We start from the raw sequence: 54,930 nt of genomic DNA on the forward strand, positions 1-54,930 counted from the left end.
GACGCATCGGGGCCGCACCCCGGCTCCGGCCGCGGGAGCCGCTTGCGGTCGAGCTTGCCGTTGGGCAGGCGGGGCAGCTCGGCGAGCCGCATCACCAGCTGCGGGACCATGTACTTCGGCAGCCGCTCCGCCAGGTAGGCGCGCGACGCCTCGTTCGTCGCCGCCGCGTCGCGGCCGACCACGTACCCGACGAGCAGGGGCTTGCCGTCTGCGTCGACGAGCGCCGCCGCTGCGCCGTCCACGCCCGGCATCGACTCCAGCGCCGACTCGATCTCCTCCAGCTCGACCCGGAAGCCGCGGAGCTTCACCTGCTGGTCGATCCGTCCCAGGAACTCGATCTCGCCCGCTTCGGTCCACCGGCATCGATCTCCGGTCCGGTACAGCCGTTCGCCCGCAGCCGGTCCGTTAGGCGCGCTGTCTTGCGGTGGGCTGGTCGGCCCGCTTGCCGGTCCGCGAGCATCCGCCGCGACGAACCGTTCCTTCGTGCGTGCCTCATCGTGGAGGTAGCCCCGCGCAAGCTGGTCTCCGCCAAGATGCAGCTCGCCCGCGACGCCCGCCGCTACCGGTTGCATGGCCTCGTCCAGGATGTACGCACGCGCACGTCCCACCGGCTTGCCGATCGTGATAGTCCGCACCCCTGCGGGCACCTCGGTGGCCGTGCAGTAGACCGTGTTCTCGGTCGGCCCGTACACGTTGAGCACGCGCGGCCGCTGCGGCAGGGCGTGCAGTTGCTCCACCAGCGGGCGTTTCAGCACGTCGCCCCCGAGTACGACGCAGCGCACGCCTTCCGGCAGCCCGCCGGCCGCCAGCAGCGCCTGCATCGACGACGGCACCATGATGGTGGTGCGTACGCGGTCCGCCGCCGGCAGTTCCGGCAGCGCCAATGCGTGCGCCGCCAGCACCACGGTGCCGCCGAGCGACAAGGTGCCGAGGATCTCCATCACCGAGGTGTCGAAGCAGATGGAGGCGGCGGCGAGCACGCCGGCGAGTTCCTCGTCGCCCAGCAGCTCGCGCATCGACCGGGTCATCGCGACGACGCTTCGATGCTCGACGGCCACGCCTTTCGGGCGTCCGGTCGAGCCGGACGTGTAGATGACATAGGCCAGGTCGCCCGCCGAAGGCCGGGCGGCCGCGTCCGGCAAGCGCTCTCCCACTGCGTCGAGCCGTACCAGCTCGGCCGCCCCGGCGCAGAGCTCGGCGGCCTTCGCGCCATCGACGACGACGGCCGCGGCCCGGGCGTGCTCCAGCATGTAGCGCACCCGTTCCCGCGGATACTCCGGATCCAGCGGCACGTACGCACACCCCGCGCGCAGGACGCCGAGCAGCGTCGCCGCCAGTTCCCACGAGCGCCCCAGGCAGACGCCGACCAGCGCCCCGGGCCGCACGCCCCGCGCGGCGAGTTCGCCCGCGATCGCGTTCGCCCGCGCGGTCAGGCGCGTGTAGTCGATCTGCGCAGGTCCATCGACGATGGCGGTGCGTTGCGGATACGCCTGCGCCCGTTGCTCGACGAGTTCCCAGATCGTGTCCGTGCGGTCGTACGCCTGCGCGCCGGGGTTCCCCTCGGCGGGCACCCGATGCGCCGCGTTCCGGCCACGCGGGGAGGTCTCGTCGGCGGGTGCGTCACGTTTCGCGTCCTCCGCCATCCCATGTGTTCCAGGCCCCTGCATCGAACCACTCCTTGCGGAAAAACTCGGCCTGCAGTCTATGGGCCTGCGCCGCCCAAAGGGCATGGGGTGTGGAGCGGAATGTGACGGGGTCGGCAAGACCCGCTCTCAGGCCCGCCCATCGGTCGTGCCGCCATCGGCGAACACCGCCCGTTGCGCGGCGAACGCGCGCCGGTAGGCGGGCCGCGCTTCGCCGCGGGCGACGTAGGCGACCAGGTTGGGGAAGCCTTCCAGCACGCCGATGCCTTCGATGCGGCGGAGCACCATCACCATCATCAGGTCGCCGGCACTGAACGCACCGTCGAGCCAGTCGGCCTCGCCGAGGCGCGCGGACAGCTGAGCCAGCCGCGCGCGGATCCGCGCCTCGAGCAGGGGCAGCCGCTGCGCGTGCCAGGGCTGGTCGCCCTCCACGTACGGCGCCTGCTCGCGCTCGACGATCGGCGGTTCCACCGTGTTGAGCGCAGCGAACAGCCAGCCGATCGCGCGCGCGCGGGCGCTGGCATCCTCCGGCAGCAGGCCCTCATGGCGCTCGGCGAGGTGCAGCACGATCGCACCGGACTCGAACAGGGCGAGGTCCCCGGCTTCGTAGGTGGGGATCTGCCCGAAAGGGTGCCGCGCCAGATGCGCGGGCCGCTTCAGCCCGTCGAACGACACCGGACGCACGTCGTAGGGCTGGCCGACTTCCTCGAGCGCCCAGCGCACGCGCATGTCGCGCGCCAGGCCTCGGCCGCCGTCGGGCGAGCGTTCGAACACGGTGATGGTGGGAGTCATGGGTGCTCCTTCGGGGTGGAGGACGCGGCAGCGCGGCGCATCAGCCGCTGGATGTCTGCTGGAACAGCCGCACCGGAGGCTGCGAGATGCGGGCGATTTGCCATCCCGACGGATGGCGGGGCAGCGATTCGACGCGCGCCGCATGGCTGCCGGGAGGGAAACGGGTCGGCCAGCCGGTTCGCCCGATCCGGGGCCGGCTTCACGACCATCCATATGGATGGTGCTAGGATGGCCATAGACATCCAGGCTCCTTCCCATGCCCGAATTGCGCCCGCGTCCCGTCGCCGACAGCGAGAAGATCACCATCAACCTCGGGGTCGTCGACCTGGGCCAGATCGACCTGCTGGTGCAGGAAGGCTTCTATTCCAACCGCACCGACCTCATCCGCACCGCCATCCGCAACCAGCTGGCGTCGCATGGCGACGTCCTGCGGCACACGGTCGCGCGCCGCACCCTGGTGGTCGGGCTGCAGGATTACGGCCGCGCCGAACTCGAGGCCGCGCGCGACGTGGGTGAGCGTCTCCGGATCCAGGCGCTGGGCCTGGTGCGCATCGCCGACGACGTCACTCCGGAGCTTGCCCTGGAGGCGATCGAGTCGATCGCGGTGCTCGGCGTGCTCCAGGCAAGCCCCAAGGTCAAGGCCGCGCTGGCCGGCCGCCTCCTCTGATCACAGGTCCCCCATGAAACCCAGCGATCACACCATGCGCCAGGCGATGCGCCTGATGCGGACCGGCGACCTGCAGGCCGCGACGCGCACCCTCCAGCACGCCCTCGCCGGCAGCATCGACGCGCCGGCGGCGCCCGCTTCGCACGCCGGGCGCGGCGAGGCGCACGCCGGTGCCCCGGCCATCGACGGCGAGTTCCGCGTGATCGACGGCGGCAGGGCACCGCGCGCCGGCGCGGTTCCCGCATGGCCCGGGCACCGCGCCGCGGGCGGCGACGGCGGCCTGCCGCGGCATCGCTTCTCCTGCGATGCGGGCCAGCTGGAATACGGGCTGCACGTGCCCGCCGGGCTCGACGCTGCCGGCGCCCCCCTGCTGTTGATGCTGCATGGCTGCACGCAGACGCCCGAGGACTTCGCCCGCGGCACGCGCATGAACCAGCTGGCGGACGCGCACGGTTACGTCGTCGCCTGGCCCGCGCAGTCGGCCGAGCGCAATCCGAACCGGTGCTGGAACTGGTTCCGCGGCAGCGACCAGCAACGCGGCCGGGGCGAGCCGGCGATGCTGGCCGCGCTGACCCGCCACCTGGTCGCCGCCCACCGGCTCGACGCCGGACGCGTCTACGTCGCCGGCCTGTCCGCGGGCGGCGCCATGGCCGCGGTGCTCGCCAGCACCCATCCGGATGTCTACGCCGCCATCGGTGTGCACTCCGGCCTGCCGATCGGGCTGGCCAGCGACGTCCCCTCGGCGTTCGCGGCCATGCGCAAGGGCGGTGCACAGCGCCGGCCCCGGGCCGGGGCCGGCGCGGAGCCCGTGCCGGCGATCGTCTTCCACGGCGACAGCGATACCACCGTGCACCCGGGCAATGGACAGGGCGTGGTCGAACAGAGCCTCGGCGATGCCAGCGCGGTGCGCGACTCGGCCAGCACAGTCGAACGCCACGTCGAGCCGGGCGGGCGCAGCGCTACCCGCACCGTGCACCGCGCCGGCGACGGCCGAATCGCAGCCGAACACTGGGTGGTCCACGGCTCGGGGCACGCCTGGTCCGGCGGCGACGCTGCGGGCAGCTACACCGATCCGTGCGGGCCCGATGCCTCCGCGCAGATGCTGCGATTCTTCGCCGGTTGCAGCCGGAGGCGGGAGGCCGAGTAGCGCTCCCGCCGTGGCCCCGGCCGGCTAACCGCCGCGGTCCGGGCAGTCGCCGGGGTCACCCCCGCCGCGCCGCCTCGATCGCGGCGATGTCGATCTTGCGCATCTCCAGCATCGCGTCGAACGCGCGCTTGGCCGCCGCGCGGTCGGGGTCGGCGATGGCCTCGGTCAGCGCGCGCGGGGTGATCTGCCAGGAGATGCCCCACTTGTCCTTGCACCAGCCGCAGGCGCTCTCCTCGCCGCCGTTGCCGACGATCGCGTTCCACAGCCGGTCGGTCTCGGCCTGGTCGTCGGTGGCCACCTGGAAGGAGAACGCCTCGCTGTGCTTGAAGAGGGGACCGCCGTTGAGACCGATGCACGGGGTGCCCAGCACGGTGAACTCGACCGTCAGCAGGTCGCCCTGCTTGCCCGACGGGAAGTCGCCCGGGGCGTGATGGAGGGCCGTGACCGCGCTGTCCGGGAAGGTCTCGGCGTAGAACTTCGCGGCGTCCAGCGCGGTGCCGTCGAACCAGAGGCAGATGGTGTTCTTGCTGGTCATCTCGGTGTCTCCAGAAGTCGCTTGGGGTGTTCGCTGTGCGACGAACGGGGCCGGCGCGATTCGACACGCGCACCGCGCAAAGGAAGAGGAGCGATTGCGGCGGTTCAATCGGCTCCGTGCGGTTCCCGGGTCGCCTCGCGCACCACCGCGACGAACGCCTTCAGCGGCGCCGGCACGTGGCGGTAGCTGGCGTAGTAGAGGCACAGACCCGGGATCGCGGGGGTCCAGTCTTCCAGCAGCAGCCGCAGCGCGCCCGAGTCCAGGGCCTGCCGGGCGAACGGCTCCGGGACGTAGGCGACGCCGAGGCCCGCGGACGCCGCCTCCACCATCAGCCCGCTGTCGTCCAGGCACAGGGCGCCCGGCACGTCGAGCGCGATCTCGCGGTTGCCCTTTTCGAGCTCCCAGCGATAGCGCTTGCCGCTGGGGAGACGCTGGCGGATGCAGCGATGCGACATCAGCTCGGCCGGCGTGGACGGCGCGCCGGCGACCGCGAGATACCCCGGCGACGCCACCGCGACGAAACGCGTGTCGCCGCCGAAATGCACCGCCACCATGTCCTTCGGCACCGCTTCGGCCAGGCGCACGCCGGCGTCGAAACCCTCGGCGACGATGTCCACCAGCCGCCCGTCGGTCACCAGGTCCACGGCGACGCGCGGGTGGCGCTGCAGGAATACGGGGATCGCGTGCATCAGCAACCAGCGCGCGCCGCCCTGGTTGGCGTTGATGCGCAGCGTGCCGACCAGTTCGTCTTCGCCGTGGCTGACGGTATCCAGCAGATCGTCCAGCTCCTGCAGCAGCGGGGCCAGGCGCTGCAACAGCTGCTCGCCGGCCTCGGTCGGGGCCACGCTGCGGGTGGTCCGGTGCAGCAGGCGCACGCCGAGGCGGCGTTCGAGGGCCTTCACTGCATGGCTGAGCGACGAGCGCGACACCCCGAGCGCGTCGGCCGCCCGTTGGAAGCCGCGGTGCCGCGCTACGTGGGCGAACGCGCCGAGTTCGGAGAGGCTGGCATCGGTCATTGGTGAGTTTTTCTCACGAGCTTGTTTATATTGGTGCGTCTTATCATACGCATGGCGCGCGCCTACCGTGGATTCGAACCCACAGGAGACACCCCAATGAAGACCTGGTTGATTACCGGCGCGTCCTCCGGCCTCGGGCTGGTCATGACCGAGAAACTGCTGCAGCGGGGCGATCGGGTGGTCGCCTGCGGTCGGCGCGCGGCGCCATTCGAATCGCTGGCGGCGACGCCAGGCGACAGGCTGCGCTGCGCGATCTTCGACATGACCGACACCGCGGCGCTGCGGCGCGAAGTGGATGCGGCCTTCGAGGCCTTCGGCCGCATCGATACGGTGGTCAGCAACGCAGGCTACGGCCTGTTCGGTGCCGCCGAGGAGGTGGCCGACGCGCAGATCGAGCGCCAGATCGCCACCAACCTGGTCGCGTCGATCCAGTTGGTGCGGGCGGCGTTGCCGCATCTGCGGGCGCAGGGTGGCGGCAGGCTCCTGCAGGTGTCGTCGGAGGGCGGCCAGGTGGCCTATCCCGCCTTCAGCCTCTACCACGCGACCAAGTGGGGAATCGAGGGCTTCCTCGAGGCGGTGGCGCTGGAGGTCGCGCCGTTCGCGATCGACGTGGTGATCGCCGAGCCGGGGCCGACCGCGACCGGGTTCGCCGAAGGGCTGGATCGCGCCGCCCCGCTCGAGGTCTACGACCAGACGCCGGCGGGCGAGGTGCGCCGCGCGCTGGCGAGCGGCGGGTTCGAGGTCAGGGGCGATCCCGAGCGTACCGTCGACGCGATGATCCAGGTGGCGGACGCGCCGCACCCGCGGCGTCGGATCGCACTGGGCAGTACCGCGTTCGAGAACATCCATCGTGCGCTGAGCGCGCGGCTGGACGAGCTGACGGAGCAGAAGGCGCTGACGCTTTCGGCGGACCGGGGTTGACCTGGCGCCGCCCGGGCCGACATGGGATGGCCGGCCATCGGGTAGAGTCGGACTGGCCGGGCGGGGCGATCCGCCCGGCGTCCCTGTGGCGAGCCGGGCGACTGCCGGCCTGGCCCATCGTTGCTCATCGAGCGGACCGGGCCGGCGTGTACAGACCGGCCACCGCGACGACAAGAGGAGGCGTCGCATGCGTTCCAGACCCTTCGGCCGTACCGGCCGAGACGTCGGCGAGATCGGATTCGGGGCCTGGGCCATCGGCGCGGCCTGGGGCAGGGTGGACGACGGCGAATCCGTCGCCGCGCTGCACGCGGCGCTCGATGCCGGACTCGACTTCATCGACACCGCCGACGTCTACGGCGACGGGCACTCCGAGCGCCTGATCGCGCGGGTGCTGAAGGAACGCGGCGGCGAGCGCCCTTTCGTCGCCACCAAGGCGGGCCGGCGCCTGCCGGTGCAGACGGTCGAGGGCTACAGCGCGAACAACCTGGAAGCCTGGATCGAGCGCAGCCTGCGCAACCTCGGCACCGACCGCCTCGATCTGGTGCAGCTGCACTGCCCGCCGACCGAGGCCTACTACCACCCGGAGGTGTTCGAGCGGATGGAGCGCCTGACCGGGCAGGGCAAGCTGCGCCACTACGGCGTGAGCGTGGAGCGCGTGGAAGAGGCGCTGAAGGCGATCGAGTACCCGGGCGTGGCCAGCGTGCAGATCGTCTACAACCTGTTCCGCCAGCGCCCCGCGGAGCTGTTCTTCCGCCAGGCCGAGCGCCGCGGCGTGGCGGTGATCGTCCGCGTGCCGCTGGCCAGCGGCCTGCTCACCGGCAAGTTCGGGCCCGACACCCGCTTCGAGGCCGACGACCACCGCCGGTTCAACCGCCACGGCGAAGCCTTCGACGTCGGCGAGACCTTCGCGGGCGTGCCGTACGAAACCGGCCTGGCGGCGGTGGAAAAGCTGCGCCCGCTGGTGCCCGAAGGCGCGACCATGGCGCAGCTGGCGCTGCGCTGGATCCTGATGGACGAGGCGGTGAGCGTGGTGATTCCGGGGGCGCGCACCCCGGCGCAGGCGCTGGGCAACCTCGCCGCGGCGGACCTGCCGGCGCTGCCGGCGGCGACGCTGGAGGCGATCGCGCGGATCTACGAACAGGACATCCGGCCCCACGTCCACCAGCGCTGGTGAGGGTGGTTGTCGCCGGGTTTCGGCCTTCGCCGAGCCAGCGGCGCCCGAGGCGCCTAGCAGAGAGCACGATCCAGATGCGATCCGAATCCGACCAGTGGAAGCATGGCATGGAAGACCCGATGCGGAAGTCCCCGCTGTGAACCCGCCGGGCCTGCGAAGCGAGTGCGAGGCTCGGCGCGGCGCCGGGTGGCTGGCCTGGCTGCTGTGCTGCGTTTGCATGCTTCCGATGGCGCAGCCGACGCTGGCGGCGGCACCGCCGCGCGTTGCATGGGAAGTGCCGGCCGACGCCGGTCCGGATCGGGTCGACGCCGCGCTGGCGCGCATCTCGCGGGAGATACTCGACGAGGACGGTCCGGGCGCCGAGGAGCTCACCGCCGCCCAACGCAGCCAGCTTGAGATCGTGGCTGGACGCCACCTCGAAGCGCTGGAGACCATCGGTGCGCTCGTCGTCTCGTCCATGGCCGACGGCGAAGCGGACAGGGCGCAGCGCTGGGTCCCCTATCTGCTGCTGGCCGAGGCGCGGGCCACCCCGGGCCGGGACTTCGAGCTGGCTTACGCGGACGCCTTCCGCGCCAGGTTCGCCGGGCTGAACGATGTCGCCGCGCTGCAGACCCATTATTGGCTCGTGGCCGATGTGGAGGAGGCCTCCGACCAGCTGCGGGAAGCCGTGGCCGGTCACGGGGGGGAGGAAGCGATTTCGCGGGGCGCGGCGCTGGAACTGGTCCGGCAGGCCGCCTTCGTGCAGGCCTACAGGGCGGCCGGAGCGCTGGCCCCGGCGCTGGTGCGCGAAGACGAGGAGCGGCGCTTCCTGATCGACGACGAGACGATGATCCCAGGGGGAGAGGACGGAGTCGTCCTGTCGGCGCACGTGGTCCGCAGCCGCGCCGTCGAGGCGCCGGTGCCGGCCGCGATGCTGTTCACCATCTACGCCGATCCCGAGCGCAACCGCGCCCAGGCGATGCACGCGGCGGCGCGGGGGTACGCCGGGGTCGTCGTGGACGCGCGCGGCAAGCGCCTGGGGACCGGCGACATCGCTCCCTACGAGCATGAAGGCGAGGACGCGCACGCGGCGATCGACTGGATCAGCCGGCAGCCCTGGTGCGATGGCCGCGTTGCGATGTACGGCGGCAGCTACTCCGGATTCGCCGCCTGGGCGGCGGCCGGGCGCCGTCCCCGGGCGCTGAAGGCCATCGCCCCGTACGTGGCGTCGATCCCGGGCCTGGGCCTGCCGATGGAGAACAACGTCTTTCTCAGCGCCAACTACGCCTGGCCGTTCTACGTCGCCACCAACCGGCTGCTCGATCGCGATACCTACGGCCAGCGCGGGCGCTGGGCGGAGCTTGCGGAACGCTGGTACGCATCGGGACGTCCCTACCGCGAGATCGACCGGATCGATGGCACGCCCAATCCGTGGCTGCAGCGCTGGCTGTCGCACCCGGCCTACGACGCATACTGGAAGGCGATGGTGCCCGACGGCGAGGAGTTCGCGAGGATCTCCATTCCAGTGCTCTCGATCACCGGCTATTTCGACGACGCGCAGGTCTCCGCGCTGCACTACTTCAAGGAGCACTACCGGCACCTGCCGGGAGCCGATCACGCGCTGCTGATCGGGCCGTACGACCATTTCGGAACGCAGGGTCCGATCAAGCCCATGCGGCTGCGCGGATACGCGCTCGATCCCTCCGCGCAGTTCGATACCCTGGCGATCACGTTCCAGTGGTTCGACCACGTGCTGCGCGGTGCCGAACGGCCGCCGCTGCTCGCCGGCCGGGTCAACTACCAGCTGATGGGCGCCGACCGGTGGGGTCACGCGGCTTCGCTCGACGAGGCCGCCGGCGGCTACGCCACGCTGTACCTGTCCGGCGAAGGCGAAGGGGAGCGGCACCGGTTGAGCAGGCACCGGCCCCGGCCCGGCCACCTGACCCAGGTGGTGGACCTTGCCGACCGTAACAGCAGCCGGCACGGTTACTATCCCAGCCCCATCGTCCGCGACACGCTGGGCATCGAGACCGGCCTGGCCTTCGCCAGCGAAGTGTTCGAACAGTCGATCGACGTGGTCGGAACGCTGTCGGGCGAATTGAAAGTCCGCACCAACAAGCGCGATTTCGATTTCACCGTGGTGCTGTACGAACTGATGGAGGATGGCCGCGCCATGCAGCTGTCCTACTACCTGGGGCGCGCCAGCCATGCGCACGACATGAGCACGCGCCGGCTGCTCGAGCCGGGCGACTGGACGGTCCTGCCGTTCGAACGCTCGCGCATGACCGGCCGGCGGATGGCCCCCGGGAGCCGGCTGCTCGTGGTCGTGGACGTGGTCAAGGACGCCATGCACCAGGTCAACCACGGCACCGGCGGCGACGTCAGCGACGAATCCATTGCCGACGCCGCCGAGCCGCTGCGCGTCGACTGGCATTCCGACAGCGTGATCCGCATCCCGATGCGGCCGAACGCCAGGTAGCCGCGAGGAAGCGCGGTCGTCCATCCGTTCGGCCGTTGGGGTGGCGGCTGCATCGTCCGCTTCGCCGCAGCGTTCGACATCGCCGGCCGTCGAGGAAGACCGTGGCGCCCACGGCGGAGAATCGACCGCCCGGCTTTGCTACTGCTGGCTGCGGCGATAGTAGCGCCGGGCCTTGTCGCGGCTGCCGCAATCGGCCATGTCGCACCAGCGCCGCCGGCCGTTGCGGGTCTGGTCTTCGAACAGCCAGCCGCAGGCGGGGCAGAAGCGCAGGCGCTGGTGCTCGCCGGCGGTGACCAGGTCGGCGGCATCCAGAACGACCGGTGCGAGGCTGTCGGCGACGTTTGCGGGTTTCTTCCAGCGCCAGGCAAGTGTGGCGGGGTCGATGACGCGCCGCACGGCCGCCGCGGCCACCCGATCGTTCAGGCGTTCGACCGCGCTGCGCGGCGGCGCCTCGCCATGGGCCAAGGGGCGCAATACCGAGGTCGCGACTTCGCGAATCTCCAGCGCCAGGGGCAGCTCGTTGTGCCTCGCCGGTGGTGCGGGCAGGCCCACGGCCCCGAGCCAGCGTTGCAGGTTGGCGATCGAATCGAGCCAGTCGTGGGGGTGCCCGGTCGCGGGCCAGCTCACGGTATTGATCAAGTCGAGGGCCGGGCGGCCGCCCACCAGCTTGTAACTGCCGCGGTAGCCGCCGGGATCCAGGTCGAGAGGGCGCATGGACGAATATTACCAGCAAAAATCAATTGACAGGTAAAGATCTCGGGAGCACGATCTTTACCATCATGATCGATTTAAACGGTAAAGAGACGGTGGCTGCCGCCAGGCTTGCGGAGCGGGTGCCGGCGCAGGCGTATTTCGTCGGCAGCGCGATCTTTCACTATCTCGGCCCGTCCTTCGCGGTGCTGCTGTTCACGCGCATCCCGGTGGCCGGCGTGGCCTGGTTGCGCATCGTCTCTGCGGCGGTGGTGTTCGCGCTGTGGCGCCAGCCCTGGCGTTCGTTCGTCTCGGCGAACCGCGACACCCAGCGCGCGGTGGTGGCGCTGGGCGTGGTGCTGGCGCTGATGAACTACAGCTTCTACGTCGCGATCGACCGGCTTCCCCTTGGCACGGTTGCGGCGATCGAGTTCCTCGGGCCGATCGTGCTGGCGCTGGTGGGTTGCCGATCGGGACGCAACATCGCCGCGTTGCTCGTCGCGGTGGCGGGCGTCTGGCTGCTGGTCGACGTGAGATTCGCGGGCGATCCGCGGGCGTTCGCCTGGGCCTTCTTCAATGCCGCCCTGTTCCTGCTGTACATCGTGCTGGCGCATCGGGTCGCGCGTGCGGATCCGGGTACCAGTCCGATCGACCGCCTCGGCGCCGCCCTGCTGGTCGCCGGCATCGTCATCACGCCGCTCGGATTCATGGCGGCGACGCCGGCACTGGGAGACCCGGCCGCGCTGGCGGCGGGCATCGGCGTCGGGATCAGTTCATCGGTCATCCCCTACGTCTTCGATCAACTCGCCATGGTCCGCCTGCCCCGCGCGACCTATGCCCTGTTCGTCGCGCTCCTTCCCGCCACCGCGGTGGTGGTCGGGGTCGTCGTGCTGCGCCAGATCCCGGCGCCGGTCGAGGCGTCCGGCGTCGCTCTGGTCGTGTTCGGCATCGTGCTCCACCGCCAGCCGCGCTCTTGCGGTCGCGGCTGACGACCAGACGTTCTTTGACCAGGAGAATCATCATGCAACACGTGAATCTGGGACGCACCGGCCTCAAGGTCTCGCGTCTGTGCCTGGGCGTCATGAGCTACGGCTCGCCCGAATCGAAGGACTGGGTCCTCACCGAGGAACAGGGCCGGCCGTTCATCCGCCGGGCGCTCGAACTCGGCATCAACTACTTCGACACCGCCGACATGTACTCGCGCGGCGTCAGCGAGGAGATCCTGGGGCGTGCCTTGCGAGACTTCGCACGTCGCGAAGACGTGGTCGTCGCCACCAAGGTCTACTTCCCGATGAGCGACGACCCGAACGATCGCGGGCTGTCGCGCAAGCATGTCCTGCATGCGGTCGACGCGTCGCTGCGCCGGCTCGATACCGACTACATCGACCTGTACCAGTTGCACCGCTGGGACTACGAGACGCCAATCGAGGAGACCCTCGAGGCCCTGAACGACGTGGTGCGCGCGGGCAAGGTCCGCTACGTCGGCGCGTCCAGCATGTACGCCTGGCAGTTCATGAAGGCGCTCGCGTTGTCGGAACGCAACGGCTGGGCGCGCTTCGTCGCCATGCAGAACCATTACAACCTGGTGTATCGCGAGGAAGAGCGCGAGATGCTCCCGCTGTGCCGCTCGGAGGGGATCGCGGTGGTGCCGTGGAGTCCGTTGGCCCGCGGCTTCCTGGCCGGAGGCCGCAGGCCGGGCGGCGGCGACACCGCCCGGGCGCGTACCGACGCGCTCGCACACGGCATGTACTATGCCGCCGGTGATTTCGAGGTGGCCGAACGGGTGGCTGCCGTCGCCGCAGCCCGGGGTGTGTCGCCGGCGCAGGTGGCGCTCGCCTGGCTGCTGCATCAGCCGGGTGTGACAGCACCGATCATCGGCGCGACCAGGCTGTCCCACCTGGAGCAGGCGGCCGCTGCCGTCTCCCTGGTGCTTGGGGAGGAAGAACGTGCGGCGCTCGAGGCGCCCTATCGACCGCATCGGGTCCTGGGCCACGAGTAGAGCAGGCGCGGGGCCGGGCTGCCGCACCGACGCGAGGCAGCGTGCCCTGGCAGGATTGCCGGAAGGGCGGGCGGGCCAGGGTGGAGGAGAGCGAGGCCGCCCCGCCGCTGGCGGGCCTAGGCGCGGAATTCGCCGGAGATGGAGAGCCTGGGCGAGCGGAAGCCCATCGCGATCCATGCGCCCAGCAGCTTGACGAAGAACCGGCCGGACTGGCGTCGCATGTTGGGGACGTCGTCGGGGAGCACCGACGGATCGGAGAGGTCGCCCGTCATCGTCCGCAGTTCCAGCCTGGGCAGGCGTTCCGGTGCCCACAGGCCGCCGTAGAGGCTGAGCCAATGCCCGTTCTGGAACTCTAGGAAGACGGGGGTGTTGCAGCAACTGGCGATCACGCGGCGGGTCTTCGCATCCGCGGACAGCCGGAAGGACGTGAGCAGTTCCCAGCCGCCGAGGAACTCGACCCGGTCCTTGCGGTAGAGCACGAAGCGCGTGCCGCCATTGGGTTCCTGCAGGCGGGGCCCGTCGGGGATCGCCTGGAGCCGGATCGCCGCAATGCGGCAGCTGGCGCAGTGGCACTCCGCGGAGGTGATGGGGTCGCCCATCGCTGCGAGGCGAACCTCCCCGCAGGCGCAGCTGAGCTCAATCTTCTGGGACATTCGAGGCTCCTGGGCCGGCTGGATCGAGTGGATACACGCGCACGCGCCCGCAGGCGCCCGCATCCGGTACGACGATCCTCGGCGCCCCGCTTCGACATCGGAAGACGGGCATGGGTGCGCCCCTCGCGCCGATGCCCGCGGTCCGGCCCCCGGCGCCCATGGCAGGCGCGCCTGCGCCGGCCGCGATCCGGTATCGTGTCCGGCCCCGGACCGAGCGCACCGGGCGATCGGTCTGGGTCTGCGAGGAGCACGGATTTGGCGAGGGAGTCCGGGGTTGGAACGTGCGGGCGTTGGCGCCGCGCCGGCGGTCTGATGCTCGCATGCCTGGCGATCTCGCTTGCCGGACCCGTGTTCGGCCAGGCGCGCCCCGTCACCGTGTACCGCGGTACGGTCGGCGGTGCGCCGGTGGAACTGCTGCTGATCCACGACTGGCAGCTGGACGGGATGGGCGGCTATCTGTTCACGGAGGTGCGGCGCATGCCGCTGCCGCTGGAGAAGACGCCCTATGCCGAAGGCGGAAGCCTGCTGATCAACGTGCTGGGCGATCCGCGGTTGCCCACGGCCGCGCTCGCGCTGCGCCCGTTCGCGCCCGGCGCCAAGAGCCTGCGTGGGCGCGCGATCGACCTGCGCAGCCGCGCACGGCAGGACGTCCTGCTGGAACGGGTGGCCCGGTTCTCCAGCGACCCGGCCGACGCCTATGCCGGCGAGCTGCTGCAGGGGCAGGCCGACGCGCGCTTCCACTTCCGGGTCCACGCACGCAAGGCGCGCGGCGAGCACGTCGGCCGGATCGATGCCATCACCGTCTTCGATCGCGCCAGCGGCGAGCCGGTGCAGGTGCTGGATGGGCTGGACCTGTTCTTTTCCGGCACCGACAGCCTGGTGCTGGAAGACTACGACGACGACGGCGTGCTCGATTTTTCGGTCATGCCGATGCGGCCCGACGATCCTTCGCGCGCCGCCGAGCACCGGCACTACTACCTCTACCGGCAGGACGCCGGCGGCTACGGCCGCGCACCGGAACTGGAGGCGCTGGCGGCGCAGGGCGCGCTGCGGTTCGGTTCCGGCGGCCAGGTCAGCCTGCGGCCGCAGGACGGCATCGACCATCGCGCCGGTACGATCCAGTGGCGGCACTACCGTTTCGTCGCGCCCGCCCGGCTCGAACTGCAGGGCCAGAGCGAGGAGCGCTTCTGATGAGGGCTTCCGGGTGGGCCGCGTGGATCGCCGGTCTCGCGCTGATGTGCGCCGCGCTGCCGGCGCCGGCCGCGCACGCGGTCTACGCCGGCCGCATCGGCGGCAGCGACATCACCTTCGTGATCGAGAGCCGCAACGCGGTGCAGCGGGCGGTCTATTTCTATGACCGCTATCGGACGCCGATCCGGCTGAAGCCGGCATTCCTGCACCAGAGCCGGGACTTCGGCATCGACGAGCTGGATGCGGCCGGGATGCCGGTCGCGCGGCTGCGCTTCGATGTCGCGAGCTTCCACCGTTCGGCGCCGCGGCTCACCGGAACCTGGACCGATTACCGCAGCGGCAGATCGCTGCCGCTGGTGCTCGAACTGGTGGCCTACCTCGACTCCGATGGCGCCTGGCCGGCCGGGCGCCATCCGCTGCTGCAGGCGGCGTCGACCGAACGGTTCTATTTCCGGGTGCCGATGGCCCGGGACCACGCGGCCGTGGAGGCCATCGAAGTCGTGGACAAGGCCACCGGCCGGGCGCGGCAGACCCTGGCGCTGCCGCAGCCGGGCTGCAATCGCGGCATGGAGACGGTGCAGGTGGTGCTGGAGCGCGGCCTCACCCAGCTGCGGATGGAGCAGACGGCGCACTGCCCCGGCGCGCTGTTCGAGTGGGACCCCGCGGCCGAGCGCTTCGAGGACCGGCTGCGCTAGCGCATCGATCGGCGCGGCCATCCGGGCCGGGAAGACCGGTGAAGTCGGCGGATCCTCGCCGAAGGGAGCCGTGACTCCTGGCAGTGTCCCGCGATCCGGCCGGACGGCATATTGAAGCCCGTCGACGCACCGGACTGGAGGCCGCGCATGACCGCGCACGCCGGGAACGATCGTCATCCGCGCCTGAGGCGTTTCATCGAACGCGCTGGCCATCCGCTGTTCCTGCTCGGAGCGCTGGCGCTGTGGTGGTCGCTGGGGCGCAGCGAAGCGGCCGCGCTGGTGGCGGCCGCCATCACCCTGCTGTCGATGGAGTGGCTGGAGCGCGCCATTCCCGCCAAGCCGGGGTGGCGGCTGCCGGCGCGCGCGCGCTTCGCCCTGGCGGGGTGGTACGTGGCGATCCTGCTGGTCGCCGGGCTGGTGCTGGCGAGCTACGAGGCGCTGGTGACCCCGGCGCTGGTGGGTGTTCGCGAGCGGCTGGGCCTGGGCGTGTGGCCGGCCCACTGGCCGGTGCTGCCGCAACTGCTGGGGCTGTATTTCGCGGCGGACCTGATCTACTACTGGATCCATCGCGCGATCCACCGTTTCGGCTGGCTCTGGCGCCTGAGCGGGCACGGCGTGCACCACGCGTTCCACAATCTGCATGCGTTGAACGTCAGCGCGACCCATCCGCTGGAGACGCTGTTCCTGACGCTGCCGATGGTGCTGCTGGCGGGCCTGTTCGGCGCTCCGCCCGAAGCGGTGTCCGGCGCGCTGGTGCTGCTGGTGGTCAACGGCACCCTGGCCCACGCCAATCTGAGCATGGAGACGCCGGTGCTCGGCTGGTTCTTCACCTCCAGCAACCAACACCGCCGCCATCACTCGCAGGTGTTCGAGGACAGCAATTCCAACTACGCCTGCAACGCGATCCTATGGGACCGGCTTTTCGGCACCTACCGCGACGGTGACGTGGCGCAGACCGGCATCGGCCCGCGCCAGCCGACGGTCTGGGAGATGCTGAAGATGCCGTGGCGGGAGCCGGCCGATGCGGAGACCGCGGTGTCGCGGGGGCGGTCGCGGCCATCGATCACCCGAGCGGCCGAATGACCCTGGTCGGCGGTGCCGCAGCGCCTTCGCGCCGGCGCTGGCTCGTGGCGGTGCTGCTGGGAAGCCTGCTCTGGGCCGTGGCGATCGGTGTCTCGTTCGTGCTCCCGCAGGTGCTCCTGGGGCTGCGCCCGGGCGGTGGCGCCTACTACGCGGTCGTCGCGCTGCTGCAGCTGTCGCTGGCGGCGGCCGCGATTCAGCTGGCGCGCCGCGCCGGCACCCTGGGCTGGAGCGAACTTGGCATCACCCGCGCGGCATGGCGGGCCGACGCCCTGATCGGGCTCGCGGTCGCCGCGGGCTTCGCGCTGCTGCAGTTCGGGCTGATCATTCCACTCACCGGTGGCGCGGAGCGCAGCGACGTCGCGACGAATCTGGCGCAGTTGCGCAGCGGACCGCATGCGGCTGCCGGGATGTTCGCGCTGGGCGTTCTGGGCGCGCTCGCGGAGGAACTGCTGTTCCGGGGGCTGTTGCTGCACGGCATCGCCGCAGCGCTGGGCGGGGCGCGCGCCGCCCGTGCCACGGCGGTATGCATCGTGGTGGTGCTGTTCGGCGCGGTGCACGGTTATCAGGGATGGGCAGGCATGGTGGACACCGCGCTGTACGGCGGGCTGACGCTGTCGTTGCTCTGTCTCTGGCGCGGCGGGCGCATCGCCGCGGCGGTGGCCGCACATGCAGGGTGGAACGCCATCGCGGTGGGCTGCCTGCTGCTGCTCTAGCGACGGCGAAGTCGTGGGGTCGGCGGGTGGCAGGGTCTTCACGGCGCCGCGAGCCCCGGGGCCGGGTGTTTCCGCGTGTCGATCGTGGCAGCCTTCGGCGAAGCGAACCAGCGGGCCGGCCTCGAGGCCTGGCCCGCTGCACGTCGTTGGCTTTGCCCTTACGGAAGCTCGCAGGCCTCCTCCCTGCAGTTCTCGTACATGGCGAGGCACTGCTCGTAGGAGAAGACGCCGTTGTTGATACAGCGGTACAACTGCACTTCGCAGAGGTCGCAGGGTGTCATCGGCTGGGACATCGAGACGCTGGATGCAAACAACACGGACAAGAACACGGTCGTACGCAGTAGCTTCCTGGTCACTGGTATTCCCCTCTTGTTGACGTTGGCCCGGCTGGGCCCTTTAACGGTACGCCAGCCAGCCGGCAGAAAACGGGGCCAGGCTCACGTATCTGCGGAAGCAGCAATCAGCAGTGCGCGAGAAATTCCTCGACCACGCAACTAAATCCGCTCTAAAACGGTCATGAAGTGCGGGCAGGGCGCGTCGTGGGGAACGTCCACCTCGTAGGTCAGTGCCGGCAGGGTCGCCGGATCGACCGGTCGCCCGGCCAGGACGCTCCTGTCCGGCAGAGTGGGGCCGGAGGTGATGCCGTGGTCGAGGAAGACGTCCGCGTCGAGTCGATAGCGCCGGCTCATCCGGCCAGCATAACCGGCGAACGGCGGGTTGCGACGGAAGTGTCTCGCCTTCGGGGCGCGCGATCACCGCCTCAGTCGGCACACGCCGTGACCGGCGTCATCGTCATGGCGCCGTCGAAGCCGGGCGTGACGCGCATTTCCATCCGGGTCCTGGTGCAGGGCTCGCCGTCCTTGCCGGTGGGCGGCTTGCGTGCGGCCCGGCGCTGTTCGGCCGTCATGCACGCCTGCTCGTGGATCCATTGCTCCGCCGCCGCCACGCCGTCGAGGCGCACCCGGCGCCGGTAGCGCGACTGGTAGCGGCGCTGGTCCTCCGCAGACAGTGCCGCGAACGTGCATGCCTGCGTGCCCGCGCCGCCGTTGCCATGGGCGAGCGGGCTGGCGGCGGCCGCGGCGACGGCGATCAACAGCGTGGCGATTGGAAGGTGCATGGCTGGGCTCCGGGCGGAAAAGGGCGGCGCTCGTAGAGACCGTGGAACGGTACCGCTGCGTCGTTAAGACGGTGTCGGCGCCTCCGCCAAGCCGCTGGCTCGGCCCGGGGCCGCGGCGCGCCGCCGGCGCCACCACAGCCACACCCCGGTGACGCAGAGCAGTGCGGTCGCCAGCCCGGCGATGAACACGACGATCCGCCCCGCCAGTCCGAACCCCTTGCCCGAATGCAGCGCGTACTGCCACACGAAGAACAGGTCGCCGCCGCTGCTGCCGCGATCGTGGCGCTGGCCCAGCACGCGCCCGTCGTCCATCGCCAGGTAGGTCCACAGCCGCCCCTGGTCGTCGACGTCGCGCGCGTCGAACGTGCGCACCGCGTAGGCGCCCACGTGCGGCAGGATCCGCAGGCTGTCCACGCGCGCTCCGGGCATGCGTTCCCGGGCCAGGGCAATGGCGCGGTCGGCGTCGATCGCGCGCGTGGCGCCGGCGACCTCGGGCAGCGAGTGGTCCAGGCGCTCCGAGACCGGCGAGAGCAGGCGTACCGCGTCGCGGCTGGCCTCGGGCCAGGCAAGGGTGACGCCGGTGAGCGACAGCGCGAAGGTGGGCAGCAGCAGCCACATGCCCGGAGCGCGATGCCGGTCCAGGCGCCGCCGGCCGCTGCGCGGCCGGCCGGCCAACCGGAACGCGTCCCGCCACGCGCCCAGGCGCGGTACCGATAGCAGAGCCGCGGCGACATGGTCGAGCAGCCATAGCAGGGAGACCAGCCCGAACAGCCAGGTCGCCACCGGCCCGAGCATCAGGTCGACGTGCAGGCCGTAGAGCACGTCCATCAGGTGGCGGCGGTCCAGGGCCGGACGGCCCTGTTCGCGCCAGCCCAGCACGCGGCCGTCGGCCGGATCGGCGAACAGCTGGATACTGCGGAGATGGCCGCCAGCATCCTGGCGTCCCAGCATCCACAGGGTCTGCCCGGGCGCGTTGGGCAGGTCGATCATCCAGGGCTGGAAGCCGGGCAGGACCCGTTGCGCCTGCCCGATCGCGCGTTCCACGGGGATGGCCGCGCCGGGCGTGGACTGGCCGGTGGTGCGCAGATCGGGATTGAGCCAGGTATCGAGCTCGTCGTAGAACGTGATGGCGCTGCCGGTCAGCGCCAGCAGCAACAGCCACAGCGACGCGCCCAGCCCGAACCAGCGATGCCAGATCAGCAACCCGTGGCGCCAGCGCGTGCGCGGGCGGCGTGGTGGCGGCGCTGGCGTGGTGGCGCTCAGAATCGCAGCGACGCGCCGAGGCGGAGGTTGCGGCCCGGCTCCCTCAGGCCGACGACGTTGCCGTAGTCGGGGATGGCGGTGTAGTCGCCTACGCTGGCATGCGCGCGGTAGCTGCGGTCGAACAGGTTGTACACGCCGGCGAACAGTTCGAGACGGTCGGAGCGCAGCGGCCGCCAGTGCCCGAACAGGTCCACCACGGTGTAGCCCGGCTTGTCGATGAAGCGGGTTTCCGGCACGTAGCCGAGTTCGACATCGCGGAACAGCACCTCGATGGCCTCCAGATCCTCGACGCGGCTCACGCCCAGCTGCAGACCGAAGTGCTCGAGCGGGTCCCAGCCGAGGGTGAGCTGCCAGCTGTCGCCCATGGAGTTGCCCAGCGCGATGTGCTCGTAGCCTTCGATGCGGCGGTCGTTCAAGCGGGAGTCGTAGCGGTTGTAGTAGGCATCCGCCGAGAACGCCCCGCGCGCGTAGCCTGCGCGCAGCTCCACGCCCGAAGAGCGGAAGGTGCCCACGTTCTCGTAGTAAACCGCGCCCTGCGGCGGCGGGCCGGCGTAGAGCTGGTCGAGGATCACCTCGTCGATGGTCATCCGGTAGTAGACCGCCGAGGCGCTCAGGCCGTCGCGCGCGTACGCCAGGCCGATCTCGGCGTTGTCCACCCTTTCCGGCTCCAGGCCGGGGGCCAGCGTCTGCCGGCCGGGGCGCTGTTCGAGGGTGAACGCGTCGCCGATCTCCTTGCCCCGGAACGCCTCCGCATAGCCGGCGTTGAGGGTCAGGCCGGGCGCCAGCCGATAGCTGCCGCCGGCGTTGAGGCTGATGCCGTCGCTATCGGTGGCGCCGCCGTAGGTGGTCAGGTCGAGGTCGTAGTGGTCGTAGCGCGCGCCGAAGCTCAGCAGCAGCGGGTCGGCGACCTGCCACTGATCCTGGATGTAGAGGCCGTGCAGCTTGCCCCGCTCCTCGAACCGGCCGACGGCAGGATCCCAGGCCCACGGCTGCCAGGTGGCCGGATCGCCCAGGTATTCGCTGGACACCGCGTCGTCGCGGTGTTCGACCCCCGCGGTGATGGCATGGCCGGCGCCGGTCCAGTGGCCGCGCAGGTCGATACCGAAGGTCTCGATGTCGGCGCCGTAGCGGCCCCAGCGATCGAAACGATCCTGGACGAAGGAAGAGGTGGTCCGGTAGCCGGTCGCTTCGAACGCAAGCGAATCGCCGGCGCGGTACCCGTAGTTGAGCACCGCGGTGCGCCGCTCGCCCTCCACCGGGAACAGCGGCTCGCCTTCGAGCACCGGCCAGTTCGGGCGGGCGCCGAACGCGCCTTCCTCGCGCCGGGCCTCGTAGCTGGCGGTGATGCGGTGGCCGCCGCCGAGCTCGCCGCCGATCTTCAGGAAGCCCAGCCGCTGGTCGGCGCCGGTGCCGCGCAAGGTGGTACCGGCACCGTCCTGGTAGTCGTCGCGGTCCACCTTGACGAAGGAGCCGAGGATGCCGATGTCGCCGCCGAGCCGGCCGAACGCGGTGGTGCTGATCTTGTGCCCGTCGTTGCCGAACCAGCCGGCCTTCAGCAGGCCGCCGGCAGCGCGGCCGGGCTGCAGCAGGTCGACCGCATCGCGGGTATGGAAGCGAATGGAGCCGCCGATCGCGCCGAAGCCCGAGGTGGCCTCGCCCGGACCCGCCTGCACTTCCACGGTCTCGAGCAGCTCGGGTTCGATCGCGACCCGCCCGATATGGTGGAACAGGGTGCCACGCTGGGGCGCGCCGTCCACGGTGACGTTGAGCAGGGAATCCTCGAGACCGCGCACGTAGATCTTCTGCGCCAGACCGACGCCGCCGCCGACGGTCACCGAGGGGATGGCGCGGAACAGATCCGCGAGGTCGTTGGCCTGGGTGCGCTCGATGCGACGCCGGTCGAGCACTTCATCGGTCATCGCCCCGACCACGACGACCCGGTCGAGCTCGACCGGGGAGGGGGCATCGGTCGCGTCGTCCTGGGCCAGCGCCAAGGACGGGACGGCCAGCAGGACGGCGGCGGCGATGCGGGAGAAGGAAGGAGGCGCGGCCGCCTCGCGGCGCGAGCTGATAGGTACGTTCAATGTCCAGGCCCCGGGTGCGAGGGGGCGGATTCTGGATGGGAATGAGAATGATTGTCAAAATTCCGACCAGAGCGCGCAGCGCCGTGTCGCGTTCTCTCCTGCCGACATAATTCTGCGGCGGCCTATCCGCGGGGATCGCCGGTCGGTCGCGGGATCACGGCGACGACCCGGCCGCTTGCGGGCGCGCGAGGCGCGCGCGCGCTTCCGCCAGGGGCCCCTGGCGCGTCGCGTTGCCGGCCACCTCGAGCAGCGCCCCGTAGTACCGGCGCGCGGCCGCCCCGTTGCCGGCCGCGTCCGCAGTGCGGGCCGCGCCGAGCAGGCTGTTGAAGCGGTTCGGATACAGCGAAAGCGCCTGTTCGTAGGCGGCGAACGCCTCGGCCGGCGCGCGCTGCAGGTGCAGCAGGTCGCCGAGCAACTCGTAGGCGGGCAGGGTGGGCCCAGGGGTCACCGGGGGTTTGGGGATCCCGGCTTCGAGCGCGGCCGCTTCGCCCAGCCGCGCGCGCGCCGTGGCGGTGTCGTCCGCCGCCTGCGCGGTCCAGCCATCCAGCGCCAGGGTCAATACCCGCACATGGTCGGCGAACAGGGTCTCGCCGCGCTCGCGCGTGACCGCTTCGAGCCTGGCCAGATGGGTGCCCTGCAGGCGCGCCTCGGCAAGGTCGCCCCGACGCGCGGCGCCCAGCCCGCGGGCGAAGCGCGCGATCGCCTCGGGCCAGGTGTTGCGATCCCAGTCCAGCGACGGTGGCCGACGCGGCTCCAGCGCGGCGGCGGCGGACCAGTCGCCCCGCTCCAGTGCCAGCCGCGAGGGGATCGACGCCAGGTGGAACGCGGTCTTCGCGCTGGGCTCGAGATTGGGGATGGCCTGCAACCTGGCCATCTCGCCGGCGGCGCTGGCGTCGTCGCCCTGCTGCAGGTGAGCGTAGACGAGGTATTCGATGGCATGTGCGAACTCGTCCCAGACGTACTGGCCGCGCTCGCCCGCCGGATGCTCCAGGGCGGCCTCGGCCGCGCGCCGGTTGCCGTCGATCACCCGGTCCCAATCGCCGAGCCGGGTGTAGATGTGGGTGGGCATGTGCAGCGCATGCGGATTGCGCGGTGCGGCGGCATCGTAGCGGCGGGTCACGGCGAGGGATTCCGCCGCGCGCCCCGGCACGTCGTTGGCATGGACCAGGTAGTGCATCGCGCCGGGATGATCCGGGTGCGCCTGGTGCACCCGGAGCAGGATCGCGGCGGCGTGGTCGGCCCGCTGCCGCGCCTCGCCCCCGGTCGGCGGGGCCCCGGCCAAATGCGCCAGCGCATGAAACGTGGCGATCTCGGCGTCGTCCGGGAATGCGGCGTACAGGTCCGCTTGCGCGGACTCCCAGCGGCGTATGCGCGCCCAGTAGTCGCGACCCTCCGGCTCCCGGAAGAACGCGGCGGCCGCGGCGATGAAGCCACGCTGCCTGGTGTCCTCGGGCGCGAGTGCGAGCGCGCGCTCGGCCTCGCGCCAGCCCTCCTGCAGCGCCGTCGGGTCGGGGCGGGTCGGCCAGAGCGGAGTGAACAGCGTCATCGCGGTGCCCCAGTGCGCCATCGCGCAGCCCGGGTCGGCCGAAGCCGCCTCGCGAAACGCCGCCCGTGCCTGCGGGTAGGTCATGTGATGCAGCAGCGCCAGGCCCCGATCGAACGCCGCCTGCGCGCCGGCATTGCAGGCGATCGGGAAGTCCACCGCACCCAGCGGCTGACCGCCATGGTGTTGTGGATTGGCGGCCAGCGCGGGGAGGGCGCACGCGCCCCAGCACAGCAGCGACGAAGCGATCATGGCGCCCATCGCGGCGCCGCGGCGGGGAGGGCGGAGCATGGGCGGGACGGGCATCGTGAACTCCGGTCGGCGTAGTGAAACGCGGCCCGCCCTGTCGCCGCCGGCGAACGGGTGGCGGGATGGCGGACGCTCGACGTGGGAACGCAGGTGGCGTCCGCCGCAGGACAGCCGGGAGCGCCGGGGCCGGATCTTGCCCAAGGCCGCGGGCCGGACGAGCCGTTCCTGGCGATCGCCGCGGCGGCGTTGTTGGACCCCGGCCGGGTTGCTACGCTTGCGCGGGCATTCGATCGGCGGCCAGGACATGGACAGGCGCAACTTCATCGCGAGCGCGGCGCTGGCCGCCCTGTCGCTGCCGCTGGCCGGCGGACGCCGGGCGCTGGCCGCCACGGGCGAGCGGCTGCTGCCGGTTCCCTTGAATCCCGGCGATACCGTGGCGCTGGTCAGCCCGTCCTCGGCGGTCGACGACAGCTTCGACCTGCAGATCGTGCGGGAAGTGATGGAAGCGCTCGGGCTGGAGGTCAGGGCCGGGGCCCACTACGCAGCGCGTCGCGGTCATCTGGCGGGCGACGATGCCGGACGTGCGGCCGACCTCAACGCGGCGTTCGCCGATGCAGCGGTGAAGGCGGTGATCTGCGTGCGGGGCGGCGCCGGCGCCGCGCGCCTGCTGCCGCTGCTCGACTACGCCGCGATCCGCGCCAATCCCAAGGTGCTGCTCGGTTATTCCGACGTCACCGCGCTGCATAGCGCGATCCACGCACGGACCGGCCTGGTCACCTTCCACGGGCCCAACGGTTCGGGCAGCTGGAACCGCTTCAATGCGGACCAGTTCCGGCGGGTGTTCTTCGAGCGCGAGCTGATGGAGTACCGCAACGTCGCCGATGCCGGAGACGAGCTGGTGCAGCGCCGCAACCGCACCGTCACCATCACCGGCGGCAAGGCCCGCGGCGCACTGCTCGGCGGCAACCTGGCGGTACTGACGGCGCTGGCCGGCTCGCCCTACCTGCCGGAGTTCGAGGGCGGGATCCTGTTTCTCGAGGATGTGTCGGAAGCGCCGTATCGGGTCGACCGCATGCTCACGACCTTGAAGCTGGCGGGCGTGCTGGACCGGATCGCAGGCTTCGTCTTCGGCGAGTGCACCGACTGCGACCCGGGCGAGGGTTACGGCTCGCTGACCCTGGAACAGATCCTCGACGACCACGTCCGGCCGCTGGGCATCCCGGCCTACCGCGGTGCGATGATCGGCCACATCCGCCAGCAGTTCATCGTGCCGGTGGGCGGCAGGGTGGAACTGGATGCCGACGCGGGCACGTTGCGCCTGCTGGAGCCGGTGTTCCAGGCCTGAGCCTGGGGGAGGGAGCAGGTCGGGGCAGCCCGCCCGGGCCGCGCCGCGGCGGTGCCAGGGGTCCCCCGAAGGACCGGCCGGCCCCGGCCGATGCGGACACTCCTATGCTAATGTCCGCGCGGGGGTTGGCCCAGGGGGAGCTCATGTCGAATCTGCTGGATCTGATGAAGAAGCTCGGCAGCGATGCCGCGCTGGCTGCGGAATACGAGAAGGACCCGGAGGCGGTGATGCGAGGAGCCGGGCTGTCCGACGAGGAGCGCACCGCGATGCTGGGCAAGGACTACGCGGCGATCAAGCGCCTCACCGGCCTGACCGATGGCAAGTTCGCCACCAACCACGTGATCCGGGCCTACGACCAATAGCCTGCCCCGCCGACGCCGGGCGCCGACCATGGTCAGGTGGATGCCCATCGCACTGCTGTTGCTGGCATTCGCCCCCGCGCCGGCTTCGGCCTCGGCGGCGCTGGAAGCGGAGGTGCGCGAGCTGGAGCGGCTGTCGGTCACCGCGCCCTGGCGGGAGTCGGGCGCGAAGATCGAGGCGCTGGCCTCGCGGCTGGATGCGCTGACGCCGGACCAGCGCCACCGCGTCGAGTTCGTCCGCCTGCGCAATCTCGCCCTGGCCGGCGACCAGCCGGCTGCGCTCGCGGGCCTGACCGGCCTGCTGCAGCAGGATCTGAGCGCCTCCCTGCGGCTGCGTGTCCACGCCACGGCCATCAACATCGCCGCCAATGTCGAGGACTGGTCGCTCGCGTTCGCGCTGCTCGGCGAGGGCCTGTCGTCCCTCGGCCAGGACCCCGGCGAGTCGGCCCGGCTGCTGGGCGTGGCCAGCTACCTGCATACGCTGGTCGGCGAGACCGGCAAGGCGCGCGAACTGGCGCTGCAGGCGCTCGGCCTGGTGGAATCGGGCAGCGATCCGCGGGCGCTCTGCCTGGCCCTGGGCGACGTGGCATTGGCCGAGGATCACGCCCGCAACTACCGCGAGGCGGAGACCTGGCGCCATCGCCAGATCGAAGCGTGCACGCGCGCCGGCGACCCGGTCTTCGTCGCCAACGGCAAGTACGGCGTCGGCAAGATGCTCGCCGGCCAGGGGCGCCATGCCGAAGCGCTCGAGTGGGGCCGCCAGGCGCTGGCGGAATTCGAGGCGGTCGGCTTCGAGGCGGGCGCCTGGAGTGCGCGGCTGGTGGTGGCCGAAAGCCTGATCGAGTCCAACCGTGGACTGGAAGAGGCGCGGGCGCTGCTGATCGACACGTTGCGTTACTACCGCGAGCAGGAATCTGACCTGGCCATCGCCGAGACCAGGGGCCTGCTCGCCAGGCTGGCCGAACGCAGCGGCGACCTCGCCGCGGCGCTGGCCCACTTCAAGGAGGCCATGTCGGCCGCGGAGGCCGCCGAGCGCGACGCCCGCGAGCGCCGCCTGGCCTACCTGCAGGTCGAGTTCGACACCCGCTTGAAGGAACAGCAGATCGCCCTGCTCCAGGCCGAGCAGGAACTGGCCGCGCTGCAGGTCACCGCGACCAAGCGCCGGCAGCTGCTGCTGTGGATGGGCATGCTCGGGCTGCTGGTCACCGCCATCCTGCTGGCGGTGCTGCTGCGCCGCTCGTTCCGCGAGCGCCGCCGCTACCGCTGGCAGTCCGAGCGCGACAGCCTGACCCGCCTGTACAACTACCAGCAGGTGCGCAAGCTCGGCCAGGCGATGTTCGCGCGCGCCCGCGAGACCGGCCGGCCGTTCACCGCGATCGTCGCCGACATCGACCTGTTCAAGCAGGTCAACGACCGCCACGGCCACGCCGCCGGCGACGAGGCGCTGCGTTCGCTCGGCGCCTGGATCGGCGAAGCCGTCGACGGGCGCGGCATCGCCGGGCGCAGCGGCGGCGACGAGTTCACGATCCTGCTCGAGACCGACGCGGCCGGCGCCGAGGCGCTGCTGCAGCGGCTGCGCGCCCGGATCGGCCCGATCACCGTGTTCGGGCGGACCTTCGGCTTCAGCATCAGCTCCGGGGTATGCCAGGCCGATGGCCAGGCCGCCGACCTGGAGCAGCTGATCCACGAGGCCGACCAGGCCCTTTACCGCGCCAAGCACGGAGGCCGCGACCGCGTGGTCTGCGCGAACGGCGAGGCCCAGGAGGCCCACGGCGCGCCGGCGGCGGCCTCGGCATCGGCCGGGGGGCTGGTGGTGGTCGGCAGCGGCATCCAGTTCGGCCGCCACGTCAGCGAGCGCGCCCTGTCGGAGATCCGCGAGGCCGAGGTGGTGTTCTGCCTGGCCGATCCGTTTGCGCTGGGGATGATCGCCGGTCTGCGCCCGGATACGGTCAACCTCGGTCTGCACTACGCCGAGGGCAAGGACCGGCGCCAGACCTACCGCGAGATCGATGCGGCGATCATGGCCCAGGTGCGCGCCGGCAAGCGGGTGTGCGCGGTGTTCTACGGCCACCCGGGGGTGTTCGCCGACGTGCCGCACCGGGTGGTGCGCAAGGCGCGGGAAGCGGGCATCCCGGCGCGCATGGAACCGGGGATTTCCGCCGAGGCCTGCCTGTACGCGGACCTCGGCATCGACCCCGGAGCGCACGGCGTGCAGTCGCTGGAGGCGACCCAGTTCCTGGTCGAGGAGCGCCGTCCGGAGACCGCGGGCCTGCTGTTGCTTTGGCAGGTCGCCCTGGCCGGCGACCTGTCCTGCACCAGGTTCCATGCCGAGCGCGAAGGACTGCAGGCGCTGGTCGACAGGCTGCTGCGCTGGTACCCGCCGGACCACGAGGTGATCCTCTACGAGGCGGCGAGGCTGCCGATCGAAACCCCGCGCGCCGAGCGGCTGCCGCTGCGCGACCTGCCGGACGCGCACTACGAGGAATACACCACGCTCGTGATTCCACCGCTCGCCCGCGGGCCCCAGGGCGCGTCCACGCCCGTCGATCCGGCCCCCATACCGAAGCCATAGCGAAACTCCAGGATTCCTCCATCCAGCTTGCGCCGGCATCCGGTTCTTCTTGCCGAATGCGAGTCAACATCTCTTCAGGCGCCCCGCTCGAGTCGCGGATCGGCTTCTCCCGCGCGGTCCGGATCGGCAACCTGCTGGCCGTCGCCGGGACCGCGCCGGTCTCCCCGGATGGATCGGTGGCGGCGCCGGGCGATGTCCGCGGGCAGACCAGGCGATGCCTGCAGATCATCGCCGCCGCCCTGGCCGCCGCGGGGCTGGAGATGAGCGGCGTCATCCGGATCCGCATCCTGCTCACCGACATCGATACCTGGCGCGAAGCGGCCAAGGCGTACCGGGAGTTCTTCCCGCCCGGCAACAGGCCGGCGTGCACGTTCGTCGAGGTCCGCCGATTCATCGACCGGCGCTGGCTGGTGGAAGTGGAGGCGGATGGCGTGTTCGCCGACGATCCGGCGCCCTCCGGGCCGGAGCCCGGGGAGCGTCACCCGGTCCGGCGCACCGAGCGCGCGGAGGCCGCCTGAGGAGCGCCCGACCGCCGGGCGGGTAGAGGGGCGGCTCGTGCGCCGGCGGCCCCGGTGCTAGAGTTGATAGCGCTAACATGGCTCGCCGATCCGGCGCGCCCTGCGTTCCCCCGGGAGGAAGCATGCCCAACCCGCGCCTCGACCGCCTGGCGTTCCCGCCTGGCAGTTTCCGTTCCTGCCCGGTGGCGCTGCTGTGCATCGTGGCCGCGTTGCTCGCCGCGCCGGTCGCGGCGCAGCCGTCCGGCGGACCCTACGGCCCGGTCCCGCAGACCTACGAGGTGCCCGCGCAGGGCACGGTCTACTATGTGGCGCCGGATGGCGACGCGGACGCGGCCGGCACCGCGCTGGCCCGGCCGACCACCATCGAATCGGCGATCGCGCGGGTGGTCACCGGCGACGCCATCGTGATGCGCGGCGGTCTCTACCGCGCCGGCGGCCTGCAGCTCAACCAGGGCATCACGATCCAGCCGTACCGCGACGAACAGCCGGTGCTGAAGGGCACCCGGGTGGCTCGGGAATGGGAGGCGCTGCGCGACGGCGTCTGGCGGACGAAGTGGGAGACGCTGTTCCCGGCCCGGCCGTTGGGCTGGTGGCGGCGCGAGCGCGAGGGCATGCGCACGCCGCTGCACCGCTTCAACAACGACATGGTGTTCGTCGACGGCGAGCCGCTGCAGTCGGCGGGTTGGGAAGGCGAGCTGGACGAGACCTCGTACTACATCGACTACGACGGCGGCTACGTCTACCTCGGCGTGGATCCGGAGGCCCGGCTGGTGGAGATCACCGCCCACGATGTCGCCCTGCACCGGCCGTCGCGGCCGGTCCACGGCAGGGACTCGGACGGGAAGGGGCCGACGATCCGCGGGATCACCTTCACCCAGTACGCCTTCCGCGCGATCGACATCGAGGGCGAGAAGCCCTCGACCGGGCCCAACCAGGAGCCGACCGACGACCCGGTCGGGGTGTCCGACCCGGCCGACCACGGCAAGGCCGTCACGGGCACGACCCTGGAGCACGTCACCATCAGCCACACCTCGCGCGTGGCCGGCTACTTCCGCGGCGACGGGCTGACGATCCGCAATTCGCTGGTCAGCGACACCGGCACCGAGGGTATCTACGTGATCGGCTCCTCCGACGTGCTGCTGGAGCGCAACATCATCCGCCGCAACAACGTCGAGCGGCTGACCGGGTACTTCCCGGCGGCGGTGAAGATCTTCAACCAGTCCTATCGGGTCGCGGTGCGCGACAACCTGGTGATCGAGCATCCGGACTCCAATGGAGTCTGGTACGACGTCGGCAACGTCGACGGGGTGTTCGCGAACAACCATGTCGAGGGCACCCTGATCGGCTTCTTCTTCGAGATCTCCAAGGGGGTGGTGGCGGCCGGCAACGTGTTCGTCGACAACGAGCAGGGAATCCGCGTGCTCAACAGTGCCGATGCCCGCGTCTACCACAACACCTTCCTCGATTCGCCGGTGATGTTCGACCGCAACGAGCGCAGCGCGAAGGACGACCACTTCGGCTGGCATCCGCAGACCGGCCCGGACGTCGACGAGCGCGAGGGGCACGTGTTCGAGGGAAACCTGCTGGTGGCCAGCCGCGGTTTCGACGCGCCACTGCTGCACTTCGACCAGCCGGCGGCGCTGTGCGGCACGCTGCCCCGGCCGATGGCGGCCCGCGTGGACGGCAATGCCTACGTGCGCGCCACGGCCGCCGATGCGCCGCTGGTCACCTGGAGCCCGGTGCGCGGACGCGACTGCCTTGCCGAATTCGCATCGCTGGAGGATTTCCGCGGGGCGACCGGTGCCGAGACGCGGGGCCGGGCCTGGATACCGTACGAGGGCGCGGTGTTCCGCAGCGTCGAGCTGCGCCGCTTCGAGTTGGCGCGGCCGCTGCCGGGAATGCGGGCGGTACCGGTGGCAGAGGAGGCGGGGAGGGTACTCGGCTGGTCCGCCACGAGCGCCCTGCCGGGCGCCGTGCAGGCAGGCTCGGGTTCACCCCTTCCTTGAGCCCATTCGGTCGGTGCGCGACCCGGCGCAGCCGGTTGCGCGCTAGGGGCTGAACGCTGTCTGGATCGAGCCCGACGACCGCCGCTTGGCCAGGTACATGGCGGCGTCGGCCTGGGCGATGAGGGCCGCATCGTCCTGGCCGTCGTCCGGATAGATGCTGATGCCGATGCTCCCCTTCAGGCTGATCAGCCGATCGCCCAGCCGGGTAGGCGCGTCGAGCGCGGCGATCACCTTTCTGGCCACCACCAGGGCGCCCGACGGACCCGAGACTTCGTCGAGCAGGATCAGGAACTCGTCGCCGCCGTACCGGCTGACGGTATCGGCCTCGCGAACCGCGGACACCAGGCACCGCGCCGCGAACCGGAGCGCCTCGTCGCCGCTTGCGTGGCCCAGGGTGTCGTTGATCCGCTTGAAGTCGTCGATGTCCACGAACAGCAACGCCAGGCGCGTGCCGTGGCGCTTGGCGTTGGCGATGGCGTGGCTCAGCCGGTCGAGCAGCAGCGCACGATTGGGCAGGCCGGTCAGCTCGTCGCGCTCGGCCGATCGCGCCACTTCCTCGAGCCGGGACGCGGTGGTTTCCGCCTGCAGCTGGGCGCGAAGCGTCGACGCCACCATCTGCTCGATGGTCTCGAGCAGCAGGCCGCGGTCCACCCGCCGTTCCTCGGCGCCGGCCAGGCGCTGCAGGCGCCCCAGTTCCGCGCGCGCCAGCTCGATCCGCTGCTGGAGGCCGGCCAGTTCTTCGCGGGCACGGCGCACGGAGGCGTCGTCGCTGCTGGCGAACGAATTCACGGGCGTGGGCTCAATGTTTCGGCGCCGGGGAAAGCGGGCGCGTCGGTGCTCCGCCGCGGCCTGCCGCCGAGCAGGCCTTCCAGCTCGGTGAGCCTGTCGCCGATGCGCAGGCCGCCCTCGTCGATGCTGTATTCGCGCAGTTCGTTCGAATGGTCGCTGGCCCGCACCTTGACCACGGCCATCATGCGCAGCAAGCGGCTGTCGACTTCCATGTAGCGCTGCACGATGATCGCGTCGGTCATGAAGGCTGTGCCGTAGGGGCTGAAGCGCAGATCGGTGTAGCGGTCCTCGAGCTCGGAGGTCATCAGCACGGTGACGCCCACACCGGCCAGGGCGGCCACCATGCGTGCCAGGTTCTCGCGGAAGTCGGCGCGGAAGGTGGGGGCCAGTGCCAGTTCGAACCCCGACAGCGAATCGACGACGACGCGCTTGGCATCCAGGCGGCGGATCTCCGCCAGCAGCAGGCCGACGACCTCGTCGATGGAGAGATCGGGCGCTCGGCTGTCCACCACGCCGATTCGGCCGCTGGCGACCAGCTCGGCCAGTACCGGGTTGCGCGATCGGTGCGGATGCTGTTCGAACGCCGCGATCACGCCGGTTTCTCCGCAGCGCGCGCCCTCGGCCAGGAACGCGGCCGCCAGGATGCTCTTGCCGGAACCGGAAGGCCCCGCGACCAGCAACGAGTAGCCGCGCGGCAGGCCGCCCCCGAGCATCTCGTCCAGGCGCGGCACGCCCATCAGGGCGCGTGGAGCGTTCTGGCCGGCGGGCGGCGCGTCGGCGCCGAGCTGGACGCGGGCGGGTGGGAACACCGTGATCCCGGTTTCCCCGATCCGGAACGTGTGCAGCCCCGGCAGCGGCGGGCGGCCGCGCATCTTCGCGACCTCCAGCTTGCGGACCATGGAGTTGCGCTGGACGCTCTGCTGCAGGCAGAGCATCCCGTCGGCCACGGTGAAGACCGGGTTGGCTTCGATCTCGTTGGAGTACTCGCCGATCAGGAACGTGGTCGCCTGCCAGCTGGTCATCAGCATGCCGAGCTGCTGGATGAACTGCTGCAGGCGGTTGTCCGGCCGCCCCTGGATCGACCCGGCCTGGGCGATGGAGCGGAACGAATCGACGAACAGGAGCGCCGGATCGTGCTGTTCGACCTCCGCCACGATGCGCCGCAGAACCTGGTCGAGGTCGGATTTGCGCACCTCGTCCGAGAGGTTGACGAAGTGGATGGAGCGGCCGATCGCCGCCTCGTCGAAGAACGCAAACTGCTGCTGGTAACGCAGCATCTTCAGCGGCGGCTCGCCCAGCACCGTCAGGTACAGCGCCGGGCGCTCGGGCGTGGCCAGGGCGAACATGATCTGGTGCGCCAGCGTGGTCTTGCCGCTGCCCGGGGCGCCCGCGATCAGGTTGAACGAGAACTCCGGGAATCCGCCCCCCAGCACTTCGTCCAGTCCGGGGACCCCGGTGCGCAAGCATTTGATGATCGATTCGGTTTTCATGATGGGCCGTCCGGAGCGGGCGAGCCGCTCGAATGATTTGCCCGCACGGATCCCAGCAGCCGGTCGGTGAGCGAAAGCCCGACCAGGGTGACGAGCAGGTCGTGGATCGTCTGCAGCAGGGCGGTGGCGCTGGCCATGGCGTCGCCTCGGTCGTGCTGGGCGATCAGGGCTCGGAGCGCGTCGAAATCGGGGGTGGCTGGCGCGTCTTGCAGGGCTTGGTCCGGCGTGGATGCCAGCATGGGCCTGAGCGAGGCGCTCAGGTACAGGCCGCGCCGGTAGATCAAGGCGAAGCCTCGCGAGCCCAGGACCGGGGCGAGGGCGGCCTGGACTTCGGCCACGATGGAGACGAGTTCCTCCGCGATCCTGGACGGATCCCCGCTATCGCCGACCCTCGCGCGCAAGGCCGCTGCCAACCATGGATTCGGCTCTTCCACCTGAGGGGTACCAGCCATGCCCTTGTTGGCGTATTCGACGCAAGGGTAGACCTCGTCTACAAGACGGAGTGTGAAGTCGTCGCGCCCGGCCGGGCCGGGCGTTCGCCTGCAGCGCCGCTAGCGCGGGATGGCGAGGCGCAGGTCGCTCTCGCGCATCATCAGTTCGGCGTAGATGAGCCGGGTCCGGTCCGGCGACAGGTCCAGGCCCCAACCCTCGAAGCCCGGCGACAGCGCGCCGATTTCGGTGACGGACGAGGTCGCCGGATCGAACCGCGCCAGCGCGGGGGCGCCATCCGCCGGACGGCGGACGAAGTAGATGCCGTCGCCGGCCGCGACCCAGTTCGCGCCGTCGCGGGGATCGAGCCCGGCGATCAGCCGTTCCCCCGGGCGGGGCGACGCGCCTACGCTCCAGTCTTCCCGCGGCCTTCGCCATAACCCGGGGGCATCGGGCCGGGTGAAGAGCAGCAGGCTGCCGTCGGCGGATTCGCGCGGGTTGACCGCGGCGTGGCGGGTCACCGCCAACGCTGCGCCGCCGGCTGCCGGCTGTGCGTGGATGCGCCACTCGCCGCTACGGTTGGATTCGAAGTAGATCCACGCCCCGTCGTGCGACCACGATGGATTGCGGTTGTCTCCGGGACCGCCGACGATCCGCCGCGGCGGCCCGCCTTCGGCGGAGACGGTGAAGATCCCCGTTGAGCCTTCCGGGCTGCCGTCGAATGCGATCAACCGGCCATCGGGCGACCAGGCCGGGTTGTCGACGAAGGCGCCGCCGAAGTCGGCGACCTGCACTGCGCCGCGGCCGTCGCGGTCGCTCACCCAGATCCCGTAGGGGCCGCCCCGGTTGGAGACGAAGGCGAGCCGTTCGCCGTCGGGCGACCATGCCGGATTGGAATCCCAGCGGGTCGACCCGAGCGGTTCGCCGGCATCGGTCTCGGCGCCGCTGGCGAGGTCGAACTGACGCAGCTGCGAGCGGTGCATCCATTGCTCGAAGGCGATGGCCTCGATGCCCGGTGCCGTGGCCGGCTGCTGCACGTTCTCGCTGCCGAGGGGGAGCGCGCGCAGCTCGCCGCCGTCGGGGTTCGCGGACCAGAGCCCGTAGGTCCCGGAACGGGTCGAGGTGAACAGCAGCCGGCTGCCGTCGGACGACCAGGCCAGGCCGTTGATCTTGCGGTTGTCGAAGGTCAAACGGGTCGGTTCGCCGCCGGCAAGGGGCACCCGGTAGAGATCCTTGGTGACCTCGTCGACGGCGCGCACGAACACGATCGAGCGGCCGTCGGGCGCGAAACGCGGGTCGGTGTCTCCCAGCGAGCCGGGAGCGGGCTGCGAGACGACCCGGCGCGCTCCGGTGGCGGGCGTTACGAGCACGATCCGGTACGGCGCGGTAGGGCTTTCCCGGCCGGCATAGGCGATCCGGCTGCCGTCCGGCGACAGGCTCATGCCGCGGATCCCGGTGAGCGATTCATCGGCGAACACGCGGGTCGACCCGCCGCCCAGCGCCGAGACGCGCATGATGTCCGTGCCGGAGGCGCCGACGCGCGCGAACAGCAGCGTGCGCCCGTCCGGGGTCCAGAGCGGATGGCGTTCGTCGCCCGCACTCGCGGTGAGGTTGAGCGAGTCCTCGCTGCCGATGGTTTTCACGTACAGGTCGAAGCCGCCCTCGCCGCCGTCGCGGATGAAGGCGACCCGGCTGCCGTCCGGCGACAGCGCCGGTTCGAGTTCGCGGCCAACGTGGCTGGTCAGCGGACGGACCTCGTAGCCGGCGGCCGCCGCCGGAGCGGCGGGCACCGGCTGTGGGCCGGGCCGCAGGGCGACGGCGCCGCCGAGCGCGATGGCGCCGCCGACCAGCGCATACACCGCGGCCCTGCGCCATTGCTTCGGCCTCGCCGCGGAAGACGGCGGCGAGGCGATCGGCTCCGCATCCGGCGCATGTGGGTCCGCCATGGCGGCTTCGGGCCCGGCCGCGGCGACCGCGGCGGCCACCCGCGCCGGCGCGATCGGCGCGACCAGGCGATATCCGGTCTTGCGGATGGTCTCGATGTAGCGCGGCGCCTTCGGGTCGTCGTCGAGGATCCGGCGCAGCTCCGAGATCGCGCGGTTGAGCAGGTAGTCGTCGCCGACGGAGCCGGCCCACACCGTCTCCAGGAACGTCTCCCGCGGGATCACCGTGCCGGGCCGCTCCGCCATCAGCGCCAGCACCTGCATCACCTTCGGCTCGACCTGGGCCACCCGCCCGTGGATCGAAATGCGGTTGAGCGAGGGCTGGACCAGCGCCTCGCCCGCGGTGAAGTGCGGCTGGCTCCCGCGCGCCGCCTGGTGCCCGGGCGCCGCGTCGATCCTGCCGATTGCCGTCTGCTCGTTCACCGCTCCCTTCGCCCGGCCCGGGCCCTCCGGCGACGCCCGCCGGCGTCTGCAGCGAATCTATAGCAAAACCCCATCGTTCCTCCATTCCGCCCGGCCGCCGCCGGGCGTCTCCTCGACGGCGTAAGCAGCCAGGAGGATGTGCCGATGATCGCTTTCCGCTCCCGAGTCGCCGCCGGTGCCGCAGCGGTGCTGGCCGTGCTGGCCGCCTGTGCGCCCGCCGCCGCCCAGAGCGACGGCGCCGCGCTGTACCAGCGCAACTGCGCGTCCTGCCACGGCGCCCACCGGCAGGGCACCGGGCTGGGCCCGGCGCTTGCGCAGCGGACCTACCGCTACGGCGGCACCCGCGAGGATCTGGCCCGGATCATCGCCAACGGCATGGTCTCGCGCGGCATGCCGGCGTTCGGCGACACGCTGTCGGCCGGAGAGATCGCCGCGATCGCGGCGTTCCTGCCCGCACGCCAGGGCGAGCCGCAGCCGGACCCGGAGGAGCTGCAGGCGGCCGCGAATGCCGCGCCGCGCGAGTTCGACGCGGTTCCGGGCGTGGTGGACACGCTCGACTACGCGGTCCGCGCCGAGGTCTTCGCCGACGGCCTGGAAACGGTCTGGGCGCTGGCCTTCCTCGACGCGGACACGGCGCTGGTCAGCGAGCGGCCGGGGCGGCTCAGGGTGATCCGCAACGGCGTGCTGGACCCGCGGCCGGTGCGTGGCACCCCGCAGGTGCACGTCAGCGCCCACCCGTGGAACCAGGGCGGCCTGCTGGATATCGCGCTCGACCCCGACCACCGCGAGAACGGCTGGATCTATCTCTCCTACAGCCACCGGCTGGAAGCGGCCGGCGCCGAAGGCGAGGTTCCCGCCATGACCCGCGTGGTCCGCGGCCGCATCCGCGATCACGCCTGGGTCGACCAGCAGGTGGTGTTCGAAGCCGAGCCCGCCGCCTACGAGGGCAAGTTCTGGCACTACGGCGGGCGGATGGCGTTCGACCGCGAGGGCCGGCTGTACTTCTCCATCGGCGACCGCGGCGTGCAGGAGCTGGCACGGGAACCGGGGCGGCCCACCGGCAAGATCCACCGGCTGATGCCGGATGGCTCGGTTCCGCCGGCCAACCCGTTGCGCGGCCGTGAGGGTGCGCTCGCCTCGATCTACAGCCTCGGCCACCGCAATCCGCAGGGGATGGCGCGCGAGCCGGCGACCGGTCGCATCTGGGCGACCGAGCACGGCCCGCGCGGCGGCGACGAGCTGAACATCATCGAGGCCGGCGCCGACTATGGATGGCCGGTCGTCACCCACGGCATCAACTACGACGGCACGCCGATCACCCCGGAGACGCGCGCTGCCGGCGTGGCCCAGCCGGTCTACTACTGGCGGCCCTCGATCGGCGTTTCCGGCCTGAGCTTCTATGACGGCAGCCAGTTCCCGCTGTGGCGGGGCAAGCTTCTCGTCACCGGCCTGGCGCCGCGCGAGCTGCGCCTGCTCACGCTCGATGGCGGCCGCGTCCAGCACGAGGAAGTCGTGTTCCGGGCCGAGGGCCGCCCCTACGAGCCGGTGGTCGGGCCCGACGGTGCCGTCTACCTGGTCACCGACGATCCCGGCCGGATCGTACGGCTGACGGCGCAGCGCGAGCGCCGCCTGTAGCGGACGCCGGCTCGGTCGCTCGCTGCCGGGCGCGCCGGTGCGAGAAGGCCGCGCGGTACGCGCCCGGGGCGATGCCGAGCTTGTCGGCGAAGTGTTGCCGCAGCGAATCGGCGCTGCCCAGCCCGCACGCCTCGGCGATCCGGTCCATCGGCAACGCGGTGGTTTCCAGCAGCTCGCGGGCGCGCCCGAGCCGTTGCGCCAGCAGCCACTGCAGCGGGCTGCTGCCGGTTTCGGCGCGAAAGCGCCGGGTCAGGGTGCGCTCGCCCAGGTGCGCGCGCCGGGCGAGCTCGGCCAGCGAGATCCGCCGGTCGAGGTGCCTGGCCGCCCACTCCCGCAGCGGCGCCAGCGATTCCCCGCGCTGCCGGTCCGGCGGCGGCGGGACGAACTGCGCCTGCCCGCCCGCGCGCAGCGGCGCCACGACCGCCAGCCGGGCGACCTCGTTGGCCACGGCGGCGCCGTAGTCGCGCATCACCAGGTGCAGGCATAGGTCGATGCCCGCGGCGACGCCCGCCGAGGTGACGATGTCGCCGTCTTCGACGAACAGCACGTCCGGGCGCAGCGCCACGGCCGGGAACCGGTCGCGGAACTCCTCCGAGCGCAGCCAGTAGGTGGTGGCGCCGCGCCCGTCCAGCAGGCCGGCCTGGGCCAGCGCGAACGCGCCGGTGCACAGCGACACCACCCGCGTGGACGTCCGCTGCGCGCGCTGCAGCGCCCTGGCGACCGCGGGATCGATGGTCGCCCGCGAACCGGATCCCACCACGATCACCGTGTGTGCGCGCCGCAGGACGCCGAGCCCCCGGCGTACCGCCAGCGCCAGTCCCTGCAGGGCATCGCTGCTGGCGATGCGTCCCGGGCGCGGGGTGCACAGCTCGACCTGGTAGCCGGGGAGGCCACCGATGCGCGCATTGCCGAGCACCAGGCCCGGGATCGCGAGGTCGAACGCGGTGACCGGCGGCAGTGCCAGGACGGCGACACGGTGCATGTCTGGAATATCCCGATCATTGTCGTTCCGGCCACTAGTCTAGCGGCGCTGCGAATCGGAAAGTAGCGGTTCGCCGGGCGCGATCGCCGATCGCGGCCGCGCGACGACGAATCCGGCGACGCGCTACGCGCCGGCTCCCACCCGCCATCCGACGAGGTCGAAGACGCATGCAGAATCCAGGGAACCCACAGCCGGCCGCCGGCGTGGAGGCGGTACGGGTCGACGAGGTGGTGCCGGTCGCGATCGGGCCGGGCTGCCTGCGCCGCGACCTGCCATCGCGCGAGGGCGTGCGCATCTGGGTGGTGGACATGGCGCCTGGCAGCATGTGGCCGCACGTCGACCAGCACGATGCCCAGGGCGAGGACGTGTACGTGGCGAGCGGCACGCTGATCGACGGAGAACGCGCGTACGAGGCCGGCAGCTATCTCAGCTTCGGCCCCCACAGCCGGCACCAGCCGCGCACCGAGACCGGCGTGCGCCTGTTCGGCTTCAACCTGCTTGGGAGGGCGGCGCCATGACCGGTGGATCCGGAGGGTCGCGCAGGGCCGGCGCCGGCATCGACCGTCGGACCTTTCTGCTGGGTGGCGTGGCGGCCGCGGTCTCGCTCGGCTTCGGGGTGCGCGCGGCGCGCGCCACCGGTGGCGGCGCGCTGCGGGTGCAGCGGCTCGCCTGGGCGGGGGTACGGCTGCAGCTGCCGGGTGCCACCCTGTTCGTCGATCCGCTGATCGATTCCGGGGTCTGGGAGTCGGCGCTCGCCGATCCCATCGTTGCGGTCGACGATGCGGTCGGCGACGCGTCCGTGCTCGTGACCCATCGCCACCCCGATCATTTCGACCCGACCGCGGTGGCGGCGGCGCTCGGCAAGGGCGGCACCTTCGTCCACGCCGCCGGCACCTCGTTCCATCCGCTGCCGGCCAACGTGCGGGAGCGGCTCGCGCCGCCGTGGGAGCCCCAGTTGCTCGGCGACTTCACCGCGACCCCGGTGACGGCGGTGGATGGATACGGCGACCAGCAGGTGTCGTGGGTGGTCTCGGGCGGAGGGCGGCGGATCCTGCACGGCGGCGACACGATGTGGCACGGCGACTGGTGGCGGATCGGCCGCCAGCTCGGCCCTTTCGATGCGGTGTTCCTGCCGATCAACGGCGCGCGGTTCTCGTGGCGGCAGCCGGCCAGCGACGAGTCCGCGGTCCTGACGCCCGAGCAGGCGATGTCGGCCGCCACCATCCTCGGCGCGAAACTGCTCGTGCCCATCCACTACGGGGTCGCCGGTGCGGAAGGCTACGCCGAGGTGGAGGACGCGCTGGGCCGGCTCGCGCGCGCCGCCGCTCCGGGCGGGCCGGTGGTGCGGGTGCTGCGGCCGGGAGAGTGGCTGGACTGGGGCTGAGGGGCGGCGGCGCGTGCGGCATCGAGCAACTTGCGGATGGCCGCGGCGTGCCTGCCCGTGGTCGGCGCCCAGTCGGCGGGCGCACGGCCGGCGCGATCGGGCCGGAACGGGTCGGCGCCGGCGGCGATCAGCGCCGCCACGATTCCCGCCATGCCGTGGACGAGGGCGCGGTGCAGGGGGCGCTGACCTTCGCCGTCCACCGCGTCGGGGTCGGCCCCGGCGGCGAGGAGCCGCTCGACCACGGGCGCATGCACGCGCGCGGAGGGCTTGAACAGGGCGAAGTGCAGAGCGGTCGCTCCCTCGTCGGTCGCCAGATCCACCTGGGCGCCGCGCGCGAGCAGCAGTTCCACCATCGCCAGTTCGCCGCTGCGGGCAGCCTGCATCAGCGCGGTTGGCGTGCCCCGGAACTGGGTCCAGTCCGGCGCCAGTCCAACGTCCAGCATCGCGGCCGCCAGCGCCGTGTCGCCTGCGGCGGCCACCGCGGGAAAGTCCCGTGTCGCCCATTGGCTGCGCGCGATGCCCCCGGAGAACGTCCATTCCGGCTCGGCGGGTTCGGTGGGCGCCTTCGGCGGCTTCCCGGCCACTGCCTTGCGTCGCGCCGCTGCGGCTGCGCGCGCGGACTTGCGGCTGCCGCGCCAGAACCCATGCCCTGGCGGAAAGCCGCCGGGGTCTTCCAGGTATTCCGCAAGCGCGACGTGTCCGGCCTGCCTGGCCGCGTCGGCCGGCGACACCCCGTCGTGATCCGCGTGCAGGCGATCGGCTCCGGCCTCCACGAGCTGCCGCGCGATGTCGGCGAATCCGCAAGCCGCTGCGATCCACAGCGCGCTGGCGCCGGATTCGTCGGCGCCGTCGACGTCGGCGCCGGCATCGATCAGCAGGCCGACCAGCGCGGCGAACCCGTGCGCGGCAGCCGCTGCCAGCGGAGGATCGAATGCGGCGACATCCGGGTTCGCACCGGCCTCCAGCAGCGCGCGCACGGCCGCCTCGTCGCCATGGCTGCAGGCCCATGCCAGCGGCGTGGACTGATAGCCGTGCAGGTCGATCTCGTCCGGATCGGCGCCTGCAGCGAGCAGCCGGTGGATCGCGGCGGTCTCGCATCGGGCGACCGCGTCGAAGAGGTTGTCCGGCTGTTGCGGGCGGGCGGTGCGCGAGTGCGTCATGGATCACCTGCGAAGCGGACGGGATGCGAGGCAAGATTACGGAAAACCGGGCCCGGTTGGTGACGCCGACGCATGCGGCGGGTGGCGTCCGCGATGGCCGGACCCGCCCGTTCCTCGATCCGCTGACCGATTCCGGGGCCTGGCAGCCGATGCTCGGCGATCCCATCGTCCCGGTGGCCGATGCGGTCGGCGGCGCGCCCGTGCGCGGGGCCCACCGTCAGGCTCACCAAGTGCAGGGTGGGGTGTGCTTCGGCAGCGGCGGGCCCCGGCTGCGGCGCCGGCGCCAACCTTCGTTTTACCTCGCTGGGTCAGCATGCTCCCGATCCCGCCAACCGGCGGCAGGGGACAAGAACATGCGCAGGATCCTGACGATCTTCCTGGCCGGGCTGCTGGCCGCGGTCGCAACCCTGGGGCTGGCCGGCTGGATCTGGTACGCGACGCTGGCCCTGGACGAGGAGCCCCAGCCCGACCCGCAGGCGCTGCCGGCCGCGTTGCCCTATCTGCAGCAGCGGTTGGACGCGCGCCGGGGCCGGATCCTCGCCGTCGTCAGCAGCGCCGCCACGTTTCCCGGCGGGGACAAGCGTGCCGGCTACGAGCTGACCGAGCTGTCGCGCGCGTACTGGGTGTTCACGGTCAACGGCTACGATGTCGACATCGCCAGTCCGCGCGGTGGCGAGCCGGCGATGGTCCTCGATGGCGACGACGTCACCGATGCCGACTACGCGTTCCTCAACGATCCTGCGATTCGCCGCAGCCTGGCGGCGACCGTGCCGCTGGCCGAGGTCGATGCTTCCGCCTACGCCGCGGTGTACTTCGTCGGGGGCAAGGGCGCCATGTTCGATTTCCCGGGCAACCCAGACATCGCCCGCGTCGTGGCCGCGACCACTGCCCGCGGCGGCGTGGTCGGCGCCGTCTGCCACGGGCCCGCGGCGCTGCTCGGCCTGCGCCGCGCCGATGGCCGTCCCTGGCTGCGGGACCGCCGGGTCACCGGTTTCAGCAACGCTGAGGAACTGTTCCTGATGCCCGACGCCTCCGCACGCTTCGCTTACCTGTTGCAGGACGAGCTGGTCGCGCAGGGCGCCGTGTTCGTGGAGGCGCCGATGTATCTAGGCAACACCGTCGTGGACGGCCACCTGGTCACTGGGCAGAATCCGTGGTCGACCTGGGAGGTGGCCGAGACCATGATCCGCGCGCTCGGCCATGAACCGGTGACCCGGGAGCCGACCCCGGAGGAGGTCAGCATCGGCCTGCTGCACCGCTACCGGCGCGACGGCCTGGCGGAGGCGATGGCGGCCAAGCGCGATGCGGCGCGTGCGGACAAGCGCCTGCTGGTGATGCATGCGGTGGTCGCGGCGATGCAGTGGGATCTGCGCACGGCGTGGCAGCTGCAGCGCCTGGCCCGGCACTAGCCGTCTTCCAGGGCCGGATCGACGGAGCGCGATCATGTCACGGGCGGGAATCAGGGTGTTGCTGGTGGAGGACGACATGGACGTGGCGGCGGGTCTGGGCGACTACCTGCAGGTGCGCGGCCTGGCGATCGACTTCGCCTTCACCGCCGCGCAGGCCCGGACGCGTCTGCAGGCCGACGCCTTCGATCTGGTCGTGCTCGATGTCAACCTTCCCGGCGAGGACGGGCTCAGCCTGTGCCGCGACCTGAAACGTCATCGGCGGCTGCCGCAGCCGGTGCTGTTCCTGACCGCACGCGGCGGACTGGACGACAAATTGGAAGGCTTCGCCGCCGGCGCGGTCGACTGGATGATCAAGCCCGTGGCGCCGGCCGAACTGCTCGCGCGGATCCAGGCGATCGCCAGCCACGTCGCCGCGGCCGCGGTTGCGGCGCCGCTGGTCGTCGGCGGCTACCGGCTCGACCCGGGCGGGGGCCTGCTGACCTACGCCGGCAGGCGCCTGCAGCTGCATGCCAGCGCGCTGGCGATCCTGGCCGAACTGCTGCAGGCCCATCCGGCCTGCGTGCCGCGGCAGCGCCTGATCGATGTCCTGTGGGGGGACGCGCCGCCGGGAAGCGACCCGCTGCGCGCGCATGTCTGGCAGCTCAGGCAGGCCCTGCGCACGGCATTCGGCACCCGGCCGATCGTCACCGAGCGCGGCATCGGCTATCGATTCGAGGCCGAGGCATGAAGCGCAGGCGCTTGCGTGGCGTGCTGGCGCGCCAATGGGCCGTGTTCGGCGTGACGCTTTTCGGCGGCTTCGTCGCGATGGCGGTCCTCTTGATGTACCTGCTCGAGGACCAGTTCATCGATCGCCGGCTGCGCGAGGTGGGCGAAGACGTGGCCGCCGGTGCGGTGCTTCTGCCCGCCGGCTTCTCGCGATACACGCCGGCGGCGGCTCCTGCCGCCCTGCTGGAGAGGATCGATCCGCAGCGGACGGGTGCGCTGCGGGAACTGCGGCTTCCGGACGGGCGCTACGTGCACTTGCTGGCCGGGCGCGACCGCCGCGGCGCCGCCTTCCTGCTGGTCTACGACGTCACCGACCAGCTGTACGTCAACTCGGCACTGCACGCCGGCTGGCCGTGGCTGCTGGGCATGGTGGCGTTGCTGGCGGCGGCGGCGTGGGCGCTGGCCAGCCGGTTCGTGGGGTCGTTGTCGGGGCGGGCCGCCGCGTTGGTGCGCGGCCTGGGCGATGGCGAGGATATCGCCGGCCTGCGGCGGCTCGGTGCGGACGAACCGATCGAGGAGTTCGCCGAGTTGGCCCAGCGCGGCGCCGATGCCTGGGAGGCCCGGCTTTCGGCGCTGGCCAGCGAGCGCGAGACGCTCGCCTTCCTGGGCCACGAACTTCGCACGCCGCTGCAGTCGGCGCGCACGAGCCTGGCGTCGCTGCAGCACGATCGCGGCGATGCCGCCGCCTGGCAGCGGCTGCAGCGGGCGCACCAGAGGCTGGTGCGCGCCAGCCAGGCGATCCTGTGGCTCGATCGGGGGAGCGCCCCTTGCGCTGCACCGAGTTGCGAGGCGGCACCGCTGTTCGCCTCGCTGGCGGCGGAGTTCGCGCCGCTCGCGCGCGCCCGGCGACAGGAAATCCGGTTCGACCCCCCCGCCGGCATTCGTTGGCCATGGCCTGGCGAGATCGTCGAGACGATCGCCGCCAACCTGCTGGCCAATGCGATCCAGCATGGCGGTCCCGGATCCGTCGCGGTCACCGCCGACGAAGAGGGGTTCGTGATCGAGAATCCCGTGGCCGACGATGCCGACACCCCCGGCTTCGGGCTGGGCCTGCAGGTGGCCAGCCGCCTGCTGCAGAGGTTCGGCGGGACACTGCGCCGTGGCGACCAGGACGGCCGGGTGTCGGTACGGGTGCGATTGGGCACGAGGGGGGCGTGACGCGCGCCGGGGCGGGTTCGGGATCGGCGGCCCTTGCGCCGGCTTCCACGGTCGAGCGGCCGCCGCACTGGACTCCGTTGTCCGGCCAGCCTTTCAGCCGACGCGACGGGCGTCGGAATCAAGGCAGGCGATCGCCCGCTGCCGACTGCGCCGGCGTCACCCGCCACACCGTGTTCGACAGGTCGTCGGCGACGATCAGCGCGCCGCGCGGATCCACGGTCACGCCCACCGGGCGGCCGCGGGTCTTGCCGTCCTCGCCGAGGAAGCCGGTGACGAAGTCGACCGGATCGCCGGCCGGGCGGCCGCCGCGGAACGGCACGAACACCACCTTGTAGCCGACCGGCTCGCTGCGGTTCCAGCTGCCGTGCTCGCCGACGAACACGCCGTCGGCGAAGCGCGCGCCCATCGCCGGCACCGAGAAGTCCAGGCCGAGCGCGGCGACGTGCGAGCCCAGGCTGTAGTCGGGCACGATCGCCGAGGCGACCTTTTCCGGATCCTGCGGCCGCACCCGCGGATCGACGTGCTGGCCCCAGTAGCTGTAGGGCCACCCGTAGAAGCCGCCCTCGCGCACCGAGGTGAGGTAATCGGGCACCAGGTTGGGGCCGAGCTCGTCGCGCTCGTTGACCACTGCCCAGAGCGTGCCGCTGCCCGGCTGGATCGCGAGCGCGGTCGGGTTGCGCAGCCCGGTCGCGTAGGGCCTGTGCGCGCCGGTCCTCGCATCCACCTGCCACACCATCGCGCGGTCCGCCTCGGCGGTCATGCCGCGCTCGGTGATGTTGCTGTTGGAGCCGATGCCCACGTACAGGAATCGGCCGTCCGGACTCGCAGTCAACGCCTTGGTCCAGTGATGGTTGATCTCCGAGGGCAGGTTCGTGACCTTTTCGGGCGGGCCGGAGGCGCGGGTCTGGCCGTCGCGGTAGTCGAAGCGCACCAGCGCGTCCTGGTTGGCGACGTAGAGATCGCCGTCCACCAGCGCCAGCCCGTAGGGCGCGTCGAGGTCCTCGGCGAACACGCTCTGCTGGTAGCGGCCGTCGCCATCGGGATCGCGCAGCAGGGTCAGGCGGTCGCCGCCAGGCACCTGGGTGGTGCCCTTGGACTTGATGTAGCCGGCGATCACGTCCTTGGGCTTGAGGCTGGGCGCGTGGCCGCCGCGGCCCTCGGCCACCAGGATGTCGCCGTTGGGAAGCACCAGGGTCTGGCGCGGGATCCGCAGGCCGGTGGCGATGGCGGTAATGGTGTAGCCCTCGGGGACGGTCGGGAGCCGCTCGCCCCATTGCGCCGGGTCCGCGACGTTCATGGCGGGCAACAGCCCGCGCTGCTGGTCCGGGAGCGCCGGATCGGAGCCGTACTGGGCCGGATCCGGGTCGCTGCCGCCGCATCCGCCGAGCAGCAGCGCCAGCCCGGCCGCCGCGAATGGCACGGAACGCTTCATGCGGCACCTCCGGCGCGGAGGCGGGAAAAGCCGAGCCAGGTCGCCGCGGCGGCCAGCACGGTCACCAGTGCCGACAGCACCAGCCCCGTCGGCATTGCGGCCCAGGCATCCCGGGCGTGGACCAGGGCGTCGTAGAAGCCCAGGATCCAGGTCAGCAACAGCAGGCCCGCGTAGATCAGCGGGCGGCCGGAGCGCCGGTCGCCGCGGAACAGGTCGACCAGGGCCCAGACCAGCGCGCCGGCACCGAGGACCAGGCCGCCCGCGATCAGCCAGGAGGCGAAGTTGGCCCACTGGATGTGGTAGCTGGATGCGTACGCGATGTCGCTCAACAGAGCGCCGAGGAACAGCGGCGTCGCGCCGGCGAGCAGGAAGGCCTGCAGCGGGTGCAGCCCGCGCCGGTGGCGGGGAATCCGGTCGGCAGTGACGGTCATGGCGAAGTCTCCTGTGTTCGATCGGGGGCGCCAGCGGCCGCGCCAGGGCGCACCGGAATCGAAGCGCCGAGCCTAGCCGGAGGGCCGTGGTCGCAGCGCGACGATGCGGCATGCGGTGCGGGCCGGGGTGTCGGGCCGGCGCAACCCGCGGCCCACGAGCGCTGCCAGCCGAGGTGCGGGCGGTCGCGTGCAGGTGCCAAGGGCGCGGCGCGCTTCGGGATGACGCTGCCCGATCGCCGGTGATAGGTTTGCGGCATGAGCGATCCCGCGAAGATCAGGTTCACGGCCCGGCTGCTGCGCCCGGCCAGCCCGAAGGGCGCCGCATGGACGTTCCTGGTCCTGCCGGCGAGCGCCAGCGCCAGGTTGCCGACGCGCAGCATGGTCAGCGTCGACGGCACGCTCGAAGGCCGTCGCTTCCAGGCGACGCTGGAACCGGACGGGCAGGGCAGCCACTGGCTGAAGGTCGGCAAGGCGCTGCGCGAAGCGGCCGGAGCGGCGGCGGGCGACACCGTCGCGCTCGAGATCGCTCCGCCGGCGAAGGAGCCCGAACCCAGGGTTCCGGCCGACCTGCGCAAGGCGCTCGCTGGGGCGCCGCACGCGCGCGAGCAGTGGTCCAGCCTCACGCCCTTGGCGCGCCGTGACTGGATCCATTGGATCGCCTCGGCGAAGAAGGCGGAAACGCGCGACCGGCGCGTCGCCAATGCCTGCTCGATGCTGGCTTCCGGCAAGCGCCGCGCCTGCTGCTTCGACCGCTCCGGACTCTACAGCAAGGGGCTGTCCGCTCCCGAACCGGCCTCCTGAGTGCGGGCCCCGGTTGTCCGTGGAGCGACGGTTCGCGGGCCGCCCAACCAACGGCACGGGCGGGCCGGGCCCCGGCGCTGCAAGCATCGCCCATCCCGGCCGTACCGGAGGACAGGATGAGCAAGCGATGGGTGGCGACGGCGCTCGGCCTGGCGATGTGGTCGCCGAGCGTCGCGTGGGCGCAGGTGGATCTGACCGTGCTGGATCGCGACATGGCCGGTCGGCCGGCACAGGTGCTGGTGCTGGGCTCGGTGCATCTGGCGCAACTGCCGGAAAAACCCGTGCCAGGCGCGCTGGACGGCGTGCTCGACCGGCTGGCGACGTTCGCGCCGGACATCATCGTGGTGGAGGACGTCTCGGGGCAGGAATGCGATCTGGCGGCACGCCATCCCGAGCGCTACGGCAGCGGCTACTGTCACGACAATTCCGCGGCGCGGGCCGCAACCGGGTTCGACGTTCCCGGTGCGCTCGCCGCCATCGACCGCACGCTCGAGACATGGCCGGCGCAGCCGACCGCGGCGCAGCGGCGGCGCCTGGCGGCGCTGTTCCTGGCGGCGCACGAGCGCGCCTCGGCGTATGCGCAGTGGCTGCAGTTGCCGGAGGCCGAACGCCGCCCGGGCGACGGCCTGGACCAGGCGCTGGTGGAGATGCTCGGGCGGATCGACGCCCACGGCAGCGAGAGCTACAGCATCGGCGCGCGCCTGGCCGCGCGGCTGGGCCTGCAGCGCGTGCACGGCGTCGACGACAACACCGGGCACACCATGGACCTGCCCGACCCGGAGGCGTTCGGCAAGGCGGTGTCCGACGTCTGGAGCAAGGCGGCGCCGGCCTGGGAAGCCAGTATCGCGCGGGAGACCGAACTGGCACGTGCGCCGGATCTCTTGCCGCTCTACCGCCACATCAATCATCCCCGATACCAGCAGCTGGCCGCCGAGGCCAACGTGCTGACGATGATGCGCGCCGACACGCCGGAGGACTACCCGCAGATGTGGGTGGCCGCGTGGGAAACCCGCAACCTGCGCATGGTCGCCAACATCCGCGAGAGCTTCCGCGAGTGCCCGCGCGCGCGGGTGCTGTCGATCGTCGGCGCCTCGCACAAGCCGTGGTTCGACAGCTGGCTGGGACAATTGCAGGGCGTGGAGATCGTCGATGCGCTGGAGGTGCTGGAATGAAACGTCCGCTGGCGGCACGGGGGTGACCCGGCGCCCGGCCCCGGACGGCGCGGCCCGGCTGGCACCGCAGGCACCGGCCCGCTCAAGCGCGAGCGCCGCCCGCCACCCGTCTGCGGGCGCCCTCGCACAGGCGCGCGGCCGAGACCACGGCGCGGGTGTGGACGCCTTCTCCGGCGATGCCCGCCGCATCCTGCAACTCGAGCTTGAACCGGTAGAGCCTGCCATCGCGGCCCAGGCAGGTGGCGCGGATGCGGACCTCGGCGAACAGCGGCGTCGCCGCCAGATGCCTGATCTCGACGCCGACCCCGACCGAAACCTCGCCCTCGCCCAGTAGCGGGCGCATCAAACGCGCCGCCGCCAGTTCCATCAGGCCGATCATCCGCGCGGTCCCCAGCACGTCCGGGAACTCGTCGTCGTCCTCGAGACGCAGATTGCGCGGCGAGTCGGCGGCCGCGACCCGGTAGGCCAGCTCGTATGCGGTCCCGGCGAGCGATGGCGCCGCGCCCTCCGTTGCCGCTGCCGGGTCACTCATCGGCATCGCCCGTGGGCACGATGGCGGCGGTCTCGACCATCAGCACCACCGCGCGCCCGGGTGCCCGGGTGCGGTGCAGCACGCCCCGCGGCACGACCAGCCCCTCCCAGCGCCGCAGGTCCACCGTGCGGTCCTCCAGATCGACCAGGAACGTCCCATCCAGGACGAAGAAGAATTCGTCGTCGGCGACGTGCCGGTGCCAGTGGTATTCCCCCGTCATGACGCCGAGCCGGACCACGGCATCGTTCACCCGGCAGAGGGTCTGGTTGTACCAGCGGTCGGTGCAGGCCGCGGCCAGTGCGGCGACGTCGATCGTCGCCAGCGCGGGAAACTTGATGTCGAGGTGGGTGGCGTAGGGGAGGCTCGGGTCCGGCATGGCGATCGGCGGGTGGTGGAGACGGGCCGACTGTACGAGCCTCGATAATTGGTGTCCAATATATTTAAACAGCCAAGTCAATATATAAACAGATATGAATTTGCGGCAAATCCAGGTGTTCCTGGCCGTGGCGCGCCATGCCAGTTTCTCCACGGCCGCCGAGGAGCTGCGGATCGCGCAATCCGCGGTCAGCATCGCGATCCGCCGGCTGGAGGAGGATCTCGGCAGCCGCCTGTTCCATCGCAGCAAGCGTTCGGTGGAACTGTCGCCGGCCGGGCGCGCGTTCCTGGCCAGGGCGCAGCCCGCGCTCGCGCAACTGGATCTGGCGCGGCAGGAGCTGCGCGCGATCGAGGCCGGCATCGGCGGCTCGCTGGCGCTCGCGGCCCCGGCGATGGTGGCCGGGTTCGCGCTGGCCGCGCCGCTGGCGGCCTTCCAGGCGGCGCATCCGGGGGTGCGGGTGAGCCTGGCGCAGGCCGGCGCCGGCGAGATCGCCCGCCGCGTCGCCGCCGGCGAGGTGGAGCTCGGCGTGATCGCGAGCGAGGACGCCGAGCCGGGGCTGGAGATCGTCGAACTGGCGCGGTTCCGGAACGTCGCCTGCATGGCGACCGCATCGCGTCCTTCCACGGGTGCGGCGATGTCGTGGTCCGAGCTGCTGTCGCGGCCGATCATCGCGTTCCCGGCCGGCTACCACCAGCGCAGCCGGCTCGAGGCGCACGCCCGCAGGCTCGGCCTGGTGCCCGGCATCGTCATGGAAACCGAGAGCGTGGCGGTGCTGATCGAAGCGGTGCGCCGCGGCATCGGCGTGGCGACGCTGCCGGAGCCCGCGGTGCGCGACGTCGATGGCGTGGCCTGGCTTCCGCTGGAGGGAAACGATGTCCTCTCGGTCGGCGTCTGCCATCGCCGCGACTATCCGCTGTCGCGCGCGGCACGGGCGCTGGTCGAGCATCTGCGGCGGTGAGGCGCGAGGCGCCGGCGTTCGCTCGACGTTTGCGCGCCGCGTCCGCGGCGTGTCCAATACCCAACCCGCTCGAGGACCGACGCCCATGGAATCCGGCAACGCCGAACGCACCGCCACGGCCGTGCTGTCGCCCGAAGAGGCCCGCGTGCTGGGCTGCCTGATCGAGAAGGAGGCGACCACGCCCGACCTGTATCCGCTCACCGTCAGCGCCGCGCAATCGGCCGCCAACCAGAAGACCGCGCGCGACCCGGTGATGGCGCTCGATCCGGGCGCGGTGAACCACGCGCTGCGGCGGCTGGAGCAGGCGGGGCTGGCCAAGCAGGTGTTCTCCACCCGCGCCGAACGCTACGAGCACCGCGCAGGCGCCCATTTCAGCCTGCCGCAGCAGCAGGTGGCGCTGCTCGGCCTGCTGCTGCTGCGCGGCCCGCAGACCGTGCACGAGCTGCTCGCCCGCAGCGAGCGCCTGAGCCGGTTCGCCGACGCCGAGGACGTCCGCCATCACCTCGAGCGGCTGTGCCAGCGGGAGCCGGCGCTGGCGGTGCTGGTGCCGCGCGGACCCGGCCAGCGCGAGGACCGCTATGCGCATCTGCTGTGCGGCCCCGTGGATGTCGCCGCGATCGCCGCGCGCGTGCCGGCCCAGGCGCCGGCGCCGGCAGCCAGCGCTGCGCTGGAAGCGCGCCTGCAGGCGCTGGAAGCCGAGGTCGCGGCGCTGCGCGGCCAGGTCGCGCAGCTGCTGGGCGCCGGCGGATCGGAGCCGGCGGGCGAGTGACGGCCCTCCGGGTCACCGGCGGGCGCGATGCCGGGGTGGACGAGCCGGTGGCGCGGACGCGACGCGGCGCCCGCCATCGCAACCGGCAGCCTGGTGCGAGGCGTGCACGCCGCTAGCCGCCGCGGGCGGATGGCGGGCGAGGGGGGAGGGACATGGATCTGGCGCTGCAGCTGATGGTGGGATTCTCGGTCGGCATGGCAGTCCTGCTTGCGGCGGTCCTCGCCGGCGGCCATCGACGGCTCGAACTGCCGTGGCAGTCGCGCCTGGCGGGTTTGGTGATGCTCGCCGGGCTGGCGGCGACCCAGCTCGGGCACCTGGAGTTCGCGACGGCGGCGGAGGCCTCGCCCACGCGCCGCTACGTGGTGGTGGTGTTCCTGCAGTCGCTCGGCTTCTACTGGCTGCTGCTGGGCGTGCTGCGTCCGGAGGGCGGCTGGCGCCGGATCGAATGGGCGCTGGCGGTCGCGATGCTGGCACTGGCGCTGGCGATTCCGCTGTCCTGGGCGGTCCCGGTGGCGCTGGCGCTGGGTGCGGCGGCAGCCGCGCACCTGTGCGTCCTGGTCTACCGGCTGCGCGCGCTGCGGCGCTGGTTCGCGCTCGAGCTGAAGGTGCTGGGACTGTTCGGGCTGATGGCGGTGGCGGTGGCGGCGAGCGGCCTGCTGGCGCGGGCGGGGATGGGCTGGTACGGCTACGCCTGGACCTATGCGGCGCTGATCGCGCTCGGATTCCTGCTGGTGGGCTGGCTGCTGCTGAGCGTGCCCGACCTGGTGCCGAAGACGCGCGAGGCGGTGGCGGTGGCCTATGCGCAGTCGACCCTGGCCCGGGTGGACCGGGACGCGATGGCGGCACGCCTGCGGCAGCTGTTCGAGCAGGAGCAGATCCATCGCTCGGAGTCGCTGAGCCTGGCCACCGTGGCCGGGATGCTCGGCCTGAGCACCCACCAGCTGTCGGAGCTGGTCAATACCGAGTTCGGGCTCGGGTTTCCGCGCTTCGTCCGCCAGCACCGAGTGGAGACCGCCAGGCAGATGCTGATCGAGGAGCCCCGGGCCTCGGTGCTGTCGGTAGGGATGGCGGCCGGCTTCAACTCCCAGTCGAGCTTCTATGTTGCGTTCAAGGAACAGGTCGGCGAGGTGCCGGGCGAGTACCGCCGGCGCCGCCTGGCGGCAGCGGAACCTTCCGGATGATCATCCTGGAACCCCGCAAGTCGTTGATCCTGCGTCGATCCGCCCCCGGATCCGGCCGACCTGTTCCGGATTGATCTTTCCGGAAGCCGGAACGCTCCGCCCGGCCCAAGCTGGCGCCACCTTCAATCCTGAGGTGTCACATGCTCGAGCTGGGAGACTTTGTCATGACGCATTTCGCCTATGGGCTGTATCTCGCGATCTCGGTGGGAATGACGATCTGGGTGGCGCGCGCCCTGTCCGCCAACGGAGAGATCTTCCTCATTCGCTGTTTCGGCCAGGACCGCGAGCTGGCCGCCTCGACCAACCGCCTGCTGGTGATCGGTTTCTACCTGGTCAACCTGGGGTTCATCAGCTACCGCCTGAACGACTGGCAGGTCGATACCGTCGCGCTGATTCCGGAGGTCGGGTCGCGGGTGGGCATCACCCTGCTGGTGCTGGGCCTGATGCATTTCTTCAACATGGTGATGATCGCCCGCTTCGGGCGCGCGGTGGGTTCCTGGGCGCAGGATCAGGCGGCCGCGACAGACGCAGGCCCGCCCGACGCACTGGGGACGGTCGTCAGGGCCGACCGCTGAACGGCTGAAGGCGGCGAGTGCGCGCACAGGTGGAGCGCCAGGGCGCGCGAGATCCACGGCTGGCCTGCCCCCGCCGCCGGAGTGGCAGGCCGCCGCCCGCGACGCAGGTCAGGGGTGCGGTCTGGCGGGTCGCGCGCCTCCGGCGCCCCGCCTGGACCGGGCGGTTGCGGCGCGCGCCCGCAGCAGCGTGCCGGACCGCCTGCGCAGGCGGTCCCACAGCGCTTCGGCGATCGGGCCGTGCGGACGATCGCGGCGCCGCACCGCCGCCAGCGTTTCGTCGATGCCGGGAAAATGCCGGCCGGCCAGCGACACCAGGCGGCCGTCGCGCAGTTCCTCTTCGATCATGAAGCGGGGCAGGTGGCCCCAGGCCATGCCGCCGACGATCAGTTCCTTCTTCATCGCGTGATCGGCCACCGTGCACTGCGGCGCTCCCTGCACCACGTAGTGGTCGCGGTCCGGGCGCCGCGTGGCGGAGTCGCGCAGGATGCACTGGGTCAGCCGGCGCATGCGCTCGGGCGTGATCGAGCGCGTCACCGGGAACGGCAGGAAGCCCGGAGCGGCGACCGGTACCAGCGACACCGCCCCCAGATCGATCCATTCCAGGCGCGCGTCGCGGGTGTCGGCGCGGTGCACCGCCAGGTCCGCCCGGTCGTCCAGCAGGCGCTCCCAGGGCCCGGCCACCGCTTCGTAGTGCAGGTTGAGCCGCGTGTCCGGGTGCCGGGCGAAGAACTCGCCGAGCAGCGCCAGCACCTGCGGCCGCGGACACAGGTCGCCGATCACGACCTGCAACTGCGTTTCGGTGCCCATCGCCAGCTGGCGGGCATGCCGCTGCAGCGCGTCCGCATCGCCCAGCAGCAGCGCCGCCTGGCGATGGAACGACAGCCCCTGGGCGGTGGGCCGGACCCGGTAGCCGCTACGGTCCAGCAGTGCCACCCCCAGCTGGCGTTCCAGCTTGCCCACCGCCGCGTGCACCGCCGGGTGGGAGCGATGCAGCAGCGCGGCGGCCGCCTGGAATCCGCCGGCGCGGACCACCGCGTCGAAGCACTCGAGCTCGTGCAGGGTGAACCCGGAAATTGTCATCGTTTTCGACAGTGATCTGGCGAACTTCATAATATCAATCGATGTGCGGCGGCCCCAGGATGCGGCTCTCCACCCACTGGAGCCCGCCCATGAGCCTCGCGTTCCTGCCCCTGCTGGCGTTCGGCGTCGCCGCCGCCTCGCCTTCCCCCGACGCGGCGCTCGCCGAGCTGCGCCCGGCGTCCGCATCGGAAGGAGCCGCGGCGCCTTCCCATTTCGTCACCGGCGACGGGGTTCGCATCGCCTACCGGCTCGACGGCGCGCCGGACCGCCCGGTCCTGATCCTGGCCAATTCCATCGGCACCACCCTGGAGATGTGGGACCTGCAGGTTCCGGCGCTGTCGAAGCACTTCCGCGTGCTGCGCTACGACATGCGCGGCCACGGCGGCTCCGGCGTGCCGCCAGGGGCCTATTCGATCGACCGCCTCGGGCACGACGTGCTCGAGCTGATGGACGCGCTGGCGATCGAGCGCGCGCACCTGCTCGGCCTGTCGCTGGGCGGATTCGTCGGCCAGTGGCTCGGGGTGCACGCGCCCGAGCGCATCGACAGGCTGATCCTGAGCAATACCGCGGCCTACCTGGGGCCGCCGCGGCGATGGGACGAGGCGATCGCCGCCCTGCGCGAGGCGCCGGACATGGCCGCGACCGCGGAGTCGTTTCTGGCGAACTGGTTCCCGCCGCAGATGCTCGCGGAAAACGGCCCGCGCGTGCGGCAGTTCCGCGGCATGCTGCTGGCGACCGAGCGCCAGGGGCTGGCCGGCGCCTGGGCCGCGGTGCGCGACGCCGACCTGCGGCGCAGCATCGCGCTGATCGAGCGGCCGACGCTGGTGATCGCCGGCGCGCACGACACCGTCACCCTGCCGGAGCACGGCGAATTCATCGCCGCGGCAGTCCCGGGTGCGACACTGGAGATCCTGGACGCGGTGCATCTGCCGAACATCGAGCGACCCGACGCATACCTGCGGCTCGTGCTCGACTTCCTGGCCCCGGCCCGGCTGGCGGGCGATCCGCCGGAACGATAGTCTCGCGGCCATGGGCATGATCACCTGCGTCGTGGAGTACACCATCGATCCGGCCAAGCTCGAAGCGTTCGAACGCTTCGCGCGGGAATGGATGCGGCTGGTCGACAAGCACGGCGGGCGCCATCACGGCTATTTCCTGCCGGGCGAGGGTGCCAGCGACAAGGCGCTGGCGCTGTTCAGCTTCGACAGCCTGGCCGCCTATGAGCGCTACCGGGCGCGGTTCGGCGAGGATCCGGAGTTCATCGCCGCCGACCGGATCCGCGACGAGTCGGGCTGCGTGTTGCGCCACGAGCGGAGCTTCATGCGTCCGCTGCTGCCGGTCGACGTCGCCGGTGGCGAGCCCGGCGCTTCCTGACCGCCCGCGTCGCCCGGAACGCCATGCTGCGTCTTCCCATCCCCGCCCTGCGTCCGTTCGTCGCGCTGCTGTGGTCGCAGCCGGCGGCGCCGCACCGCGCCGCGCCGGCGCGGTACGAGCACGTGCTGCCGACCGGCAGGATGCATCTGGCGGTGCGCCTGGGCGATGCGCCCCTGTGCCTGGTCGACGCCGCCGGCCGCACCATCGCCACGCCCGGCCATGCCGTGCTCGGCGGCGCCCGCGACGGCT

General features: G+C 71.7%; 53 protein-coding genes (2 of these 53 running past the window's edge). 31 read left to right on the top strand and 22 right to left on the bottom strand.

What is annotated here, in order from left to right; all coding sequences use genetic code 11:
• Both QFW77_RS11450 and QFW77_RS11455 read right to left on the bottom strand, forming a co-directional pair.
• On the bottom strand, positions 1–1,643 hold the 5' end (the start) of the coding sequence (locus tag QFW77_RS11450; RefSeq protein ID WP_280574833.1) for an amino acid adenylation domain-containing protein. The gene continues 2,161 nt to the left of window position 1, outside the view; only the first 1,643 of its 3,804 coding nucleotides appear in the window; it begins with the start codon at positions 1,641–1,643; its stop codon lies off the left edge, out of view.
• 129 nt (positions 1,644–1,772) lie between these two features.
• Positions 1,773–2,435 carry a glutathione S-transferase family protein gene (locus QFW77_RS11455; protein ID WP_280574835.1) on the bottom strand — a complete coding sequence of 221 codons (663 nt, stop codon included), beginning with the start codon at positions 2,433–2,435 and terminating at the stop codon, positions 1,773–1,775.
• A gap of 256 nt (positions 2,436–2,691) precedes the next feature.
• Between QFW77_RS11455 and QFW77_RS11460 the strand changes: the two genes are divergently transcribed.
• Positions 2,692–3,102 (top strand): ribbon-helix-helix domain-containing protein, encoded by a 411-nt coding sequence (locus QFW77_RS11460; RefSeq protein WP_280574837.1) that lies wholly within the window; start codon positions 2,692–2,694, stop codon positions 3,100–3,102.
• 13 nt (positions 3,103–3,115) lie between these two features.
• The gene (locus tag QFW77_RS11465; RefSeq protein ID WP_280574838.1) at positions 3,116–4,249 is read left to right on the top strand and encodes an extracellular catalytic domain type 1 short-chain-length polyhydroxyalkanoate depolymerase; all 1,134 of its coding nucleotides are present in this window, start codon (positions 3,116–3,118) and stop codon (positions 4,247–4,249) included.
• 55 nt (positions 4,250–4,304) lie between these two features.
• Here QFW77_RS11465 and QFW77_RS11470 read toward each other — a convergent pair whose 3' ends face one another.
• Positions 4,305–4,784 carry a VOC family protein gene (locus tag QFW77_RS11470; RefSeq protein ID WP_280574840.1) on the bottom strand — a complete coding sequence of 160 codons (480 nt, stop codon included), beginning with the start codon at positions 4,782–4,784 and terminating at the stop codon, positions 4,305–4,307.
• A gap of 104 nt (positions 4,785–4,888) precedes the next feature.
• Complete coding sequence (locus tag QFW77_RS11475) at positions 4,889–5,800, bottom strand: LysR family transcriptional regulator (protein ID WP_280574841.1); 912 nt, start codon at positions 5,798–5,800, stop codon at positions 4,889–4,891.
• Between the two features lie 96 nt (positions 5,801–5,896).
• On the opposite strand from QFW77_RS11475, the gene QFW77_RS11480 reads away from it, so the two are divergent.
• From QFW77_RS11480 to QFW77_RS11490, 3 genes are all read left to right on the top strand, one after another.
• On the top strand, positions 5,897–6,721 hold the full coding sequence (locus QFW77_RS11480; protein ID WP_280574842.1) for an SDR family oxidoreductase: 825 nt from the start codon (positions 5,897–5,899) through the stop codon (positions 6,719–6,721).
• Positions 6,722–6,908: 187 nt separating this feature from the next.
• A complete protein-coding gene (locus tag QFW77_RS11485; RefSeq protein ID WP_280574843.1) occupies positions 6,909–7,895 on the top strand; it encodes an aldo/keto reductase in 987 nt (328 codons plus the stop codon).
• A 226-nt stretch (positions 7,896–8,121) separates the two neighbouring features.
• Positions 8,122–10,353: a CocE/NonD family hydrolase gene (locus QFW77_RS11490; protein WP_280574844.1), complete on the top strand. Its 2,232-nt coding sequence runs from the start codon at positions 8,122–8,124 to the stop codon at positions 10,351–10,353.
• 138 nt (positions 10,354–10,491) lie between these two features.
• On the opposite strand, the gene QFW77_RS11495 is transcribed toward QFW77_RS11490, so the two are convergent.
• Positions 10,492–11,067: a CGNR zinc finger domain-containing protein gene (locus tag QFW77_RS11495; RefSeq protein WP_280574845.1), complete on the bottom strand. Its 576-nt coding sequence runs from the start codon at positions 11,065–11,067 to the stop codon at positions 10,492–10,494.
• Between the two features lie 65 nt (positions 11,068–11,132).
• Between QFW77_RS11495 and QFW77_RS11500 the strand changes: the two genes are divergently transcribed.
• A complete protein-coding gene (locus QFW77_RS11500; RefSeq protein WP_280574846.1) occupies positions 11,133–12,032 on the top strand; it encodes an EamA family transporter in 900 nt (299 codons plus the stop codon).
• A 32-nt stretch (positions 12,033–12,064) separates the two neighbouring features.
• Positions 12,065–13,042, top strand: coding sequence for an aldo/keto reductase (locus tag QFW77_RS11505; protein WP_280574848.1), 978 nt, complete (start codon positions 12,065–12,067; stop codon positions 13,040–13,042).
• Between the two features lie 116 nt (positions 13,043–13,158).
• Here QFW77_RS11505 and QFW77_RS11510 read toward each other — a convergent pair whose 3' ends face one another.
• The gene (locus QFW77_RS11510) at positions 13,159–13,695 is read right to left on the bottom strand and encodes a GFA family protein (protein WP_280574850.1); all 537 of its coding nucleotides are present in this window, start codon (positions 13,693–13,695) and stop codon (positions 13,159–13,161) included.
• 312 nt (positions 13,696–14,007) lie between these two features.
• Between QFW77_RS11510 and QFW77_RS11515 the strand changes: the two genes are divergently transcribed.
• The 4 genes from QFW77_RS11515 (at position 14,008) to QFW77_RS11530 (ending at position 17,377) form a co-directional block, all read left to right on the top strand.
• Positions 14,008–14,886 (top strand): hypothetical protein, encoded by an 879-nt coding sequence (locus QFW77_RS11515; RefSeq protein WP_280574851.1) that lies wholly within the window; start codon positions 14,008–14,010, stop codon positions 14,884–14,886.
• Positions 14,886–15,581 carry a hypothetical protein gene (locus QFW77_RS11520; RefSeq protein ID WP_280574852.1) on the top strand — a complete coding sequence of 232 codons (696 nt, stop codon included), beginning with the start codon at positions 14,886–14,888 and terminating at the stop codon, positions 15,579–15,581. The genes QFW77_RS11515 and QFW77_RS11520 overlap by 1 nt, the downstream gene beginning before the upstream one ends.
• 147 nt (positions 15,582–15,728) lie before the next feature.
• Positions 15,729–16,664 (top strand): sterol desaturase family protein, encoded by a 936-nt coding sequence (locus tag QFW77_RS11525; protein ID WP_280574853.1) that lies wholly within the window; start codon positions 15,729–15,731, stop codon positions 16,662–16,664.
• Positions 16,661–17,377: a CPBP family glutamic-type intramembrane protease gene (locus QFW77_RS11530; RefSeq protein WP_280574854.1), complete on the top strand. Its 717-nt coding sequence runs from the start codon at positions 16,661–16,663 to the stop codon at positions 17,375–17,377. Before QFW77_RS11525 ends, QFW77_RS11530 begins: the two co-directional genes overlap by 4 nt.
• Before the next feature lie 494 nt (positions 17,378–17,871).
• Here QFW77_RS11530 and QFW77_RS11535 read toward each other — a convergent pair whose 3' ends face one another.
• The 5 genes from QFW77_RS11535 to QFW77_RS11555 all read right to left on the bottom strand — a co-directional run bounded on the left by QFW77_RS11535 (position 17,872) and on the right by QFW77_RS11555 (position 23,675).
• Complete coding sequence (locus QFW77_RS11535) at positions 17,872–18,066, bottom strand: hypothetical protein (RefSeq protein ID WP_280574856.1); 195 nt, start codon at positions 18,064–18,066, stop codon at positions 17,872–17,874.
• 71 nt (positions 18,067–18,137) lie between these two features.
• Positions 18,138–18,494, bottom strand: a complete 357-nt coding sequence (locus tag QFW77_RS11540; protein ID WP_280574858.1) for a hypothetical protein — start codon at positions 18,492–18,494, stop codon at positions 18,138–18,140.
• A 63-nt stretch (positions 18,495–18,557) separates the two neighbouring features.
• Positions 18,558–19,697: a PepSY-associated TM helix domain-containing protein gene (locus QFW77_RS11545; protein WP_280574859.1), complete on the bottom strand. Its 1,140-nt coding sequence runs from the start codon at positions 19,695–19,697 to the stop codon at positions 18,558–18,560.
• A gap of 56 nt (positions 19,698–19,753) precedes the next feature.
• The gene (locus QFW77_RS11550) at positions 19,754–21,841 is read right to left on the bottom strand and encodes a TonB-dependent receptor (protein WP_280574860.1); all 2,088 of its coding nucleotides are present in this window, start codon (positions 21,839–21,841) and stop codon (positions 19,754–19,756) included.
• Between the two features lie 154 nt (positions 21,842–21,995).
• Positions 21,996–23,675: a hypothetical protein gene (locus QFW77_RS11555; protein ID WP_280574862.1), complete on the bottom strand. Its 1,680-nt coding sequence runs from the start codon at positions 23,673–23,675 to the stop codon at positions 21,996–21,998.
• A gap of 262 nt (positions 23,676–23,937) precedes the next feature.
• Here QFW77_RS11555 and QFW77_RS11560 point away from each other — a divergent pair, with 262 nt between their 5' ends.
• From QFW77_RS11560 to QFW77_RS11580, 5 genes are all read left to right on the top strand, one after another.
• Positions 23,938–24,978 carry a S66 peptidase family protein gene (locus QFW77_RS11560; RefSeq protein ID WP_280574863.1) on the top strand — a complete coding sequence of 347 codons (1,041 nt, stop codon included), beginning with the start codon at positions 23,938–23,940 and terminating at the stop codon, positions 24,976–24,978.
• 143 nt (positions 24,979–25,121) lie between these two features.
• Positions 25,122–25,340 (top strand): hypothetical protein, encoded by a 219-nt coding sequence (locus tag QFW77_RS11565; RefSeq protein ID WP_280574864.1) that lies wholly within the window; start codon positions 25,122–25,124, stop codon positions 25,338–25,340.
• Between the two features lie 40 nt (positions 25,341–25,380).
• Entirely contained in the window at positions 25,381–27,909 is a 2,529-nt protein-coding gene (locus QFW77_RS11570; RefSeq protein WP_280574865.1) for a diguanylate cyclase, read from the top strand.
• Positions 27,910–27,965: 56 nt separating this feature from the next.
• Positions 27,966–28,427 (top strand): Rid family hydrolase, encoded by a 462-nt coding sequence (locus QFW77_RS11575; RefSeq protein WP_280574867.1) that lies wholly within the window; start codon positions 27,966–27,968, stop codon positions 28,425–28,427.
• Between the two features lie 122 nt (positions 28,428–28,549).
• A complete protein-coding gene (locus QFW77_RS11580; protein ID WP_280574869.1) occupies positions 28,550–30,433 on the top strand; it encodes a right-handed parallel beta-helix repeat-containing protein in 1,884 nt (627 codons plus the stop codon).
• Positions 30,434–30,475: 42 nt separating this feature from the next.
• Here QFW77_RS11580 and QFW77_RS11585 read toward each other — a convergent pair whose 3' ends face one another.
• From QFW77_RS11585 to QFW77_RS11600, 4 genes are all read right to left on the bottom strand, one after another.
• Positions 30,476–31,222 carry a diguanylate cyclase domain-containing protein gene (locus QFW77_RS11585; protein WP_280574870.1) on the bottom strand — a complete coding sequence of 249 codons (747 nt, stop codon included), beginning with the start codon at positions 31,220–31,222 and terminating at the stop codon, positions 30,476–30,478.
• The gene (locus QFW77_RS11590; RefSeq protein WP_280574871.1) at positions 31,219–32,712 is read right to left on the bottom strand and encodes a DUF7125 family protein; all 1,494 of its coding nucleotides are present in this window, start codon (positions 32,710–32,712) and stop codon (positions 31,219–31,221) included. Before QFW77_RS11590 ends, QFW77_RS11585 begins: the two co-directional genes overlap by 4 nt.
• Positions 32,709–33,050, bottom strand: a complete 342-nt coding sequence (locus QFW77_RS11595) for a hypothetical protein (RefSeq protein WP_280574872.1) — start codon at positions 33,048–33,050, stop codon at positions 32,709–32,711. Before QFW77_RS11595 ends, QFW77_RS11590 begins: the two co-directional genes overlap by 4 nt.
• Positions 33,051–33,263: 213 nt before the next feature.
• Positions 33,264–35,507: an LpqB family beta-propeller domain-containing protein gene (locus tag QFW77_RS11600; RefSeq protein WP_280574873.1), complete on the bottom strand. Its 2,244-nt coding sequence runs from the start codon at positions 35,505–35,507 to the stop codon at positions 33,264–33,266.
• Positions 35,508–35,651: 144 nt separating this feature from the next.
• On the opposite strand from QFW77_RS11600, the gene QFW77_RS11605 reads away from it, so the two are divergent.
• Entirely contained in the window at positions 35,652–37,142 is a 1,491-nt protein-coding gene (locus tag QFW77_RS11605) for a PQQ-dependent sugar dehydrogenase (RefSeq protein WP_280574874.1), read from the top strand.
• Here QFW77_RS11605 and QFW77_RS11610 read toward each other — a convergent pair.
• Positions 37,084–38,124 (bottom strand): GlxA family transcriptional regulator, encoded by a 1,041-nt coding sequence (locus QFW77_RS11610; protein WP_280574876.1) that lies wholly within the window; start codon positions 38,122–38,124, stop codon positions 37,084–37,086. The two genes, QFW77_RS11605 and QFW77_RS11610, sit on opposite strands and share 59 nt — an antisense overlap.
• A gap of 167 nt (positions 38,125–38,291) precedes the next feature.
• Here QFW77_RS11610 and QFW77_RS11615 point away from each other — a divergent pair, with 167 nt between their 5' ends.
• Positions 38,292–38,642 carry a cupin domain-containing protein gene (locus QFW77_RS11615; RefSeq protein ID WP_280574877.1) on the top strand — a complete coding sequence of 117 codons (351 nt, stop codon included), beginning with the start codon at positions 38,292–38,294 and terminating at the stop codon, positions 38,640–38,642.
• Positions 38,639–39,508: an MBL fold metallo-hydrolase gene (locus QFW77_RS11620; RefSeq protein WP_280574878.1), complete on the top strand. Its 870-nt coding sequence runs from the start codon at positions 38,639–38,641 to the stop codon at positions 39,506–39,508. Before QFW77_RS11615 ends, QFW77_RS11620 begins: the two co-directional genes overlap by 4 nt.
• On the opposite strand, the gene QFW77_RS11625 is transcribed toward QFW77_RS11620, so the two are convergent.
• Positions 39,403–40,668, bottom strand: coding sequence for an ankyrin repeat domain-containing protein (locus tag QFW77_RS11625; protein WP_280574879.1), 1,266 nt, complete (start codon positions 40,666–40,668; stop codon positions 39,403–39,405). The two genes, QFW77_RS11620 and QFW77_RS11625, sit on opposite strands and share 106 nt — an antisense overlap.
• Positions 40,669–41,021: 353 nt before the next feature.
• Here QFW77_RS11625 and QFW77_RS11630 point away from each other — a divergent pair, with 353 nt between their 5' ends.
• Genes QFW77_RS11630 through QFW77_RS11640 form a run of 3 tightly spaced genes read left to right on the top strand, consistent with a single transcriptional unit; the run spans position 41,022 to position 44,000 of the window.
• A complete protein-coding gene (locus tag QFW77_RS11630; RefSeq protein WP_280574880.1) occupies positions 41,022–42,077 on the top strand; it encodes a type 1 glutamine amidotransferase domain-containing protein in 1,056 nt (351 codons plus the stop codon).
• Positions 42,078–42,111: 34 nt separating this feature from the next.
• Positions 42,112–42,804, top strand: a complete 693-nt coding sequence (locus QFW77_RS11635) for a response regulator transcription factor (RefSeq protein WP_280574881.1) — start codon at positions 42,112–42,114, stop codon at positions 42,802–42,804.
• The gene (locus tag QFW77_RS11640) at positions 42,801–44,000 is read left to right on the top strand and encodes a sensor histidine kinase (RefSeq protein ID WP_280574882.1); all 1,200 of its coding nucleotides are present in this window, start codon (positions 42,801–42,803) and stop codon (positions 43,998–44,000) included. Before QFW77_RS11635 ends, QFW77_RS11640 begins: the two co-directional genes overlap by 4 nt.
• 118 nt (positions 44,001–44,118) lie before the next feature.
• On the opposite strand, the gene QFW77_RS11645 is transcribed toward QFW77_RS11640, so the two are convergent.
• Both QFW77_RS11645 and QFW77_RS11650 read right to left on the bottom strand, forming a co-directional pair.
• Positions 44,119–45,432 carry a PQQ-dependent sugar dehydrogenase gene (locus tag QFW77_RS11645; RefSeq protein WP_280574883.1) on the bottom strand — a complete coding sequence of 438 codons (1,314 nt, stop codon included), beginning with the start codon at positions 45,430–45,432 and terminating at the stop codon, positions 44,119–44,121.
• Complete coding sequence (locus QFW77_RS11650) at positions 45,429–45,863, bottom strand: DUF2231 domain-containing protein (RefSeq protein ID WP_280574884.1); 435 nt, start codon at positions 45,861–45,863, stop codon at positions 45,429–45,431. The genes QFW77_RS11645 and QFW77_RS11650 overlap by 4 nt, the downstream gene beginning before the upstream one ends.
• A 255-nt stretch (positions 45,864–46,118) precedes the next feature.
• On the opposite strand from QFW77_RS11650, the gene QFW77_RS11655 reads away from it, so the two are divergent.
• Together QFW77_RS11655 and QFW77_RS11660 are read left to right on the top strand one after the other, a co-directional pair.
• Entirely contained in the window at positions 46,119–46,664 is a 546-nt protein-coding gene (locus QFW77_RS11655; protein ID WP_280574885.1) for a YdeI/OmpD-associated family protein, read from the top strand.
• Between the two features lie 116 nt (positions 46,665–46,780).
• Entirely contained in the window at positions 46,781–47,836 is a 1,056-nt protein-coding gene (locus QFW77_RS11660) for a DUF5694 domain-containing protein (protein WP_280574886.1), read from the top strand.
• Positions 47,837–47,918: 82 nt separating this feature from the next.
• Here the strand turns inward: QFW77_RS11660 and QFW77_RS11665 are convergent, their stop codons facing one another.
• Both QFW77_RS11665 and QFW77_RS11670 read right to left on the bottom strand, forming a co-directional pair.
• Positions 47,919–48,368, bottom strand: a complete 450-nt coding sequence (locus QFW77_RS11665) for a thioesterase family protein (RefSeq protein WP_280574887.1) — start codon at positions 48,366–48,368, stop codon at positions 47,919–47,921.
• Positions 48,361–48,744, bottom strand: a complete 384-nt coding sequence (locus tag QFW77_RS11670) for a cupin domain-containing protein (protein WP_280574888.1) — start codon at positions 48,742–48,744, stop codon at positions 48,361–48,363. The genes QFW77_RS11665 and QFW77_RS11670 overlap by 8 nt, the downstream gene beginning before the upstream one ends.
• A 94-nt stretch (positions 48,745–48,838) precedes the next feature.
• Here QFW77_RS11670 and QFW77_RS11675 point away from each other — a divergent pair, with 94 nt between their 5' ends.
• From QFW77_RS11675 to QFW77_RS11690, 4 genes are all read left to right on the top strand, one after another.
• Complete coding sequence (locus QFW77_RS11675; RefSeq protein WP_280574889.1) at positions 48,839–49,702, top strand: LysR family transcriptional regulator; 864 nt, start codon at positions 48,839–48,841, stop codon at positions 49,700–49,702.
• An 85-nt stretch (positions 49,703–49,787) separates the two neighbouring features.
• A complete protein-coding gene (locus tag QFW77_RS11680; protein ID WP_280574890.1) occupies positions 49,788–50,471 on the top strand; it encodes a YceH family protein in 684 nt (227 codons plus the stop codon).
• A 152-nt stretch (positions 50,472–50,623) separates the two neighbouring features.
• Complete coding sequence (locus QFW77_RS11685) at positions 50,624–51,652, top strand: AraC family transcriptional regulator (protein ID WP_280574892.1); 1,029 nt, start codon at positions 50,624–50,626, stop codon at positions 51,650–51,652.
• A 140-nt stretch (positions 51,653–51,792) separates the two neighbouring features.
• The gene (locus tag QFW77_RS11690; protein WP_280574893.1) at positions 51,793–52,227 is read left to right on the top strand and encodes a hypothetical protein; all 435 of its coding nucleotides are present in this window, start codon (positions 51,793–51,795) and stop codon (positions 52,225–52,227) included.
• Between the two features lie 108 nt (positions 52,228–52,335).
• On the opposite strand, the gene QFW77_RS11695 is transcribed toward QFW77_RS11690, so the two are convergent.
• The gene (locus QFW77_RS11695) at positions 52,336–53,307 is read right to left on the bottom strand and encodes a LysR family transcriptional regulator (protein WP_280574895.1); all 972 of its coding nucleotides are present in this window, start codon (positions 53,305–53,307) and stop codon (positions 52,336–52,338) included.
• 89 nt (positions 53,308–53,396) lie between these two features.
• Between QFW77_RS11695 and pcaD the strand changes: the two genes are divergently transcribed.
• The 3 genes in view from pcaD to QFW77_RS11710 are tightly spaced (at most 23 nt apart) and all read left to right on the top strand, a layout consistent with a single transcriptional unit that may run on beyond the window.
• Entirely contained in the window at positions 53,397–54,326 is a 930-nt protein-coding gene (pcaD, locus tag QFW77_RS11700; protein ID WP_280574896.1) for a 3-oxoadipate enol-lactonase, read from the top strand.
• Between the two features lie 10 nt (positions 54,327–54,336).
• The gene (locus tag QFW77_RS11705; RefSeq protein WP_280574898.1) at positions 54,337–54,681 is read left to right on the top strand and encodes an NIPSNAP family protein; all 345 of its coding nucleotides are present in this window, start codon (positions 54,337–54,339) and stop codon (positions 54,679–54,681) included.
• Between the two features lie 23 nt (positions 54,682–54,704).
• A protein-coding gene (locus QFW77_RS11710; protein ID WP_280574899.1) for an AraC family transcriptional regulator crosses the window boundary here: on the top strand, positions 54,705–54,930 show its 5' end (the start). Its footprint extends 626 nt past the window's final position; the window shows 226 of its 852 coding nt (coding positions 1–226); it begins with the start codon at positions 54,705–54,707; the stop codon falls past the right edge of the window.

The sequence above is a fragment of the Luteimonas endophytica genome, from assembly GCF_029887875.1.
In the GTDB taxonomy this organism is placed as follows: Bacteria; Pseudomonadota; Gammaproteobacteria; order Xanthomonadales; family Xanthomonadaceae; genus Luteimonas; species Luteimonas endophytica.

Coding starts and splice junctions, on each gene's coding strand:
- QFW77_RS11655 (WP_280574885.1), top strand. CDS start 46,119: ATGAGCGATCCCGCGAAGATCAGGTTCACGGCCCGGCTGCTGCGCCCG.
- QFW77_RS11660 (WP_280574886.1), top strand. CDS start 46,781: ATGAGCAAGCGATGGGTGGCGACGGCGCTCGGCCTGGCGATGTGGTCG.
- QFW77_RS11460 (WP_280574837.1), top strand. CDS start 2,692: ATGCCCGAATTGCGCCCGCGTCCCGTCGCCGACAGCGAGAAGATCACC.
- QFW77_RS11470 (WP_280574840.1), bottom strand. CDS start 4,784: ATGACCAGCAAGAACACCATCTGCCTCTGGTTCGACGGCACCGCGCTG.
- QFW77_RS11525 (WP_280574853.1), top strand. CDS start 15,729: ATGACCGCGCACGCCGGGAACGATCGTCATCCGCGCCTGAGGCGTTTC.
- QFW77_RS11645 (WP_280574883.1), bottom strand. CDS start 45,432: ATGAAGCGTTCCGTGCCATTCGCGGCGGCCGGGCTGGCGCTGCTGCTC.
- pcaD (WP_280574896.1), top strand. CDS start 53,397: ATGAGCCTCGCGTTCCTGCCCCTGCTGGCGTTCGGCGTCGCCGCCGCC.
- QFW77_RS11590 (WP_280574871.1), bottom strand. CDS start 32,712: ATGAAAACCGAATCGATCATCAAATGCTTGCGCACCGGGGTCCCCGGA.
- QFW77_RS11520 (WP_280574852.1), top strand. CDS start 14,886: ATGAGGGCTTCCGGGTGGGCCGCGTGGATCGCCGGTCTCGCGCTGATG.
- QFW77_RS11500 (WP_280574846.1), top strand. CDS start 11,133: ATGATCGATTTAAACGGTAAAGAGACGGTGGCTGCCGCCAGGCTTGCG.
- QFW77_RS11675 (WP_280574889.1), top strand. CDS start 48,839: ATGAATTTGCGGCAAATCCAGGTGTTCCTGGCCGTGGCGCGCCATGCC.
- QFW77_RS11515 (WP_280574851.1), top strand. CDS start 14,008: ATGCTCGCATGCCTGGCGATCTCGCTTGCCGGACCCGTGTTCGGCCAG.
- QFW77_RS11690 (WP_280574893.1), top strand. CDS start 51,793: ATGCTCGAGCTGGGAGACTTTGTCATGACGCATTTCGCCTATGGGCTG.
- QFW77_RS11510 (WP_280574850.1), bottom strand. CDS start 13,695: ATGTCCCAGAAGATTGAGCTCAGCTGCGCCTGCGGGGAGGTTCGCCTC.
- QFW77_RS11650 (WP_280574884.1), bottom strand. CDS start 45,863: ATGACCGTCACTGCCGACCGGATTCCCCGCCACCGGCGCGGGCTGCAC.
- QFW77_RS11485 (WP_280574843.1), top strand. CDS start 6,909: ATGCGTTCCAGACCCTTCGGCCGTACCGGCCGAGACGTCGGCGAGATC.
- QFW77_RS11565 (WP_280574864.1), top strand. CDS start 25,122: ATGTCGAATCTGCTGGATCTGATGAAGAAGCTCGGCAGCGATGCCGCG.
- QFW77_RS11530 (WP_280574854.1), top strand. CDS start 16,661: ATGACCCTGGTCGGCGGTGCCGCAGCGCCTTCGCGCCGGCGCTGGCTC.
- QFW77_RS11625 (WP_280574879.1), bottom strand. CDS start 40,668: ATGACGCACTCGCGCACCGCCCGCCCGCAACAGCCGGACAACCTCTTC.
- QFW77_RS11630 (WP_280574880.1), top strand. CDS start 41,022: ATGCGCAGGATCCTGACGATCTTCCTGGCCGGGCTGCTGGCCGCGGTC.
- QFW77_RS11505 (WP_280574848.1), top strand. CDS start 12,065: ATGCAACACGTGAATCTGGGACGCACCGGCCTCAAGGTCTCGCGTCTG.
- QFW77_RS11680 (WP_280574890.1), top strand. CDS start 49,788: ATGGAATCCGGCAACGCCGAACGCACCGCCACGGCCGTGCTGTCGCCC.
- QFW77_RS11480 (WP_280574842.1), top strand. CDS start 5,897: ATGAAGACCTGGTTGATTACCGGCGCGTCCTCCGGCCTCGGGCTGGTC.
- QFW77_RS11455 (WP_280574835.1), bottom strand. CDS start 2,435: ATGACTCCCACCATCACCGTGTTCGAACGCTCGCCCGACGGCGGCCGA.
- QFW77_RS11575 (WP_280574867.1), top strand. CDS start 27,966: ATGCGAGTCAACATCTCTTCAGGCGCCCCGCTCGAGTCGCGGATCGGC.
- QFW77_RS11570 (WP_280574865.1), top strand. CDS start 25,381: ATGCCCATCGCACTGCTGTTGCTGGCATTCGCCCCCGCGCCGGCTTCG.
- QFW77_RS11620 (WP_280574878.1), top strand. CDS start 38,639: ATGACCGGTGGATCCGGAGGGTCGCGCAGGGCCGGCGCCGGCATCGAC.
- QFW77_RS11555 (WP_280574862.1), bottom strand. CDS start 23,675: ATGCTCCGCCCTCCCCGCCGCGGCGCCGCGATGGGCGCCATGATCGCT.
- QFW77_RS11490 (WP_280574844.1), top strand. CDS start 8,122: ATGGCGCAGCCGACGCTGGCGGCGGCACCGCCGCGCGTTGCATGGGAA.
- QFW77_RS11685 (WP_280574892.1), top strand. CDS start 50,624: ATGGATCTGGCGCTGCAGCTGATGGTGGGATTCTCGGTCGGCATGGCA.
- QFW77_RS11670 (WP_280574888.1), bottom strand. CDS start 48,744: ATGCCGGACCCGAGCCTCCCCTACGCCACCCACCTCGACATCAAGTTT.
- QFW77_RS11560 (WP_280574863.1), top strand. CDS start 23,938: ATGGACAGGCGCAACTTCATCGCGAGCGCGGCGCTGGCCGCCCTGTCG.
- QFW77_RS11540 (WP_280574858.1), bottom strand. CDS start 18,494: ATGCACCTTCCAATCGCCACGCTGTTGATCGCCGTCGCCGCGGCCGCC.
- QFW77_RS11695 (WP_280574895.1), bottom strand. CDS start 53,307: ATGACAATTTCCGGGTTCACCCTGCACGAGCTCGAGTGCTTCGACGCG.
- QFW77_RS11705 (WP_280574898.1), top strand. CDS start 54,337: ATGGGCATGATCACCTGCGTCGTGGAGTACACCATCGATCCGGCCAAG.
- QFW77_RS11605 (WP_280574874.1), top strand. CDS start 35,652: ATGATCGCTTTCCGCTCCCGAGTCGCCGCCGGTGCCGCAGCGGTGCTG.
- QFW77_RS11615 (WP_280574877.1), top strand. CDS start 38,292: ATGCAGAATCCAGGGAACCCACAGCCGGCCGCCGGCGTGGAGGCGGTA.
- QFW77_RS11610 (WP_280574876.1), bottom strand. CDS start 38,124: ATGCACCGTGTCGCCGTCCTGGCACTGCCGCCGGTCACCGCGTTCGAC.
- QFW77_RS11465 (WP_280574838.1), top strand. CDS start 3,116: ATGAAACCCAGCGATCACACCATGCGCCAGGCGATGCGCCTGATGCGG.
- QFW77_RS11495 (WP_280574845.1), bottom strand. CDS start 11,067: ATGCGCCCTCTCGACCTGGATCCCGGCGGCTACCGCGGCAGTTACAAG.
- QFW77_RS11635 (WP_280574881.1), top strand. CDS start 42,112: ATGTCACGGGCGGGAATCAGGGTGTTGCTGGTGGAGGACGACATGGAC.
- QFW77_RS11580 (WP_280574869.1), top strand. CDS start 28,550: ATGCCCAACCCGCGCCTCGACCGCCTGGCGTTCCCGCCTGGCAGTTTC.
- QFW77_RS11475 (WP_280574841.1), bottom strand. CDS start 5,800: ATGACCGATGCCAGCCTCTCCGAACTCGGCGCGTTCGCCCACGTAGCG.
- QFW77_RS11665 (WP_280574887.1), bottom strand. CDS start 48,368: ATGAGTGACCCGGCAGCGGCAACGGAGGGCGCGGCGCCATCGCTCGCC.
- QFW77_RS11535 (WP_280574856.1), bottom strand. CDS start 18,066: ATGAGCCGGCGCTATCGACTCGACGCGGACGTCTTCCTCGACCACGGC.
- QFW77_RS11640 (WP_280574882.1), top strand. CDS start 42,801: ATGAAGCGCAGGCGCTTGCGTGGCGTGCTGGCGCGCCAATGGGCCGTG.